The following is a 57,671-nucleotide window of genomic DNA, read 5'->3' as shown; positions in this document are numbered from 1 at the left end:
CTCGACGGCGACGCCGCCGTGGGGGAGCCGATCGCCGCGATCGCGGTGCTGATCGCCGCGATGGCGGCGACCGTGGTCCTCGCCGAGCGGATCTACCGCCGCGCGCTGCTGCAGACGCAGGGCCGGGTGACCCTCAAGCAGGCCTGGTCGACCGCCGACTGACCAGCGTGCCCTGCCCGCCCTCCTCTCCGACATCGGCTCTGAAAGGCTGAGAGACATGACAGCCCCCTCCCTGGCGATCGACGGGCTCACCAAGCAGTTCGGTGGGGTCCGTGCGGTCGACGACCTGACGTTCACCGTCCGGCCCGGTGCCGTCACCGGCTTCCTCGGGCCCAACGGGGCCGGGAAGACGACGACACTGCGGATGCTGCTGGGACTGACCCGGCCGAGCGCGGGACGCGCGCTGGTGGGGGAGCGTGAGTACGCCGCCCACCCGCAGCCCGGGCGGGTCGTGGGCGCCGCGCTGGAGGCGTCGAGCTTCCACCCCGGGCGGACCGGCCTGGCTCACCTCGAGGTGTTCGCACCGCAGGTCGGCGTGTCCCGGGCGCGGTGCGCGCAGGTGCTGGAGGCGGTCGGACTGGGGCACGCGGCCCAGCAGCGGGTGGGCCGCTACTCGCTCGGCATGCGCCAGCGCCTCGGCCTGGCGACCGCGCTGCTCGCCGACCCGCCGGTGATCGTGCTCGACGAGCCCACCAACGGGCTCGACCCCGAGGGCATCGTCTGGATCCGGCGGCTACTGCGGCAGTTCGCCGACGAGGGGCGGACCGTCCTGGTCTCCAGCCACCTGCTCCGCGAGGTCGAGGCCAGTGTCGACGAGGTCGTCATCATCGCCGAGGGCCGACTGCGGCACGCGTCGTCGCTGGCCGAGCTGCGCACCCGGGCCACGCCGGCGGCGTACGTCGTCGCGCCGCGTCCCGACGCGGTGACCGCGCTCGCGACGGATCGTGGCTGGGCCGCGAGCCGGGACGGCGAGGGGCTGGTCATCGACGGCGCGACCGCGGCCGAGGTCGGGGCGGCGGCGCACGCCGCCGGGATCGAGGTGCACGAGCTGGTCCGGCGCGACGTCGACCTGGAGGCGCTCTTCTTCGAGCTCACCCGACCTGTCGGCACCGACCCGGAGGAGGCCCGATGAGGGCCGCGCTGCTCGCGGAGTACCGCAAGCTGGTCAGCACCCGGATGTGGTGGCTGCTGCTCCTCGTCATGGTCGCCTACCTCGGCTTCGTGTCGGCGGCGGTCTCGGCGACCTTCGTCTTCGTGCCGGAGGGCTCGGAGGCCCCGTTGGTCGGGGAGGACGCCGCCCGGGCGACGTACTCGCTGGTGAACGGGGTCGGGTACGTCTTCCCGCTGGTGATCGGCAGCCTCGCGATGACCACGGAGTTCCGGCACAAGACCATCACCCAGAGCCTGCTCGTGGAGCCGGACCGCACCCGGTTCCTGCTGGCCAAGCTGCTGTCCGTGGTCCCGATCGGGCTGGTCGCGGGCGCCGTCGGCGTGGCCGCGACGGTCGCCGGCGGTGCGCCGCTGCTGGCCATCCGCGGCGACGGCGCCTACCTCGGCGACGGCGACGTGCTCGCCGGCCTGGCGCTCGGGGTGGTGGTCGTCGCGCTGTGGGCGGTCATCGGCGTCGCCTTCGGGAGCATCCTGTCCAACCAGGTCGCCGCCATCGTCGTCATCCTGGCCTTCACCCAGTTCGTCGAGCCCATCGCCCGGGTCGTGCTCAGCCAGGTCGACGCGCTGGCCGGTGTGGCGTCGTACCTGCCCGGCGGCGCGGCCGACTCGCTCATCGGCGCCTCCTTCCTCGGCAGCGCCGGCACCGTCGACCTGCTGCCGCGCTGGGCGGCCGTCCTGGTCCTCGTCGGGTACGTCGCGGTGTTCGCCGTGATCGGTCGACTGACCACGCTGCGCCGCGATGTGGGGTGAGAGCGCGCGAGCACTTGTAACTAAGGGTTACAGCACGAAAAGAGGTGCAACAGCGCCCGGGTAGATGTCACAACACCGAGGTAGATGAGCGCGGCCAGCGGTACAGCGCTCATGAGCGGTGGAGGAGCACCCAGAGCTCACGACGCGCGACTACCCGGGTGCTGTTGCTACTACCCGGGCGCTGTTGCACCCGAATTCGTGCTGTAACCCTTAGTTACAAGCCTCGAGGTGTCGCGGCCGGTCAGATCTTGCGGAGCCGGACGTACTTCACCGCGTGATTGGCCGCCTTGCGCAGCACCAGGGTGGCGCGCGAGCGGGTGGGCAACACGTTCTGGGCGAGGTTGGGGCCGTTGATCGCGTCCCAGATCCGGCGCGCCTCGTCGACGGCGGAGTCGTGGCTGAGAGCGGCGTACTTCGCGAAGTAGGAGTTGGGGTCGCGGAAGGCGGTCTCGCGCAGCCGGAGGAAGCGGTCGACGTACCACTCCCGGATGTGGTTGGTGTTGGCGTCGACGAAGATCGAGAAGTCGAAGAAGTCCGACAGCCCCAGGCCGGTGCGGCCGTCCTCGCGCACTCGCGCGGGTTGGAGGACGTTGAGACCCTCGACGATGACGATGTCGGGCCGCTTCACGACCACCTTCTCGTCGGGTACGACGTCGTAGACGAGGTGGGAGTAGACCGGAGCCTCGACCTCGTCGATGCCGGACTTGATGTCGATGACGAACTTCAGCAGCGCACGGCGGTCGTAGGACTCCGGGAAGCCCTTGCGCTCGAGCAGGCCGCGCTCCTCGAGCGCGGCGTTGGGGTAGAGGAAGCCGTCGGTCGTCACCAGCGCGACGTTGGGGTGCTCGGGCCAGCGGGCCAGCATCTGCTGCAGCACCCGCGCGGCGGTCGACTTGCCGACGGCGACCGAGCCGGCGAGGCCGATCACGAAGGGCGTGCGCGGGGGAGTACGGCGATGCAGGAACTGCTCCTGCTCGTGGTGGAGCCGGGTCGCGGCGTTGACGCGCAGCGACAGCAGGCGGGAGAGCGGGAGGTAGACGTCGCGGATCTCGTCGAGATCGAGCGAGTCTCCGATACCGCGCAGCCGGACCACCTCGTCGCTGGTCAGCGGGCTGCCCTGCTGTTGCCACTCGTGGGCCAGGTTGGCCCAGGTCGCGCGGTCCAGCTCGACGTACGGCGAGGCCTCCCGCGACGATTCCTCGCCGAGGTGGGTGTCCGCCGGGGTGCCCGTCGTCATGGCGCCGATTGTTCCAGCCGCTCCCGGCGGTCTCGGCGGCGCGTCCCCGATCCGGACGACGCGGCTCGGGAGGACGGCGCCTAGACTGGCGGATCATGTGCGGGATCGTCGGGTACGTCGGGCCACGGTCGGCCGAGGACGCCGTCATCGACGGTCTGCGACGGCTGGAGTACCGGGGCTACGACTCCGCGGGCATCGCGGTCGTCCACGACGGTGCGCTGACCGTGGAGAAGCGCGCCGGCAAGCTCGCCAACCTCGAGAAGGTGCTCAGCGAGTCGCCGATCCCGGCCGCGGAGATCGGCATCGGGCACACCCGATGGGCCACCCACGGCCCGCCCAACGACAGCAACGCGCACCCCCACACCGGTGCCGCCCGACGGATCGCGCTGGTCCACAACGGCATCATCGAGAACTTCCTGGACCTCCGCGCCCGGGTCGAGGCCGACGACCACGAGCTGCTCTCCGACACCGACACCGAGATCGTCGCCCACCTCGTCGAGCTGCAGGTGCAGTCCGGCGTCGACCTGACCACCGCGATGCAGCGGGTCTGCCAGCAGCTCGACGGGGCGTTCACCCTGGTCGCGATCGACGCCGAGGAGCCGGGCAAGGTCGTCGCCGCGCGGCGCAACTCGCCGCTGGTCGTCGGGCTGGGCGACGGCGAGAACTTCCTCGGCTCCGACGTCGCCGCCTTCATCGAGCACACCCGCGAGGCGCTCGAGCTGGGGCAGGACCAGATCGTCGTGATGACCCGCGACGCGGTCGAGGTCACCGACTTCCGGGGCCGACCGGTCGAGGCCCGCCGCTTCCACGTCGACTGGGACCTGTCGTCGGCGGAGAAGGACGGCCACGACTGGTTCATGCGCAAGGAGATCTTCGAGCAGCCGCGCGCGGTGGCCGACTCGCTGATCGGGCGGCGTACGCCGTCGGGGCAGCTGCAGCTCGACGAGATGCGCCTGGCCGACGAGGAGCTGCGCGACGTCGACAAGATCATCATCATCGCGTGCGGGACCTCGTTCTACGCCGGGATGGTCGCGAAGTACGCCATCGAGCACTGGACCCGCACGCCGGTCGAGGTGGAGCTCGCCTCCGAGTTCCGCTACCGCGACCCGATCATCGACGCGACCACGCTGATCGTCGCGATCAGCCAGTCCGGCGAGACCGCCGACACCCTCCAGGCCATCCGTCACGCCCGGAGCCAGCGGGCCAAGGTGCTCGCGATCTGCAACACCAACGGCTCCTCGATCCCGCGCGAGTCCGACGCGGTGATCTACACCCACGCCGGGCCCGAGATCGGCGTCGCGTCGACGAAGGGCTTCCTGACCCAGTTGGTCGCCTGCTACCTGCTCGCGCTCTACATCGCCCAGGTCAAGGGCACCCGCTTCGGCGACGAGATCGACGAGATCATGCGCCACCTCGAGGCGATGCCCGACCACATCGACACCGTGCTCGACGGCGCCGAGCAGGTCTACGCCCTGGCCGCGGACCACGCGTCGACCCGCTCGGTGCTCTTCCTCGGCCGCCACGCCGGCTATCCGGTGGCCCTCGAGGGCGCGCTCAAGCTCAAGGAGCTGGCCTACCTCCACGCCGAGGGCTTCGCCGCCGGCGAGCTCAAGCACGGTCCGATCGCGCTCGTCGAGGACGGCCTTCCGGTCCTGTGCGTCGTGCCTCCCCAGGGCCGCGACCACCTGCACGGCAAGATGCTCAGCGGCATCCAGGAGGTCCGCGCACGCGGGGCCCGCACCATCTGCCTGGCCGAGGAGGGCGACACCGCCATCGAGCCGTACGCCGACGTCCTGCTGCGGCTGCCGAAGGTGCCCGTCCTGCTCCAGCCGCTGGTCGCGATCGTCCCGCTCCAGCTGTTCGCCTGCGAGCTCGCGACCGTGCTCGGCCACGATGTCGACCAGCCGCGCAATCTCGCCAAGTCCGTCACGGTGGAATGACGCGATGCCCGTGATCGGCGTCGGCATCGACGTGTGTGAGATCGCCCGCTTCGAGGAGTCGTGCCGGCGTACCCCGGCCCTGGTGACCAAGCTGTTCACCGAGCCCGAGCGCGACCTGCACATCCGATCCTTGGCGGCGCGCTTCGCCGCCAAGGAGGCGCTGGCGAAGGCGCTCGGCGCGCCGCGGGGGATGTCCTGGCACGATGCCGAGGTCGTCTCCGAGGACTCCGGCCGCCCGCGGTTCGTGCTGCGCGGGACCGTGCTCGCCGAGGCGGACGCGCTCGGGGTGACGTCGGTGCACCTCTCGCTGACCCACGACGGCGGCATCGCCTCCGCCGTGGTCGTGCTGGAGAGCTGATCCGGGACCCCGCGCCCGCGAGAACGGGACCCGTGCCTCTGTCGACCGGGCCGGCGCGCGCGTCAGGGTGAAGGGTGAGCAGAGCCCTTCACCCGTCCCCGCGCTGCCGTGTCGTCGCGCTCCTGACCTGCCTCGTCGTGTGCCTCGTGGTCTCCCTCGGCCTGGCGGCTCCCGTCCCGACGGCGCAGAGCGTGCGACCGGGGCCGCGTCCGACGCTGACCGGCCCGGCCGAGGCGGTCGCGCCGGGCGTCCCGGTGCGGCTGCGGGGGAGGGCGGCGCCCCGGTCGAGGGTCGTGCTGCAGCGCAGGGAGGGCCGACGCTGGGCGAAGGTCAACCGCCAGCGCGCCACCGGGACCGGTCGCTTCGCCTTCCGGATCACGCCTGCCGCCGACGCCTCCTACCGGGTGAGCGTGCGCGGTCGGCACTCCCGGGTCGTCCGCGTGCGGCTGGCGCCAGCCGTCGTCGGCCCGCGGACCGCCGCGGTGTCCGCCCCCACCTCCACCGACCCGCACACCCGGCTGCCGGTGTCCGCGACCTTCACACCTGCCCGGCCGGGCAGCCCCGTGGCGCTCGAGGCCCTGACCGACGGGGGTTGGCGGCGGGTCGGCGACGGGGTGGAGGACGGCGCGGGCAGAACCGTCCTGCTCGCGACCCCACGGACCACGACGACGTACCGCGTGGTCGGGGTCGGCGCGACGTCGGAACCGACCACGATCGCCGTCCGTCCGGCGCGGACCATGCCGTGGGTCACCGGCTACTACGCCGGCTGGTTCTGGGACCAGGAGTACGGACCCGACGAGGTCGAGATGGGCGACCTGACGCACTTCGTGTTCGGCCGGGTGGCGCCCGGCGGCGGCTCGCTCGACGGCGCGCCCGGCGAGATCGTGCCTGGCGCGGGCTCTGCGCACGATCCCGCGGCCTCGCCCTACCCGGGCACCACGGTGGAGGACCACCTCGTCCGGAAGGCCCACGCGGCCGGTGTCGAGGCGCTGCTCATGCTCGGCGGTGACGGCTTCGACGGGCGCGGGTTCGTCGCGTCCACGGCCGACGCGGTGCGGTCCCGCTTCGTGCGCAACGTCGTGGACTACCTCGTCGCGCACGACTACGACGGCGTCGACGTCGACTGGGAGAACTGCCTGGGCGGCGAGGCCTGGGAGTGCGGCGTCGACATCACCACCGAGGAAGCCGTACGGCGCCTGAGGGCGCTGATCGTGGAGGTGCGGGCCGAGATGGCCACCCGGCCGCGCTACCGGACCGACCCCGGCCTGGTCACCTTCCCCGGGTACGCGGTGAAGACCAACGAGCTCCGCGACGGCGAGGTGGCCGACTGGCAGGCCGAGCTGCCCTGGCTGGTCGACCAGTACAACCTGATGTCGTACGGCATCGGCACGACCTGGAACGGCGCCGGATGGGAGTCGTGGTTCTCCGGTGCGCTCGACGACGAGGGCCCGGCCCGTCCGGTGAGCATCGACAGCAGCATCGACGCCTACGAGCTCTCGGGTGCGCCTCGGGAGAAGATCGGGATGGGCATCGGCTTCTACGGCATCTACTTCGGCCCCGGCATCACCGGACCGCGCCAGTCCACGAAGGACAACGACGTCTACGAGACCAACGACGCCGCCCTGTCCTGGACCAGGCTGAAGGAGCTCGGCTACCTGTCCCACGGCGTCGAGCACTGGGACGCGGCCGCGTCGTCGACGTACCGCACCTACGCGGGCGGCTACGTGCCGTCGGCCGACCCGGGGCTGAAGCCGGCCGGGTTCCTCTCCTACGAGGACGAGAGGTCGATCGCGGCGAAGGCGGCCTACGCGCGCGCCGGCGGTGCCGGTGGCACCATCGTGTGGACACTCAACTACGGCGACGACCCCGACGGCGGCAACCCGTTGCTCGACGCGGTGGGGACGCACTTCCTGGATCGTTGAGCCGCACGCCGTGCCAGAGTGGGGGTGTGATCCGCGCCCACACCGTCGAGCAGGTCCGTGCGGCCGAGGCCACGCTGCTGGCCGCGCTCCCCGAGGGGGCACTGATGCAACGCGCCGCCGCCGGGTTGGGGTACGCCGTCCTCGACCTCCTCGGCTCCGCGTACGGACGCCGGGTGCTGCTGCTCGTCGGATCGGGCGACAACGGCGGCGACGCGCTGTATGCCGGTGCGCTGCTCGCCCGCCGCGGCGTCCAGGTGGAGGCCTGGCTGCTCTCCGACGCAGCCCATCGCGGTGGCCTCGACGCGCTCCGAGCCGCCGGCGGGCGTGCCGTGCCATGGGCGTCGATTGGGCAGAGACTGCATGCTCCGACCCCGGAATTGCGCGGTTTGGTCCCCAACCGCAACAGGTTCGACGTGGTGGTGGACGGGATCGTCGGCATCGGCGGGCGCCCGGGGCTGCGGCCGGAGGCCGTCGCGGCGCTGGCGCACGTGGCCGGGATCCCGGTGGTCGCCGTCGACGTCCCGTCGGGCGTCGACGTCGACACCGGGCGGATCGACGGGCCGCACGTCACCGCCGACCTCACCGTCACCTTCGGCACCCACCAGGTCTGCCATCTGGTCGACCCCGCCGCGCGAGCCTGCGGCGCGGTCCATCTGGTCGACATCGGCCTCGACCTGCCCGCCGCGCCGGTGGAGGCTCTCCAGGCCGCCGACGTCGCCGCGCTGCTCCCGCGCCCGGCACCCGACGCGCACAAGTACACCCGCGGCGTGGTCGGGGTCCGCGCCGGGTCGGCCGCCTATCCCGGCGCCGCGCTGCTCAGCGTGGCGGGCGCGGCCTGCGGACTGGCGGGCATGGTCCGCTACGACGGCGACCCGGTCGCCCTCGACCTGGTCCGGGCCGCGCACCCCGAGGTGGTCGGCCCGGGCCGCGTCCAGGCATGGGTGGTCGGCTCCGGGAGTGACGCGGGCGCCGAGGACGCCGTGCGCCGCTCGGTCGCCGACGGCGTCCCGCTGGTTCTCGATGCGGACGCCCTGGCCTTCGCCGGCCTGGCCCGGGGGCGCCCGGCGGTCCTCACGCCCCACGCCGGCGAGCTGGCCCGGATGCTCGACGTCGACCGCGCCGAGGTCGAGGCCGACTGGCTCGAGCACGCCGGCCGCGCCGCCCGCACCCACGACGCCGTGGTGCTCCTCAAGGGGCGCCGCACCGTCGTGGCGCGGCCCGACGGCGCGGCGCGGGTCACCACGACCGGCACCCCGTGGCTGGCCACGGCCGGCGCGGGCGACGTGCTCGGCGGCGTCGTCGGCGCACTGCTCGCCACCGGCCTCACGCCGTACGACGCGGCGTCGGTCGGCTCCTGGCTGCACGGCGCCGCCGCCACCCTCGCGGCCCGGCACGGCCCGATCGTCGCCGGCGACGTCGCGGCGGCCCTTCCGGCCCTGCTCGCACGTCTCACCACCCCCTGATGGGACGATGGGACCATGGCCTCGACCATGTCCCGCCCACCGCTCGGCCCCGCCCGGATCGTCGTCGACCTGGCGGCCATCCGAGCCAACGCGCGGTTGCTGCGCGCGACCGCCGGCGTCCCGCTGGTCGCCGTCGTCAAGGCCGACGGCTACGGCCACGGAGCGCTGGCGAGCGCGCGGGCCGCGCAGCAGGGTGGGGCGGACTGGATCGGCACGGCCACCGTCGAGGAGGCGCTCGCGTTGCGGGCCGGCGGGATCGAGGGACCGCTGCTGTGCTGGATCGGCGGGCCGGAGGCCGACTACGCCGCGGCGGCCGCCGCCGGGATCGACGTCAGCGCCCACAGCGTCGGGCAGCTCGATGCCATGGCCGCAGCCTTCGCCGGCCGCACCGAGCCCGCGCGGGTCCAGCTCAAGCTCGACACCGGCATGTCCCGCGCCGGCGCCGGCCGTGGCGAGTGGGCGGCGCTGTTCGCCCGCGCCGCCGCGGGCGAGGCAGCGGGCACCTGGCGGATCACCGGGATCTGGACCCACCCGGCCTGCGCCGACGAGCCCGAGCACCCCGCCAACGACCGCCAGGAGCAAGCCTTCCGCGAGGCCCTCGCGCTCGCCGGCGAGCACGGCCTGCGCCCCGAGCTGCGGCACTTCGCCAACTCCGCGGCCGCGCTGCTGCGCCCGAGCGCCCGCTTCGACGCGGTCCGCTGTGGCATCGCCCTCTACGGCCTGGACCCCGCACCCGGACAGGCCACCGACATCGGGCTGGTGCCCGCCATGACCGTCCACGCGCCCCTCGCCCTGGTCAAGGACCTCGCTCCCGGCGACGCGGTGTCCTACGGCCACCGCTGGGTCGCCGAGCACGCCACGACCGTGGGCCTGGTCCCCGTGGGCTACGGCGAGGGCATCCCCCGACATGCGTCGTCCCCGGGCGCTCCCCAGCAGGCCACCGTCGGCATCGACGGCAAGCTGCGCCCGGTCCGCGGCACCATCTGCATGGACCAGTTCGTCGTCGACCTCGGCGGCGACCGGCCCGAGCCCGGTAGCGACGTGGTCGTCCTGGGCCCGCGCGGTGCCGGCGGGCCGACCGCCCAGGACTGGGCGGAGGCGGCGGGCACCATCAACTACGAGATCGTGACCCGGATCGGCGGCCGGATGACGCGCACCTACCTCCACGAGCTCGACGAGCAGGGCGCGTGAGCCGCCGGGGCCGGATCATCGGGTCGCTCGCCGGCGCGCTCGGCGTCGCCGCGGCCGGTACGGCGGCCGTCGGGATCCGGCGCCAGCAGCGGGCGATCAGCCGGCGCGCCGGCGAGGAGATCCCCTTCGGGACGCTGCGCTCCGCGCCGGTGACCGTGGTGGCCGACGACGGCCTTCCGCTGCACGTCGAGATCGACGAGGTCGAGTCCGCGACGCCGGGTCGGTCGGCGGGTCGGTCGGCGGGTCGGTCGGCTGGAGGGTCGGTGCGGAGGGCGAAGGGGCACCCGCCGGCCGTCACCGTCGTCTTCGTCCACGGCTTCTGCCTGAACCTCGACTGCTGGCACTTCCAGCGCGCGGCGTACCGCGGCCTGGTCCGCGCGGTCTACTACGACCAACGCTCCCACGGTCGCTCCGGCAACTCCGACCGCGCCCACTCCACCATCGAGCAGCTCGGGCGCGACCTGCACCGGGTGATCGAGGCGGTCGCGCCCGACGGTCCCGTGGTACTCGTCGGCCACTCGATGGGTGGGATGTCGATCGTCGCGTTCGCCGAGCAGTACCCCGAGCTGATCGGCCCCCGGGTCGTCGGGATCGGGCTGATCTCGACGACCGCCGGTGGCCTCGACCCGACCCGGATCCTGCTCCCGATGGTGCCCGCCCGCCTCGCCGGGCCGGTCGCCAGGGGCGTCGTCCGCACCCTGCACCTCGGCCATCGCGCGGTCGACTCGGTGCGCCGGGCCGGCGGCTCGGTGGCCACCGTCGCCACCGACCGGTTCGCGTTCGGCGGCGACGTGCCCCGCGGATACGTCGAGTTCGTCGACCAGATGCTGGCCGCCACGCCGTTCGAGGTGCTCGCCGACTTCTTCCCCCACTTCGCCGGGCTCGACAAGTTCGACTTCGTCGAGGTGCTGGGCCGGGTCCCGACCTCGGTCATCTGCGGCACCGCCGATCGGCTGACCTCGATCGGCCACTCCCGCAAGCTGCAGTCCCGGATCCCCGGGTCCCGGCTCCTCGAGTGCGAAGGGGCGGGGCACATGGTGCTGATGGAGCGCCACGAGCTGGTCAACGCCGAGCTCGACCAGCTGATCACCGCCGCGTCCGCGAGGGCAGCCGCCCGATGAGCCTCGAGACCCGGCGCGTCGGCCCCGAGGCCGCCGCGGACGTGCTGGCCGTCGTCAGGGCCGCGTTCGCCGGCCGCCCTCCACTCGACCCGCCCGCTGACGCCCTGGCCGAGACCGAGGGGTCCATCGCCGCCATGTTGGCGCCGGGCGGCGGACTCCTCGTGCTCGACGACGGGCGGCCGGTGGGCGCTGTGGTCCTCGACCCGGTCGGCGAGCAGGGCGAGACCGTCTACCTGCGCCGCTTCGGCATCGACCCGGCCGCCCGCGGTCGGGGACTGGCCCGTGACCTGGTCCGCTCCGGGCTGCTGGAGGCGGCTCGCGGCGGGGCACGCCGGGTCGTGATCCTGGCCCGTCAGGAGCTGCCCCGTACCGCCGGATTCTGGCGTGACATGGGCTTCGTCGAGACGGCCCGGCACGCGCCGTACGTCGAGATGGCGCGCCCGGCGCCCGTCCTCCTCGACGTGGCGAGCGCCACCGCGATGCGCGAGCTCGGCCGGCGCGTGGCCGCGCGCCTGACCCGCGGCGACGTGCTCGTCCTCAGCGGGGAGCTCGGCGCCGGGAAGACCACCTTCACCCAGGGGCTCGGCGAAGGGCTCGGCGTCCGGGGCCAGGTCACCTCGCCGACCTTCGTCATCGCCCGGGTGCACCCGTCCCTGGGGGATGGTCCCGAGCTGGTCCACGTCGACGCCTACCGCCTCGGTGGCCGCGCCGAGCTCGACGACCTCGACCTCGACACCGACCTCGACGAGGCCGTGACGGTGGTCGAGTGGGGGACCGGGCTCGCCGAGGGGCTGGCCGAGGCCCGGCTCGAGGTCCGGATCACCCGTGCGACCGGAGAGGCGGCGGACGACACCGGCGACGCGACCGATGACCCCGGCGGCGACCCCGAGGCGGACCCGCGCGTCGTCGAGATCGACGCCGTCGGCGCCCGCTGGCTCGACGCGGATCTCGCGCTCTAGCACACCCGCGCCACAGCTGTCACCAGCCACGTCGTACGACCTCGACGCCCGACCGGGGCATCTCAATCGCGACTGGAACTGGTTCCAGTCGACCCACTTCTTCCCCTAAGGTCCGGGTGAGCCCACCCGCGACGGTCGCGGTGGACGAAGCGCAGGGGGATCTGAGGGACATGGGGATCATGGGGATCAAACGTGTGCTGTCACTGGCCGCGGCGGTGCTGTTGCTGCTCGGCCTCCAGGTGCAGGCGATGCCGGAGACCAGGGCGGCAGCCCCGGTCGCCACGGCGGGGGCGGTCGCGACCGCCGTCGCCTCGGGCGACGCCTGCGGGCCGCGGGTCCGCCGCCCGAACCTGATCGGCTTCTACAAATGCTCCTTCGTCGACGAGTTCGACGGCACCACGCTCAACAGCCAGTACTGGCACGTCATGGACGGGCCGAGCGGCAGCCTGGCGTGCAACCTCGACAACCCGCAGACGGTGTCGGTGGGCTCGGGGGTCCTCCGGCTCACGGCCCGGCCCTCGGGCGGCGCCGCGACCTGCCCGCAGCGGGCGGACGGCACCCGGGCGCCGTACGCGACCGGCGCGGTCAACACCTTCTGGAAGTGGAGCCAGCAGTACGGCCGGTTCGAGGCCCGGATGAAGTCCGACGTCGCGCGCGGACCGGGGGCGCACGAGGCGTTCTGGCTGTGGCCCGACACCCGCTACAGCAGCGACGCGTTCTGGCCCGCCTCCGGCGAGATCGACATCGTCGAGACCTATGCGGCCTACCCGGACCTGGCGATCCCGTTCCTGCACTACTCGTGGAACGACAACGGTGGGGCCCGGCACGGCCTCAACACCGCCTGGAACTGCGCCGCGACCCGCGGACAGTGGCACACCTACGCGCTGGAGTGGACGGCGTACAAGCTGATCATCAAGGTCGACGGCAAGACCTGCCTGATCAACACCGACGGCGCGTCGAGCTTCCGCAAGCGCTTCATCATGGCGTTCTCGCAGCTGATCAGCGACTCCGGCGTCAACAAGATCGCCAGCTCCTCGGTGCTGCCCTCGACGCTCGAGGTCGACTACGTGAAGGTGTGGCAGTGAACACGCGATGCTGAGCGACGATCACCGATATGGGTGATGGCCGGCGGGTGACCGATCGGCCAGCGTGGTCCCGGGACGAACGTCCTGGGACCACTCGTCGTTTGGGGCCACAGAACCCGGCTGCACGGTGGTGCCGCGCGGGGGCGCTGTTTTCCTAGCGTCGTCCGCGAGACCACTCGACTGGGGGACCGATGGTGATGGTGCGCGCTCGGACGCTGACCGTGCTGGTGATGATGTGCCTGGTGGCATGGGGGCTGGCCACGCCCGCGGCCGAGGCCGGCAACCGCAAGGCGCCGGCGCTCGACAAGCCGCGGCAGGGCGGTGTGAGCCTCGTGTTCACCGGCAAGGCGCGGCCGCGAGCCGCCGTCCGGCTGCAGGTACGCGCCCGCGCCGGCTGGAAGGCGGTCGGCCGGGACCGTGCGTCGCGCCGGGGCACCTTCCGGATCACCCTGCGCTCCCCGGACCGCCCGCGGCACTACCGCGTCGTCTCCGACGGGCGCACCAGCCGGGCCCGCACGGTGGCCCCGGCCCCCGTCACGGAGCCGGCGGCGGAGCCGGCCGCCGCGAAGCCGAGGCCGAGCGATGCCTGCGGCACAGTGCCCGACCGGCCCGGCTGGGCCGGTGGCGGCAGCTATCAGTGCTCCTTCGTCGACCAGTTCGACGGCGACGCCCTCGACCGGGGCTCCTGGCACGTCATGGACGGCACCACCAGCGGTGCCGCGTGCATGGTCGACACGCCGGAGACCGTCGCGGTGAGCGGCGGCTCGCTGCGGCTCACCGCGCGCCCCGCCGACCGCGCCGACCAGTGCCCGCTGCGCAAGGACGGCACCCGGGCCTCCTATGTGACCGGGTCGGTCAACACGTTCTGGCGGTGGAGCCAGCAGTACGGCCGGTTCGAGGCCCGGATGAAGTCCCAGGCGGTGTCCTACGCCGGACCGCAGGAGGCGTTCTGGCTGTGGCCCGACACCCGCTACAGCTCGGACGCGACCTGGCCCGCCTCCGGCGAGATCGACATCGTCGAGAACTACGCGGCCTACCCGGACCTGGCGATCCCCTTCCTGCACTACACGTGGAACGACAACGGTGGCGCCCGGCACGGTCTCAACACCGCCTGGGACTGCCTGGCTCCGCGCGGGCAGTGGCACACCTACACGCTGGACTGGACCGCCGACCGCCTGACGATCTCGGTGGACGGCAGGACCTGCCTGACCAACACCGCCGGGGCCCCCAGCTTCCGCAAGCGCTTCATCATGAGCTTCTCCCAGCTGCTCAGCGGGAGCGGCGTCAACACCTTCCTCGGCGGCACCCGGGCGCCGACCACGCTCGAGGTCGACTACGTCAAGGTCTGGAAGTAGCGACCGCGACGGTAGCCTCGGGGCGTGCTGCTCGCCTTCGACACGGCCTCGCCGACGGTGACCGTCGCGCTCCACGACGGGACCGGCGTCGTCGCCGCGGCGACCTTCACCGAGGGGATGCGGCACGGCGAGCAGCTGGCGCCCCTGATCGAGCGGGTGCTCGCCGAGGCGGGCGCCCGCCCCGGCGAGCTGACCGGCCTCGCGGTCGGCGTCGGTCCGGGCCCGTTCACCGGGCTCCGGGTCGGCCTGGTCACGGCGCGCACGATGGCCCACGTGCTCGGCGTACCGGTCCACGGGGTGTGCTCGCTCGACGCCCTGGCCCTGGAGGCGGTCGCGGAGGGCACGGTGAGCGGCGACTTCGTGGTCGCGACCGACGCCCGGCGCAAGGAGGTCTACCGCGCGTCGTACGACGGCCGGGGGATGCGCCTGGACGAGGCTGTCGTCGACAAGCCGGACGTGCTCGCCACCGACGGCCCCGTCGTCGGGGAGGGTGCGCGCCTGTACCCCGACGCGTTCCCCGACGCCCGCGGCCCGCAGCGGCCGTCCGCAGCCTGGCTGGCGCGGGGTGTCGCCGAGGGGCGGGTCGCGGTGCTGCCGCCCGAGCCGCTCTACCTCCGCCGCCCCGACGCCGTCGCCCGGGCGCGATGAGTCGCCGTCCGTGAGCGAGCGCACCACCGTGCGAGCGGCGACCGAGGCCGACGTCGCCGCGATCGTCGCACTCGAGGCCGAGGCATTCCCGCTCGACCCCTGGTCGGCGAACCTGATCGGCGAGGGTGTCGCGGGCCTGCTGCCGACCGTCGGTCTCGTCGTCGCCGGGCACGACGGGAGGTTCGCCGGCTACGCCGTGGTCAGCGTGGTCGACGTGGACGCCGAGCTGCAGCGGATCGCGGTCCCGGTCCCGCTGCGCCGCGCCGGCGTCGCCACGGCCCTCCTGGAGGGCGTCCACGCCGTCGCGGCCCGGGGCGGGGCCACGAGGCTGCTGCTGGAGGTGCGCGAGGACAACACACCCGCCCGGCGGTTCTACGAACGGCACGGGTTCAGCGAGCTCGGGCAGCGGGCGCGCTACTACCGCGACGGCACCACCGCCCTCGTGCTGGCGACACCCGTCACAATGGTCCCGTGACCCGCGACGAACCCCTGGTGCTCGGCATCGAGACCTCGTGCGACGAGACCGGCGTCGGCATCGTCCGCGGCCAGACCCTGCTGGCCGATGCGGTGGCGAGCAGTGTCGAGGAGCACGCGCGCTTCGGCGGCGTCGTACCGGAGGTCGCGAGCCGGGCGCACCTCGAGGCGATGGTCCCGACCATCCAGCGGGCCTGCGACACCGCCGGGGTGGCCCTGGGCGACGTCGACGCGATCGCGGTGACCCACGGCCCCGGACTCGCCGGCGCGCTGCTGGTCGGCGTCGCCTCGGCCAAGGCGCTCGCGCTCTCGCTCGGCAAGCCGATCTACGGCGTCAACCATCTCGCCGCCCACGTCGCCGTCGACCAGCTGGAGCACGGACCACTGCCCGAGCCGTGCCTCGCGCTGCTCGTCTCCGGGGGCCATTCCAGCCTGCTCAAGGTCACCGACATCACCGGGTACGACGACGGCGTGGCTCCCCTGGGGGCGACCATCGACGACGCGGCCGGTGAGGCGTTCGACAAGGTCGCGCGCCTGCTCGGGCTGCCGTTCCCCGGCGGTCCCCACATCGACCGGGCCGCCCGCGAGGGCGACCAGGTCGCGATCGACTTCCCGCGCGGGCTCACCAGCCGCCGCGACCTGGAGCGGCACCGCTTCGACTTCTCCTTCTCGGGTCTCAAGACCGCGGTCGCCCGCTGGGTCGAGGCGCGGGAGCGCTCCGGCGAGCCGGTGCCGGTGGCCGACGTCGCGGCCTCCTTCCAGGAGGCGGTCTGCGACGTACTGGTCCGCAAGGCCCTCGACGCCGCCAGCGCCGAGGGCATCGAGGACCTGATGATCGGTGGCGGCGTCGCTGCGAACTCCCGCCTGCGTGCGCTCGCGGAGGAGCGTGCGGGGCGGCTCGGGATCCGGGTCCGGGTGCCGCGCCCGGGCCTGTGCACCGACAACGGGGCGATGGTGGCGGCCCTCGGCGCGACCATGGTCGAGCGGGGGCGGGCGCCGTCCGCGCTCGACCTTCCTGCCGATTCCAGCCTCCCGGTGACCGAGGTCCTGGCAGGCTGAGGCGATGGACAGCGCGCGCGGCGGCGACGGGTACTTCCCCGAGGGGTCGATGCTGCGTTTCGTGCAGTCGCACCGCGCGGTCGGGCAGACCTACGGCCAGCGGGCGCTGATCATCGGCGCCACCCACCCGGTGCCCTACGTCGGCACCTCCCAGTCCACGCTCGCCAAGGAGCGCCCCTTCGAGCGGCTGGCCCGCACCGCGCTCGCCTTCGAGACCATCTTCTTCGCCCCGCGGGCCGAGGCCGACCGGCTGCTCGCCGCCGTCCACGACCTGCACACCCGGGTCCGGGGCGAGCTCGCCCAGGACGAGGGCTCCTTCGCCCGCGGCACGCCGTACGACGCCTTCGACCCCGAGCTCATGCTCTGGACCATGGCGATGCTGGCGGACTCCTCCCGGGTCGCCTTCGAGACCCTGGTGCGGCCGTTGAGCGCGGGGGAGAAGGAGGACCTGTGGGCCGACTGGGTCCGGTTCGGCGAGCTGTTCGGCATGCCGCGCTCGGTGGCGCCCGCGACGGCCACGGACTTCGAGCGCTGGATGGCTGACTGGTTCGCGTCCGGGCGGATGCACCTCACGCAGGAGGCCCGCGCCGTCGGCCGGGCCATCGCCCGCGACATGCCGGTGCCGCCGGTGGCCCGTCCGGGCGTCACGGTGACCAACCTGCTCGTGGTCGGGATGCTGCCGCCCGAGGTGCGCCGGCTCTACGGCCTGCCGTGGACGCCGGCCCACGCGCTGGCCTGGCGCGGCGCCACCGCCTTCGCGCGGACCTCACGCCACGCCCTGCCGGCCCGGGTGCGGCGCGGCGACAATGCGGACCTGCACAAGACGGTCATCCGCAGCGAGCGGGCCGTGCTGGCCCGCGGCGGGCGCACCATGGACCTGCCGGGCCCGGGCCGGTGAGGCCGGCTCAGAAGGGCGCCACCAGGAGCGCGGTGCCCTCGCCGGCCACGCGGGTCAGCACGATCGTCGCCTCGGCGTCGCCGTGAAGTGAGAGCCGCTGGCGCAGCGTCTCGGGGGAGACGTCGACGCCCCGCTTCTTGACGGTCAGCCGGCCGATGCCTCGCTCGCGCAGGGCGGCCTTGAGCTGCTTCTCCCGGTAGGGGAGGGTCTCGAGGACCCGGTAGCCGCGGGCGAAGGGCGTGCGGAACGGCTGGTCCGCGGTGACATAGGCGATCTTCGGGTCGACCAGGCCGCCACCCACGCCCGCCGCGACCCCGGTCACGAGACCGGCGCGGATCACGGCTCCGTCGGGCTCGTAGAGATAGTCGCCGACCGCCCGCACCCCGACCGCGCCGATGCCCGGGTCGTCCTCGTCGGTGAGCGTGGCCAGGCCGCCCGCGCCGATCACGGTCGCGCGGCGGGCCACGGTGGCGGTCCGCCCGGCCCACAGCGCGGCCTCCTTGACCTCTCCGTCGTCGCTGACCCACTCGGCCTCGACACCGGCGGGCACCAGCGTGTGGGGGATGCCGGGCGCGACCTTCACGCACGCGTCCCGGCCGAGCAGCTCCTCGACCCAGGACCACGGCGGGCTCCAGTCCTCGACCCGGAAGCTGCGTCCCGCGCCCGAGCGGCGGGCCGGATCGGCGAAGGCGAGGTCGAAGCCGCGGTGGTCGACCGTCGTCGCGTCGGCGACCTGGACGGCGCCCGGCAGGCCCAGCACGGTGAGGTTCGCCTGGGCGACGGCCACCCGGACCGGGTCGAGGTCGACGCCGGCGCACACGAGGCCCGCCTCGGCGGCCGCGACGAGGTCGCCGCCGATCCCGCAGCCCAGGTCGACCAGGGTCCGTGCCCCGAACGCCGTCGCCCGACCTGCCCGGTGCCGGGCGACCCGGAGCCGGGTCGCCTGCTCCAGCGCGTCGGGGGTGAAGTACATCCGCTGTGCCAGGTCGCCGAACTTCGCGACCGCTCGTCCGCGCAGCTCCACCTGGGTGAGCGCCGTCGCCGCCCGCTCCGGCGTCGTCGTACGACGCAGCGCGGAGCCGGCGGCGAGCGGAGCGGCGCCCTCGGCGACCAGGGCCGCGGCCTCGGCGAGCAGCGCCTGCCCCTCGTCGGTCAGCAGCCACCGGAAGTCGTCGAGATCCACGTCCCGATCCTGTCAGGTCGGGGTCGACCGGGTCAGGCGGTGGGGGTGAGCTCCTTCTCCGGCTCGTCGTCGCGCTTCTCGTCGCCGTGGCCCGGCCACCAGGCGGCGTGACCCAGCAGCGAGGTCAGCGCCGGCGTGAAGAACATCGACATCACGAACGACACGATCAGGATGCCGACGGCGAGCGCGAAGCCCATGGACACGATCAGCGTGTTGCCGCCGAGCATCAGCGAGGCGAACGTCCCGGCGAGGATCACGCCGGCGGCGGCGATCGTGGGTCCGGCGTGGGTGACGGCCTGGGCCGCCGCGCCGTGCGGGTCGCGACCCTCGCGCGCCTCCTCGCGCAGTCGCGCGATCATCAAGATGTTGTAGTCCGTGCCGAGTGCTGTGACGAACAGGTAGATGTAGATCGGCAGCATGAAGATCAGGCCGGACTCGCCCCCGATGAACTGGAACGCGATCACGGTCAGGCCGAGGGTCGCGGCGAAGCCGAGTCCCACCGCGGCCATCAGGAACCACGGCGCCACCAGGCTGCGCAGCAGCAGCGCCAGGATCAGCAGGATGACCGCCGCGGCGACGGGGAAGACCACCTTGTAGTCGCGGGCCATCGCCGCGGACATGTCGGCGAAGATGCCCGGCGTGCCGCCGACGTACGCCTCGGTGCCCTCGGGGGCGGCGGCGTGGGCGGCGTCGCGGATCGGGCCGCCGACGTTGTCCTGGGCGGCGTCCGAGACGGGATCGTCGTGGAGGGTCAGGTAGTACTGGTAGGCCGTCCCGTCCGAGGACGGGACCGGACCGGTCACCTGGTCGACGCCTTCGGCCTCGCCGAGCGCGGTCTTGAACGCCTCGAGCTGGTCGGGGGTCACGTCGGCGCCCTCGGCATCGACGAGGACCGGCACCGGCTCGGCGGCACCCGCGGAGAAGTGCTCCTGGAAGGTCTTCATCGCCTCCGTCGACTCGACGCCCTCGGGCAGGCTGGAGTTGAAGTCGAAGGACGGGCTGAAGCTGAGCGCGAAGATCGCGAGGATCGTCATCGCGCCGCCCGAGACCAGGGCGGTCAGGCCCGGACGCCGGCCGACGGTGTTGCCCAGCTTGATGAAGGTGCCGTGCTTCGGCTCCTTCTGCCACGACTTCGACGGCCAGAAGAGCGCCTTGCCGAGCAGCGAGACGACGGCGGGCACGAGGGTCAGCGCGGCCAGCAGGGTCACGAACACCGCGATCGCGAGGGCCGGGCCGATGGCCCGGAAGATGCTGAGCGAGCTGAGGATCAGCGCCATGAAGGCCACGATCACGGCGCCGCCCGCGGAGGCGATCGCCTCGCCGGCGCGGTCGAGGCTGTGCACGACCGAGTCCTTGACGGCGGCTCCCTGACGCAGCCGCTCGCGGTGGCGGAACAGGAAGAAGAGGATGTAGTCGGTGCCGACGCCGTAGAGGACGACGACGAGGATCTGCTGCACCGACGCGTCGGCCTTGAGTCCGAAGATGTCGTTGGCCCAGGCGATGGCGCCGGTGGCGATCGAGGACACCAGGCCGACCACGACGATCGGCAGGAGGCAGATCAGCACGCTGCGGAAGATCAGGGCGAGCAGGCCGACGATGAGGACGACGGTGGCGATGCCGACGATGAGCAGGGTGCTCTCGCTGGACTCCTGCGAGTCGAGACCCTGGGGCACGCCTCCGGTCGTGCGGACCTCGAGGTCGGTGCCCTCGGTGAGGTCGCCGAGCTCGTCGCGCATCTTCTCGGCGTCGTCGAATGCCTGGGGGTCGAAGCCGGTGGCGCCGTCGGCGAGCGGGATGACCGCGAACAGCACGGTGCCGTCCTCGGAGAGGTTCGGCTCGCCGACCTCGTTCTGCGCGATGACCATCTGCTGGAAGGTCTTCTTGCCGAGCGTGGGCGCGAGCTCCTGGGCGAGCCCGGCGACGGCGGTCTGGTCGTCGGCGGTCAGCGCGCCGCCGTCCTTGCGCTCGATGACCAGGATCGCGCCCGGGGAGAAGGCGTCGGAGAACTTGTCCTCCTGCAGCTTCAGCGCCTGGATCGATTCGTAGTGGTCGGGGAGGAACTCGGAGTTGTCCTGGGTCGACTCGAGGGCGGGCGCGGCGGCGCCCACGATCACGGCGAGGAGCACCCAGGCGCCGATCACATACCAACGGAAACGGGTCACGAAGCGGCCGAGCGCAGCAAACATGTCGAGAACGCTAGTGGCCCGCCCCGACGTCAGGTCAACCGACTTTGGTCGTGATCACGTCCGCCTAGGGGTGTGCTCTGGCACTCCCTTGCGGAGAGTGCTAGTTTCGTCATTGGCACTCTCACCGCGAGTGTGCCAATGCAGAACACACAGACACAGTCTTAGAAAGTGGAGGTCGACATCGTGTCGGTCAACATCAAGCCGCTCGAGGACCGGATCGTCGTCAAGCCCCTCGAGGCCGAGCAGACCACCGCCTCTGGTCTGGTCATCCCCGACACGGCGAAGGAGAAGCCCCAGGAGGGCGAGGTCCTGGCCATCGGCCCCGGTCGCATCGACGACAACGGCAACCGCGTCCCGCTCGACGTGGCGGTGGGCGACAAGGTCATCTACAGCAAGTACGGCGGCACCGAGGTCAAGTACTCCGGCCAGGAGTACCTCATCCTCTCGGCCCGCGACGTCCTCGCGGTCCTGGCCTGATCCGAGCCTTCCGGCTTGCAGGAATCGCCGGTCGACCGGTTGTTCTGTCACTTGTCGGGCGTTGCAGCGCCCGACAAGTGACAGTTTCGCCGGTTGACCGGCGATTCCCACATCACCGAACCACCTCTCCCTAGGAGAACGAAGTGCCCAAGATCCTGGAGTTCGACGAGAACGCCCGCCGTGCCCTCGAGCGCGGCGTCGACGCGCTCGCCAACACCGTCAAGGTGACCCTCGGCCCCAAGGGCCGCTATGTCGTGCTCGACAAGAAGTGGGGCGCGCCGACCATCACCAACGACGGCGTGACCGTCGCCCGTGAGGTCGAGCTGGACGACCCCTTCGAGAACCTCGGTGCCCAGCTCACCAAGGAGGTCGCGACCAAGACCAACGACGTCGCCGGTGACGGTACGACGACCGCGACCGTCCTGGCCCAGGCGCTGGTCCACGAGGGGCTGCGCGCCGTCGCCGCCGGCGCCAACCCGATGGGCCTCAAGCGGGGCATGGACGCCGCGGCCGGTGCCGTGGCCGACGCCCTCAAGGCCGCCGCCCGCGACGTCGACGACGAGAAGGACATCGCCTCCGTGGCGACCGTCTCCTCGCGCGACAGCCACATCGGCGAGCTGCTCGCCGAGGCCTTCGGCAAGGTCGGCAAGGACGGCGTGATCACGGTCGAGGAGTCCAACACCCCCTCGACCGAGCTCGAGTTCACCGAGGGCATGCAGTTCGACAAGGGCTACATCTCGGCGTACTTCGTCACCGACGCGGAGCGCCAGGAGGCGGTCCTCGACGACCCGTACCTCCTCATCCACCAGGGCAAGATCAGCGCCATCGCCGACCTGCTGCCGCTGCTGGAGAAGGTCATCGCCGCCGGCAAGCCGCTCTTCATCCTCTCCGAGGACGTCGAGGGCGAGGCGCTGTCGACGCTGGTCGTCAACAAGATCCGCGGCACCTTCAACGCCGTCGCCGTGAAGGCCCCGGCCTTCGGCGACCGCCGCAAGGCGATGCTGCAGGACATCGCGGTGCTCACGGGCGGTCAGGTCATCTCGCCCGAGGTCGGCCTCAAGCTCGACCAGGTCGGCCTCGACGTGCTGGGCCAGGCCCGTCGCATCGTGGTCACCAAGGACAACACCACGATCATCGACGGCGCCGGTGAGGCCGCCGACGTCAACGGTCGCGTCGAGCAGATCAAGAAGGAGATCGAGGCCTCCGACTCCGACTGGGACACCGAGAAGCTCCAGGAGCGGCTGGCCAAGCTCTCCGGCGGCGTCGTGGTGATCAAGGTCGGCGCCCACACCGAGGTGGAGCTGAAGGAGAAGAAGCACCGGATCGAGGACGCCGTCTCCGCGACGCGCGCCGCGATCGAGGAGGGCATCGTCCCCGGTGGCGGCTCCGCGATCATCCACGCCTCCTCCGCGCTGGACGACGACCTCGGTCTCAGCGGTGACGAGGCGGTCGGTGTCCGGATCGTCCGCAAGGCCGTCGAGGAGCCGCTGCGCTGGATCGCCGAGAACGGCGGCGAGAACGGCTATGTCGTCACCCACAAGGTCCGCGAGCTCGGCGTCGGCAACGGCTACAACGCCGCGACCGGCGAGTACGGCGACCTCCTCGCGCAGGGTGTCATCGACCCGGTCAAGGTGACCCGTTCGGCGCTGGCCAACGCGGTCTCCGTGGCGGGCATGCTGCTGACGACCGAGACCCTGGTCGTCGACAAGCCCGAGGAGGAGCAGCCCGAGGCGGCCGGTCACGGCCACGGGCACGGTCACGGCCACTGATCCACTCCACACCGACCCGTCGCGTTCGAACGCGACGGGTCGGCGTGTTTTTGGGGTTCAGATGCGACGGGTCGATGAAACACCGATGATCGCGCGGCGTGACCTCCGTCCGGCATAGTGAGGACATGCTGTGGCGCGTGCGAGCCGGACTGGCCGACCGCCCCGGGGCGTTGGCCGAGCTGGCGGCGGCCTGCGGGCGGGCGGGGGTCAACATCGTGACGGTCCAGGTGTTCCCCGAGGGCACCTCCGTGACCGACGAGCTGGTGCTCCAGGTGCCACCCGAATGGACCCGCGACCAGCTCCAGGAGCTGGTCACCCGGGCCGGGGGTTCCGCGGTGTCCGCCGCACCGGTCACGACGGCGGCACTCGAGGATCAGCCGACCCGATACGTCCGGGCCGTGCGCGAGATCATCGCGCAGCCGGCGTCCTTCCCCGACGTGGCGGCGCACCTGTTCGACGCCGACGTCGCGCCCAGCACCGGCGCCGACGACGTGCTGGAGATGGTGGTCGGCGGGTCGGCCACGATCCAGATCCGCCGCGACACCCCCTTCACCCCGACCGAGCGGGCCCGGGCGCACGCGCTCGCGGAGTTAGTCGGCGAGGTCCTCGACACCCAGGTGCCGCCCGCCCCGCACCAGCCCGGAGCGGGCGACCCGGAGTTCGTGACCACGGGCGAGGTGGTGTCCGCGCTGGCGGGCGGCAAGGTCGCCGGACGGGCGGAGTACGCGCGGGCCGAGGGCGACGCGCCGTGGCCCGTCGACCTGTGGGTCGACCCCGCCTGGCACCGGCGCGGCGTCGGCACCCGGCTGCTCGCCGACGTCGCCCGCGCGGCGCGCTCGGCGGGCGCGGAGGAGATCGTGCTGACGGCACCCTCGGACACCAAGGCGGTCCTCCCGATGGTGCTCGCGGCCGGCATGCGCGGCCGGATCCGGATGGCGGGGGAGTCGCTGACGGTGCGGATCGCGCTCACCGACCTGCGCCGCTGACCGGCCCGTCGGCGTACCCCAGGGGTGTGGCGGAAGTGACACCTGCGGCGACTTTGTGAACGCATTCACAAAGGCTACGGTCGAAGGGTGCTGGCCCCCGACGTCGTCACCGCCCTCACCCACCTCGCCGCCGAGGCCGAGCCCGCGGGCCTGCTGCCCGCCCGACAGCAGATGGCGCTCTCGCTCGGCTGGCACATCGTGCTGGCCTGCTTCGGCGTCGCGTTCCCGGCGATGATCTTCACGATGCACCTCATCGGCATCCGCCGGAAGGACCCGGTGGCGCTCGAGCTCGCGAAGCGCTGGGCGAAGGTCTCGGCCGTGCTCTTCGCCATCGGCGCCGTGTCCGGCACGGTCCTCAGCTTCGAGATGGGCCTGCTCTGGCCCGGCCTGATGGGCACCTACGGCGACGTCCTGGGGCTGCCGTTCGCGTTCGAGGGGCTGGCCTTCTTCCTCGAGGCGATCTTCCTCGGCATCTACCTCTACGGCTGGGGCCGGATGCCACCGAAGCGGCACGTGCTGATGGTCCTGCCGATGGCGATCACCGGTGTCATCGGTGCCTACTGCGTGCTCGCGGTCAACGCCTGGATGAACGCACCGACCGGCTTCCGGATCGTCGACGGCGCGGTCACCGACGTCCAGCCGTGGGCGGTGCTCTTCAACCTGCAGACCTTCGTGCAGTTCGCCCACATGTGGGTCGGCGCCTACATGCTGGCCGGGTTCACCATCGCCGGCGTGTACGCCGTCGGCATGCTCCGTGGGCGCCGCGACGCGCACCACCGGTTGGGCTTCCTGGTCCCGTTCGTCTTCGCGTCGATCGCCGCGGTGACCCAGCCCTTCGTCGGGCACGTGCTCGGCTTCGGCCTCGATGAGCGGCAGCCCGCCAAGCTGGCGGCCTTCGAGCTGGCCGAGACGACCGAGAGTCCCTCGCCGCTGCGACTGGGCGGGATCCTGGTCGACGGCGAGGTGAAGTACTCGATCGACATCCCCTACCTCGGGTCCCTGATCGCGATGAACTCACCCGACAAGCCGGTGCCCGGCCTCGACACCATCCCCGAGGAGGACCACCCGCCGGTCAACCTGACCCACCTGGCCTTCCAGACCATGGTCGGCATCGGCACCCTGCTCGCAGCCGCCGTCGTGTGGTTCTGGTTCCAGCGCCGACGAGGGCGCGACCTGCTGGAGAAGCGGTGGTTCCTCCGCTTCGCCGCCGCGGCCGGGCCGTTGGCCGTCATCGCGCTCGAGGCGGGTTGGATCGCCACGGAGGTCGGCCGTCAGCCGTGGATCGTGTACGGCGTCATGCGCACGCCCGAGGCGGTGGGCGACTACTCCGCGAGCCTGTGGTGGCTGCTCGGCATCAGCACCGTGGTCTACACGGCGATGACCGTCGGCGCGGTCGTCGTCCTCCGCTCGATGGCCCGCCGCTGGCGCGCGGGCGACGCGGACCTGCCCAGTCCCTACGCCCCCGAGGTCCCGGAGGTGAGGGGATGAGCCTCGAGCTGGCCGTCGCGGCCGCGCTCTTCGTCGGGGTCATCGCCTACGCCGTCCTCGGCGGTGCCGACTTCGGCTCCGGCTTCTTCGACCTCACCGCGGGCAGCAGCCGGCGCGGCGCGGAGCTGCGGACCCTGGTCGACCACAGCATCGGGCCGGTCTGGGAGGCCAACCACGTCTGGCTGATCTACGTGCTGGTCATCTGGTGGACCGGATTCCCCGCGTCCTTCGCCGCGGCCATGGCGACCCTGGTCCTGCCGCTGCTACTGGCCCTGCTCGGGATCGTGCTGCGCGGCGCGAGCTTCGCCTTCCGCAAGTACGCCGCCACCCTGGCCCAGGCGCGCCTGTTCGGCATCGTGTTCGCCACCTCGTCGATCATCACGCCGTTCTTCCTCGGCACGGTCGCGGGCGGCATCGCGTCCGGCCGGGTGCCGCTCGACGGCACGGGCGACCGCTGGGCGTCGTGGGTCAACCCGACCTCGCTGTTCGGGGGCGCGATCGCGGTCGGGACCTGCGCCTTCCTCGCCGGTGTCTTCCTGGTCGCCGACGCCCGGCGCAGCGGCCAGGAGCGGCTGGCCGACGAGCTGCGCGTCCGGGCGCTCGCCGTCGGTGCCGTCACCGGCGTGGTCGTGTTCGCCGCGCTGGTGCCGATCGACCGCGACGCGCCCACGCTGGCCGCGGGGCTCGAGGGCCGGGCCGCCCCGCTGGTCGCGCTCGCGGGCCTGGCCGGCGTGGCGACGATGGCGCTGCTGTGGGCCCGCAGGTACGCCGTCGCGCGGGTCACCGCGGTCCTCGCGGTCGCCGCCGTGGTCTCCGGGTGGGGCGTGGGTCAGTACCCCTGGCTGCTCGTCGACGAGGTCACGATCGCCGACGCGGCCGGGGCCACCGCGACCCTGCAGGGGCTGCTCGTCGCCGTCGGGTTGGCCGTCGTGGTCGTGGTCCCGCCGCTGGCCTATCTGTTCAGGCTCACCCAGTCGGAGGCGTGGTCCCGCCCGGATCACTGACCGTTCGGTGAGGCGGGATGGTTGCCGAGTCGCCAGCCGCCGAGGGGCAGCTCCAGTGCCGACGCCGGCCCCCACGTCCCACAAGCGTAGGGCTCCGTCGTCGGCCGGCGGTCGAGGACCGGCTGGAAGATCTCCCAGAGCCGGTCCACCTCCTCGGAGCTGATGAACAGCGTCCGGTCGCCCCGCATCACGTCGAGCAGCAGCCGCTCGTAGGCCTCCAGCGGGTCGGCGCCGGGCACGTCGTCGACGAGGTCGAGGCGGAACACGCCCTCGACCAGTGCCATGTCGGGCCCGGGCCGCTTGGCGCGGACGTCGATCGCGACCCGCGGCTGGTCGGCGAGCTCGATGACCAGCTCGTTGGGCTCGGGGATGCCGCCGCCCTCCGGCTTGAGCCACCGGTGCCGCGGGTCACGGAAGCGGACCGTGATCGTGCGGTTGCCCTCGGCCAGCGCCTTGCCGGTGCGCAGGTAGAACGGGACGTCGCGCCAGCGGTCGTTGTCGATCCACATCTCCGCCGCGACGAAGGTCTCCACCTCCGAATCGGCGGCGACGTCGGGCTCGGCGCGGTAGCCGTCGTACTGTCCGAACACGACGCGCTCCGGGTCCAGGGGCCGCACCGCCGAGAAGGTCGCGGCCTTCGCCGCCCGGATCGCGGAGGCGCGGAACGCGTGCGGATCCTCCAGTGCGACGAAGCCGAGCAGCTGGGCCAGATGGGTGGTGACCATGTCGCGCAGGCAGCCGGTGCCCTCGTAGAAGCTGCCGCGGCCCTCGACCGTCAGTCGCTCCGGTACGTCGATCTGCACCGACTCGATGCTGTGCCGGTTCCAGGCGGGCTCGAACAGGCCGTTGGCGAAGCGCAGCGCGAGGATGTTCTGCACCGCCTCCTTGCCGAGGAAGTGGTCGATCCGGAACACCTGGTCCTCGGCGAAGGCCGAGCAGAGCACCTCGTGCAGCTCGCGGGCGGTGGCGAGGTCGGTGCCGAAGGGCTTCTCGGCGACCAGGCGGGATCGGTCGACGAGGTCCTCGCGGCCGAGCATGCCGACCATCCCCTTGACGGCCCCGGGCGGCACCGAGAGGTAGAGGAGACGTCGTACGTCGCCCAACAGGCAGCCGCAGGACGCGAGGATCCGGTCCTCGGCCTCCGCGACCGCCCGGGCCAGCTCGGTCCCGTCGTCGGCGGAGGATGCCACGAACCGGGTCCGCGCGAGCAGCGGCCCGGCCACGGACTCGTCCACGTCGCCGACGAACTCGGTGAGGGCGTCGCGCACCTGGCTGCGGAAGTCGTCGTCGCTGCCGGGGGAGTGGCGGCCGCTGCCGATCACCTCGACGTGCTCGGGAAGCCGGCCCGCGGCCGCCAGGCGGTAGAGCCCGGGGAAGAGCTTCCGGGAGGCCAGGTCACCGGTCGCGCCGAAGAGCACGAGCACGTGCGGGGGCAGGGCGTTGCCGGGGTCCGAGGTCATCCGTCCAGCCTCCCGGACCCGTCAAGGGTCCCGCCCTTGTCGACAAGGTGTCGACAAAGCCGTGTCGGATCCATAAGGTAAGGCTTGCCTAAATCCAGAGCAGCCTCGGGTCCTGCTCCCTCTCTGTCGTCCCCGAAAGGACCTCCGGTGACCTCGTCGTCGTCCGGGTGGGGCGCTGCCGCGCGCCCACCCCTGCTGCTCGTGACTGTGCTCTCCCTGCTGCTCCCGGCCCTGCTGCTCGCTCCCCCGTCCGTCCGGGCGGCGGAGGGCGAGGGCACGGTCGTCGCCGTCGCCGACGGCACCGTTGTGTGGGGCGTGCGGGCCTCCTTCCGCAACTACATCGGCCCGGAGGGCGTGACCGTCTCCGACGGCCTCACGCAGAACGACGACGGCGAGTTCGTGTTCGACGTCGCCGACGGCAGCTACGACCCCGACAGCCACGCGCTGCACCTCGATCTCACCGGCACGGTCGGCTTCAACGCCCACGGCGGCGCGCTGGACATGACCTTCAGCGATCTGGAGGTGACCATCGACGGTGACGTCCAGGCGATCACCGCCGAGGTCGTGTCCACGACCCTGGCCGGGGAGGTCGTCGACTACGGCCGCGTCCCGCTCGCCGATCTGGACATCGCCTCGACCACCCCGACGGTCGGCGCCGAGCGCACCACCTGGACCGGTCTGACGGCCACCCTCACCGAGGACGCGGCGCCGGCGTTCGCCGGCTTCTACGGCACCGGTGCCGCTCTCGACCCGGTCACCATCGACTACGCCGGACCGGGCGGCAAGCCGGTCGTCACTGCCGAGCGGATCGTGGTCTCCGGGGCGCCGCAGTACGAGCCCGCCGGCGAGATCGACGGACTGGCCGAGGTGACGAACCTGGTGGCCGACACGGAGCGCGGCGTGCTCCACGTCCAGCACCGTCCCGAGGGCGCCGGGGCCGCCGTGCTGCAGGCCTACGACGACGAGACCCTCGCCCCGCTCGACACGCCCACGATCGGTGCCGCGAACGGCGGCTACCCCGGCATGACGCTCGACGCGGCCACCGGCGCGGTGCTCATGGCCCAGGGCGAGCAGGTCGTGGTGTACGTCCTCGACCCCGCCACCGGGTACGCCGCCGCCGTGGTCGAACCGGGCATCGGCACCGTCCAGGAGATCTCCTACGACGGCCTCTACCGCAGGGTCATCGTCCTCGGGTCCGCGGGACTGGCGTTGCTGACCGCTGCGGCGCAGGCGCCCGGCTACCAGGTGCAGACCTTCTCCGGCCTCAGCTTCGAGGGACGGGAGTCGGTGGCCTCCCGCGCCCGGACCAGTCTGGTGACCACGTCGGCCGGCGTCGCGCCGACCTACGGCAACGGCGCTCGTCTGATCACGCTCTCCAGCGCGACCTCGACGATGACGGCGGTGCCGCTGGAGGGCGTCGCCGACCCGAAGTCGATGCAGCCGGGTGTCTTCGACCAGCCCACGATGGCCTTCCGGGACGACCGCGGAGTGTGGCTCTCGGCGTACACCGGTGACAAGACGCGCCTCGTGTCGGCGGGCGGGCAGTGGACCGCCGGCGAGCGCATCGAGGCCGCCGGGGGCACCTTCCTCGCCGAGCGCGTCGAGACGGCGACCAACTCGGTGCTGATGCTCGACTACTCCGCTCGCAGGTTCCGGGTCTGGAACCGCGACGGCTGGACCGACGTCAGCGTGCCCGGCCTGGGGGCGAACTCGTTCTCCCACTACCTCGGTGCCGACATCGGCACGGATCAGACCGTGTTCGTCGCCAGCACCACCGGCGACGACCGCGTGCTGAAGTACCGGATGGCCGGGCTGGCTCCCGTGGCGGCGACCTCGCCCGCCGACCAGACCGTTCGGCTCGGCAAGGACGACACCGCACGGCAGATCAGCCTCACCGCCGCGTTCACCGGAGCCGACGCGATCCGCTGGCAGACGCGCGGCAGCGCGTCCGCGAAGTGGGCCGACGTCCCCGAGGCGACAGGCGAGACGCTGACCTGGTCGGCGACCAGCGAGGACAACGGCCGACAGTTCCGGGTGCTCGCGACCAACGACCAGGCGACCAGCGCCTCGGCCGTCGCCGACCTCACCGTCGAGTTCTTCCCGCGCGTGGCGGCACAGCCCGACAGCATCACGGTCGCCGAGGGCGAGGACGCCCTGTTCAAGGTGATGCCCTCCGGCTACCCGTACCCGGACATCAGCTGGCAGCGCAAGGTCGGCGGCTTCTGGCAGAACGTCGGCGGTGACGACGAGAGCATCGAGGCCGACGGCGGCTTCCTCACCGTGCACGACACCGGCAGCGCGCAGACCGGCACCCAGCTGCGGGCGCGGCTCTCCAACGCCGTCGGCACGACGTACACCCGCGCGGCCACGCTGACGGTGGCCGCGCCGTCCGCCGTCCGTCGCGAGATCGGCGGCGGCACGCTCATCTGGGGCGTCAAGAGGTCGTTCCGCGACTACCTCGCCGGGCCGATCGCACACGGCAGCATCACCGTCTCCGGCGGTGTCACGCAGCACCCCGACGGCACCTTCGCCTTCCCCGTCAGCGGCGGCTGGAGCGACCCGGCGCAGGGTACGGCGGAGGTCCGGCTCGGCGGCACGGTGCGCTTCGCGGGCCACGACGGCCCGCCGACCTGCGCGGTCGAGCACTCGCCGTGCCTGGCGCTGACCATCAGCGACCCGGTGCTGCGGCTCTCCGGCGCGACCGGTGAGCTGGTCGCCGACGTCGAGTCCAAGGACGAGGCGACCCACGAGATCGTGTCCTACCCCGGCGTCGTCCTCGCCGAGGTCGACGCGGAGGGCTGGAGGGCGGTCGGCGACCGGATCACGGGCGGCCCGCTGCCCGCGACCCTGACCGGGCCCGGAGCCGGGGCCTTCGCCGGCTTCTACGCGGCCGGCGCCGACCTCGACCCGGTCACCCTGGACGGCGTCCTCGGCGCCGAGATCACCGACCCGGTCGTGACCCCGCCCCCGCCGGTGGCCGCAGGCAAGGCCGAGGTCGCGCTGAACTGGAGGTTCAAGAAGGCCAAGGTCCGCACGGGCAAGCGGGCCGTGATCGTGCTCGACCCGCGCCTGGTCGGGGCGACCGGCCTGCCGACCGGTCAGGTCGTGGTCCGGGAGGGCGGCAAGGTGCTCGCCACGGTCCACCTCGGCAACAGGGCCCGGGTGAAGATCCGGCTGCCCCGCCTGGCGAAGGGACGTCACTTCGTGCGCCTGGAGCTGGCCGGCACGGTCGCGCAGGAACCCGCCCGGACGGCGTACCGGAAGCTGGTGGTCCGCTAGCAACGCACCGGGGTCACGCCCGGCCCGGACCGGGCCGGGCGTGACCCCGATCACCGCCTAGACTGGTCGGGTGGAGGTCCCGGACAAGTTCGCCGCACTCGGTCTCACCTACGACGACGTCCTGCTGCTGCCCGGTCATTCCGACCTGGCGCCGGACGACATCGACACCACCTCGCGGCTGACCCGCGAGATCTCCCTGAGGTCGCCGCTGATCAGCGCCGCGATGGATACCGTGACCGAGTCGCGGATGGCGATCGCGATGGCCCGCCAGGGCGGCATCGGGATCCTGCACCGCAACCTCTCCGCCGAGGAGCAGGCCTACCAGGTCGACCTCGTCAAGCGGACCCAGACCGGGATCATCTCCAACCCGGTCACCATCGGCCCGGACGCGACGCTGGAGGAGCTCGACCGGATCTGCGGTGAGTACCGCGTCTCCGGCCTGCCCGTCGTCGACGCCGACAACCACCTGCTCGGCATCTGCACCAACCGCGACCTCCGGTTCACCCCCGTCGCGGAGTGGGCGACCACCAAGGTCGACGAGGTGATGACCCCGATGCCGCTGTTCACCGGCGAGGTCGGCATCAGCCGCGACGACGCCACCGCGCTGCTGCGCAAGCACAAGCGCGAGCGGCTGCCGCTCGTCGACGCCGAGGGCCGCCTCGGCGGGCTGATCACGGTCAAGGACTTCGTGAAGTCCGAGCAGTTCCCGCTCGCCTCCAAGGACGGCGACGGTCGCCTCATGGTCGGTGCCGCGATCGGCTACTTCGGCGACGCGTGGGAGCGGGCCACCGGCCTGATCGAGGCCGGTGTCGACGTCCTCGTCGCCGACACCGCCCACGGCCACGTCACCCTCCTGCTCGACATGGTCCGTCGGCTCAAGTCCGACCCCGCGACCAAGCACGTCCAGGTCATCGGCGGCAACGTCGCCACGCGTGAGGGCGCGCAGGCCTTCGTCGACGCCGGCGCCGACGCCGTCAAGGTCGGCTTCGGTCCCGGCTCCATCTGCACCACCCGCGTCGTCACGGGCTGCGGCGTCCCCCAGGTCACGGCCGTCTACGAGGCATCCCTCGCGGCCGGGCCGGCCGGCGTCCCCGTCATCGCCGACGGCGGCCTGCAGCAGTCCGGCGACATCGCCAAGGCCATCGTCGCCGGCGCCGAGTCCGTGATGATCGGCTCGATGCTCGCCGGCTGCGAGGAGTCGCCCGGCGAGGTCGTCTTCCACCAGGGCAAGCAGTACAAGGCCTACCGCGGCATGGGCTCGCTCGGCGCGATGTCCTCGCGCGGCAAGAAGTCCTACTCCAAGGACCGCTACTTCCAGGCCGAGGTCACCAGCGACGACAAGATCGTGCCCGAGGGCATCGAGGGCCGGGTCGCCTACAAGGGGCCGCTGGCCGGCGTCGCCCACCAACTGCTCGGTGGCCTGTCCCAGTCGATGTTCTACGTCGGCGCCCGGACCATCCCCGAGCTGCAGGAGAAGGGCCGGTTCGTCCGGATCACCTCCGCCTCGCTCAAGGAGAGTCACCCGCACGACATCGAGATGACCGTCGAGGCGCCCAACTACCACCGTTCTTGAGGGCGCGAGCGCGTCGTCTATCGAAGGCGGCGCGCAGACCCTTCGGGCCCACGCTTGCCTCCGATGCGCTGCGCGCGGGCGCGCCACGCTGCCGGCCACGCGGTCGGCTCGGGCGGGTGGCCGGGTTCGCGTGGCGGCAAGACTCCGGCGCCCTGTGACGAGCCGGGGCCAGTGTCGTCCGGCTGAGGTTCACTTCCTGATGACCTGCGCTCGGGTCCATCATGGAAGGAGAACCGATGTGTCCGTCGCAATCGCTGGAGATCACGTGGAGACCCTGCTGCGCGTCCCGATGTCGTACGAGGAGTACCTGCGTCTGCCGAGCCATCCGCGGCATGAGTGGGTGGATGGCCTCGTCGTGATGGCGCCCGCTCCGTCGGGCCCGCACCAGCAGGCAGCTCGGCGGCTTGCGAACCTGCTCGAGGAATCGCTGTCCGCCTGCTACGTCACTGAGGCCGCCGGTGTTCGGCTCCCGCGTGATCGCGAGCGGATTCCCGACGTACTCGTCTTCGCGACGGAGCCAGCTTCCTGGCCTGCGGAGCGAGCCCCCGTGGCCGTGGTGGAGGTGCTCTCGCCGTCGACGCGGGGCGAGGACCTGCTCCGCAAGGCGCCCGAGTACGCCGAGGCGGGGATCGCGCAGTACTGGGTCGTCGACATCGATGCTCGCATCATCGAGGTCCAGGTGAACGTGGAGGGTCGCTGGGAACTCCTGGCCACGGTCGACGGCGCACACCCGACCGCCGACGTCCCGGTCGGCGACCACGGCACGGTGCCGCTCGACCTGGCGGCCGTCCTGCGGTGACCGCCGCCATCCGCCCGTACGCCGACGCCGACTGGCCGGCGGTGGCGGCGATCATCGCCGAGGTGCTGGCGGCGGGGGAGACCTATGCGATGCCGGTGCTCGACGACGCCGGCGCACGCGACTTCTGGCTCGGCCAGCCGGGTGCTGTCGTGGTCGCCGAGGTCGACGGCGTCGTGGTCGGCACGGCGAAGATGGGCCCGAACCGGCCCGCCCAGGGCAGCCACATCGGCACCGCCTCCTTCATGGTCTCCAGTGCCGCACGAGGAGCGGGGGTGGGCCGGGCGCTCGGCGAGCACGTCGTCGCCTGGCACCGGTCCGAGGGCTTCGCCGGCATCCAGTTCAACGCCGTGGTGTCGACGAACACGGCGGCCGTGGCGCTGTGGCGCAGCCTGGGCTTCGAGGTGATCGGGACCGTGCCGGAAGCCTTCCGCCGGCCCGACGGAGGCCTCGCCGGACTGCACGTCATGTTCCTCGACCTCGCCGGCATGCGGCCCTGACGCCCGGCCCCGATATCCTCGTCGGCGTGAGCGACATCGAGATCGGCCGCGCCAAGCGGGCCCGGACGGCGTACTCCTTCGACGACATCGCGATCGTGCCGTCCCGGCGCACGCGTGACCCCGAGGAGGTCAGCGTCGACTGGCAGATCGACGCCTACCGGTTCTCCCTGCCGATCCTCGCGGCACCGATGGACTCGGTGATGTCACCGAAGACGGCCATCGACTTCGGTCGCTTCGGCGGCCTGGGCGTGCTCAACCTGGAGGGCCTCTGGACCCGGTACGACGACCCGCAGCCGCTCCTCGACGAGGTCGCCGGCCTGCAGGGGGTCGAGGCCACCCGCCGCCTGCAGGAGATCTACACCGAGCCGATCAAGGCCGAGCTGATCACCGAGCGGCTGCGCGAGATGCGCGACGCCGGCGTCACGGTGGCGGGCTCGCTGTCGCCGCAGCGCACCAAGGAGTTCGCCAAGACGGTGACCGACGCGGGCGTGGACCTGTTCGTGATCCGCGGCACTACCGTGTCCGCGGAGCACGTGTCCAGCCAGGCCGAGCCGCTGAATCTCAAGGAGTTCATCTACGAGCTCGACGTCCCCGTCATCGTCGGCGGCTGCGCCACCCACCAGGCCGCGCTGCACCTCATGCGCACCGGCGCGGCCGGCGTCCTCGTCGGCTTCGGTGGCGGAGCGGCCCATACGACGCGCACCGTGCTCGGCGTCGCCGTCCCGATGGCGAGTGCGGTGGCCGACGTCGCCGCGGCGCGCCGCGACTACCTCGACGAGTCGGGCGGCCGCTACGTCCACGTCATCGCCGACGGCTCGATCGGCACCTCGGGCGACCTGGCCAAGGCGATCGCCTGCGGCGCCGACGCGGTCATGGTCGGCTCGCCCTTCGCCCGCGCCACCGACGCGCCCGGCCGTGGCTTCCATTGGGGCGCCGAGGCGCACCACGCCGACCTGCCGCGCGGCCAGCGGGTGCAGTTCGACCAGATCGGCACCATCGAGGAGATCCTGTTCGGGCCCTCGCGGGTCGCCGACGGCACCATGAACCTCGTCGGTGCGCTCAAGCGCTCGATGGCGACCACGGGCTACACCGAGCTCAAGGAGTTCCAGCGGGTCGAGGTCGTCGCCCACTGATCGTCGCCGGCCAGGTCGGTCGTCGTACCCGGCATTCGGGTCGCGTCCCGGCCTGATCCGCGACCCGAATGCCGGGTGCGAGCGGGCTCCCGAAGGCCGGGGTCACGGCCGCAGGCTGCGGACCAACGTCGCCGTGAGCCGCTCCACCCACGCGTCGTCGAGTTGACCCGGCGTGAGCAGCACCCCCGAGATCACCGCGCCGATGATCAGCCGCAGCAGGTCGTCGGCGCGCGCGTCGCGGTGGGCCTCGCCGGCCTCGACGGCGGCGCGGAGCCGCTCGTCGAGCCGGCGGAAGACGCCTGCGAAGCGCTGGATCATCGCGGCGTGCAGGTCCGGCCAGGTCTGTACCTCGGCGAGGAGGCCGGGCAGGGCGGCGGCGGCCACCGGGTCGCAGAGCGCGTCGCGCGTGCCGCGCACGACGCCGGCAAGGTCGGTGGCCAGGTCGTCGCCGAGGTGCAGCTCGGCGGCGAGCTCGCCGGGGAACGCGGCCTCGTGGACGAGGTGGGGGAGCGCGGGCCAGCGCCGGTAGAGGGCCGGCTTGGTGGTGCCGGCGCGGGCGGCGACGGCGGCGACCGTGACGGCGGCGTACCCACCCTCGGCCAGCAGGGCGCGGACGGCGGCCAGGGCGGCCTGCTCGATCCGCGGGTCGCGCGGCCGGCCGGTTGTCGTCCCCATGCGGGCCTTCCCCTCTTTCGTTACCGAGGGTACCGTAACGGGCCATTGACAAGTTAGAACACGTTCTAACAGGCTGTGATCGCCCCCAGGAGGACCCCGTGACCCAGTCCCCGTTGCCCGCGGACATCGCCGAGATGACCCTGCAGCGCTCGAGCCGCGACCAGAGTGCCGTGCACGACCGGCTCGAGGAGTGGCTCACCGGCGTGCTGCCCGACGGCGCCGCGCCCGAGGTGACCCTCCACGAGGGCGTCCAGACCAACGGCATGTCGAGCGAGACGGTCCTGCTCGCGATCACCACCACCGAGGACGGCGCGCGCGTCACCCGTGAGTATGTCGCCCGGGTGGCCCCGGCAGCGAGCGACCTGCCGGTCTTCGCGGAGTACCGCCTCACCGACCAGTACGACGCGATGCGCCTCGCCGGCGAGTTGGCCGGCGTCCCCGTGCCCACGGTCGGCCTCAACGAGCCGACCGGGGACGTGCTCGGCACCCCGTTCTTCCTGATGGACCGCCTCGACGGCGCGGTCCCGCCCGACGTGCTGCCCTACCCGTTCGGCGACAACTGGCTCTACGACGCCTCGCCCGAGCAGCAGGAGCGGCTCCAGCGCAGCACCGTCGACGTCCTGGCCCGGCTGCACGCCATCCCCGACGCCGCGACGACCTTCGGCTTCCTCGACCCCGCGGTCACCGGGCACGAGGGGGCGAGCCCGCTGGCGCGCAACCTCGCCAAGACCCGGGCCTGGTACGACTACGCGATCACCACCGCGGAGGCGAGCCCGCGCTCGCCGCTCATCGAGCGCGGCCTGGCCTGGCTCGAGGCACACCTGCCCGCCGAGGAGGGCGAGCCGGTGCTCGTCTGGGGCGACGCGCGGATCGGCAACATGATGTACCGCGACTTCGAGCCGGTCGCCGTCCTCGACTGGGAGATGGCCACCCTCGGGCCGCGCGAGATGGACCTCGCCTGGCTGGTCTTCGCCCACCAGGTCTTCCAGGAGATCGCGACCATGCTCGGCCTGCCGGGCATGCCGGAGTTCCTGGCGCCCGACGACGTCGTGGCGACGTACCGCGAGCTGACGGGTGTGGAGACCGGCGACCTCACCTGGTACCTGCTGCACGCCGCGGTCAACTGGGGCTGCGTCTTCCTGCGCACCAGCGCCCGGCAGATCCACTTCGGCGAGATCGAGCGCCCCGACGACCCCGAGTCCGTCTTCCACCACCGCCCGCTCCTGGAGCGGCTCCTCGAGGAGGTCGGCGCATGAGCACCCGTCACGACCACGGCCTGCACGGCGAGTACCACGGCCTCGGCCCGCTCGACGAGTACCCCATCCACCAGCTCCCGCGGCCGGTCGCGTGGGCCGGCAGCAGCGACCGGAACTTCTACGATCGCTGCTACCTCAACGCCCACGACCGCACCGGCGAGCTGTTCCTCATCACCGGGCTCGGCTTCTACCCCAACCTCGGCACCAAGGACGCCTTCGTGCTGCTCCGCCGCGGCGACGAGCAGACCGCCGTCCACCTCAGCGACGCCGCCGACCCGCGCGGCGCCGACCGGATGGCCCAGCAGGTGGGCGGCTACCGGGTCGAGATCATCGAGCCGCTGCACAAGCTGCGCCTGGTGCTCGAGGAGACCGAGGGCGTCGCGTTGGACCTGACCTGGGAGGGCTCGTTCCCCGTCGTCCAGGAGCTGCCGCACGTGATGCGCCAGGGCAGCGGTACGACGCTCGACGCGCAGCGCTTCGCCCAGCTCGGCACCTGGGAGGGCGTGCTCAGCGTCGACGGCACCGACATCGCGGTCACGCCCGACCGCTGGCTCGGCAGCCGCGACCGCTCGTGGGGCATCCGCCCGGTCGGCGAGGCCGCGCCCGCCGGCAAGCCGGCCGACCCGGCGTTCGAGGGGATGTGGTGGCTCTACGTGCCGCTGCGCTTCGAGGAGTTCTGCGTCGTCCTCATCATCCAGGAGACGCCCGACGGCTTCCGCACGCTCAACGACTGCACCCGGATCTGGAAGGACGGCCGGGTCGAGCAGCTCGGCTGGCCGCGCGTCGAGATCCGCTACACCTCGGGCACCCGGGTGCCCACCGGCGCGACCATCGTGTGCACCACGCCGGAGGGCAGGGAGCTCGTGCTCGAGGTCGCCTCGAAGCTGCCCGCGCCGATCCACGTCGGCGGTGGCTACGGCGGCGACTCCGACTGGACCCACGGCATGTGGAAGGGCCCGGCGTTCACCGAGCGGCTCACCTACGACATGAACGACCCCGCCGTCGCCGGACGGGTGATGTTCGGCGTGATCGACCACGTCGGCCAGGCCACGATCCACGGCCCGGGGGCTGGCGTACCGGAGGGCTCCGAGGGTTGGGGCCTGTTCGAGCACGGCGCCCTCGGCCGGCACGACCCCAGCGGCTTCGCCGACTGGTTCACGCTCGCCCCCTGATCCGTCCCGACCCGCACCACCTCGACTAGGAGCACCTCCATGACCCTCGACCGCGACGCCCTCTTCATCGGCGGCACCTGGGCCACGCCCGCCACCGACGCCGTGCTGGAGGTGGTCTCGCCGCACTCCGAGGAGGTCGTCGCACGCGTCCCCGAGGGCAGAGAAGCCGACATCGACGCCGCGGTCGCCGCCGCGCGCCGGGCGTTCGACGAGGGGCCGTGGCCGCGGATGAGCCCGGCCGAGCGGATCGAGATCGTGCAGAACCTCTCGGGCCTGTACGCCGCCAAGCTGGACGAGATGGCGACGATCATCTCCACCGAGATGGGCTCCCCGATCTCGTTCAGCTCGCTGGCCCAGGCCCCGGCGCCCTGGATGCAGATCGAGGCGTTCCTGGGCATCGCGCGGGAGTTCGCGTGGGAGTCGACCCGGCCCGGCGCGCTCGGCGCCGACGTCGTGGTCCGGCACGAGCCGGTGGGCGTCGTCGCGGCGATCCCGCCGTGGAACGTCCCGCAGTTCACGATCCTGTCCAAGGTGGTCCCGGCGCTGCTCGCCGGGTGCACCGTGGTCGTGAAGCCGGCGCCGGAGACCCCGCTCGACGGCTACCTGCTCGCCGAGCTCCTGATCGAGGCCGGCGTCCCCGAGGGCGTCGTCTCGATCGTCGCCGGTGGCCGCGAGGTGGGGGAGCACCTGGTGCGCCACCCCGGTGTCGACAAGGTCGCCTTCACCGGCTCGACCGCCGCCGGCCGCACGATCGGCGCGATCTGCGGCGAGCAGCTCAAGCGGGTCTCGCTCGAGCTCGGCGGCAAGTCGGCCGCGATCATCCTCGACGACGCCGACGAGGCCACCGCGATCGAGGGCCTGAAGTTCCTCGGCGTGATGAACTCCGGCCAGGCCTGCGTCGCCCAGACCCGGGTCCTCGTCTCGCGCGAGCGGCACGACGCCTTCGCGGCCTCCCTGGCGGCGGCGATCGGTGCGATGAAGGTCGGTGACCCGCTCGACCCGGCGACCGAGATCGGGCCGATGGTCGCGCGGCGTCAGCAGGAGCGGGTGGCGTCGTACATCCGGATCGGGCAGGAGGAGGGCGCGCAGCTGCTCGCCGGCGGCGAGGGCCGTCCCGACGGCCTCGACCGCGGCTGGTACGTCCGCCCCACCGTCTTCGCCGGCGTCGACAACAAGATGCGGATCGCCCAGGAGGAGATCTTCGGCCCGGTCCTGTCGGTCATCGCCTACGACGACGTCGCGGACGCGATCCGGATCGCCAACGACTCCGAGTACGGCCTGGCCGGCACGGTGTGGACCGCGGACCAGGAGGTCGGGCTCGAGGTCGCCCGCGGGGTGCGCACCGGCACCTACGGCGTCAACACCTACACGATGGACTTCGCGGCGCCGTTCGGCGGCTTCAAGGCGTCCGGCCTCGGCCGGGAGTTCGGGCCCGAGGGGCTGGCGCAGTACACGGAGCTGAAGTCGGTGTATCTGTCGGCGCCGCCGATGTGAGTGCCTTGACATCAAGAGGAGATGTGTAAAGCCACACATCTGTTACCGATCGGTAGCCGCGGGTGACCCCGCTCACCTACCCTCGTCACATGAGCGAAGCGATCTCCGGTTCCGGCGCGTCCTCCGAAGGGTCGGGCGGACAGTCCGTCGAGGGGCCGCACGACCCCGAGCACGACCCGCGCGCGTCGTACGCCCTGGAGCCGGAGCACGTCGCCCGGCTCACCGACCGGGTCCTCGCGACGACGGGGCGCACCGTCCAGGTGCACTCGCCGGTCAACGCCGCGCCGGTGGCCAACATCCCGCAGTCGAGCACCGACGACGTCGCCGAGGCGTTCCGCCGAGCGCGGGTCGCCCAGGCGGCGTGGGCGCGGGTCTCGATCGACGAGCGTGCCCGGATCCTGCACCGGCTGCACGACCTCGTGCTCGACCGGCAGGACGAGATCATGGACCTGATCCAGCTCGAGTCCGGCAAGGCGCGCAAGCACGCCTTCGACGAGCCGCTGCACATCGCGCTCACCGCCCGCTACTACGCCCGCACCGCGCACCGGCACCTCGACACCCAGCGCCGCCCGGGCGTCGTCCCGGTGCTCACCAGGGTCGAGCTCAACCGGGTCCCCAAGGGCGTCGTCGGCATCATCTCGCCGTGGAACTACCCGTTCACGATGGCGCTCTGCGACGGGCTCCCGGCCCTGCTCGCCGGCAACGCGGTGGTCGCCAAGCCGGACGCGCAGACCATGCTGTCCGCCCTGCTCGGCGCGCAGCTGCTGGAGGAGGCCGGCTTCCCGCGTGACCTCTGGCAGGTCGTCGCCGGCCCCGGCCGCGAGCTCGGCACGCCGATCATCGAGCGCGCCGACTACATCTGCTTCACCGGGTCGACTGCGACCGGCAAGATCATCGCGCGGCAGGCGGCCGAGCGGCTGATCGGCTGCTCGCTGGAGCTCGGCGGCAAGAACCCGATCCTGGTCCTGCGCGACGCCGACATCGAGCGCGCCGCCGAGGGGGCCGTGCGCGCCTGCTTCTCCAACGCCGGTCAGCTGTGCGTCTCGACCGAGCGGATGTTCGTCGCCGACGCCGTCTACGACAGGTTCGTCGAGCGCTTCGTGGCGCGCACCAAGGCGATGAGCCTCGGCGCGACGATGGACTGGGACGCCGACATGGGCACCCTGATCTCGGCCGACCAGCTCGAGACCGTCACCGCCCACGTCGACGACGCGGTCGCCAAGGGGGCCCGGGTGCTCGCCGGCGGCCAGGCGCGACCCGACCTGGCGCCGTACTACTACGAGCCGACCATCCTCGACGGCGTCACGCCGGAGATGACCTGCTTCGGCAACGAGACCTTCGGCCCGGTGGTGTCGATCTACCGGTTCCACGACGAGGCCGACGCGATCGCCCGCGCCAACGACGGCGAGTACGGCCTCAACGGCTCGGTCTACACCCGCGACACCGCCCGCGGCCGCGCGATCGCCCGCCAGATCAAGTGCGGCACGGTCAACGTCAACGAGGCCTTCGGCGCCACCTTCGCCAGCATCGACGCCCCGATGGGCGGCATGCGCGAGTCCGGCATGGGGCGGCGCCAGGGCGGCGAGGGGATCCACCGCTACACCGAGACCCAGTCGGTCGCCACCCAGCGGCTGATCCGGTTCGGTCCGATGCTCGGCATGTCCGACGAGGGCTACGCGAAGTTCATGACCGCCTCGCTGCGCCTGATGGACAAGCTGGGCCGGGCATGAGCGAGCGAAGCGAGCGAGTCGTTCCAGCATCAGGAGCGCCGACGCGGGCGCAGCGCAGGGCGCGGAGCCTGCGGAGCAACCGGAGCGAGCACCGCGAGGCAAGCGCATGAGCGACTTCGACTACGACGTCCTCGTCATCGGGTCGGGCTTCGGCGGCTCGGTCACCGCGCTGCGGCTGACCGAGAAGGGCTACCGGGTCGGCGTACTGGAGGCCGGCGCGCGGTTCACCGACGCCGACTTCGCCGACAACTCCTGGGATCTCAGGAAGTACCTCTACGCCCCGTCCGCCGGTTGCTACGGCATCCAGCGCATCGACATGGTCAAGGACTGCCTGATCCTCGCCGGTGCGGGCGTCGGCGGCGGATCGCTGGTCTACGCCAACACCCTCTACGAGCCGCTCGAGCCGTTCTACCGCGATCCGTCCTGGGCCCACATCACCGACTGGAAGGCCGAGCTCGCGCCGTACTACGACCAGGCCAAGCGGATGCTGGGCGTCGTCGAGTACCCGCGGATGACGCCGTCCGACGAGGTGATGAAGAAGGTCGCCGAGGAGATGGGCGTCGGTGACTCCTTCCACCCCACCCCCGTGGGGGTCTTCTTCGGCGGCCCGGAGCAGGCGCCGGGCGCGCCGGTCGCCGACCCCTACTTCGGCGGCGTCGGCCCGACCCGCAACGCCTGCCTCGACTGCGGCGAGTGCATGACCGGCTGCCGGCACAACGCCAAGAACACCCTGGTCAAGAACTACCTCTTCCTCGCTGAGCAGAACGGCGCCGAGGTGCATCCGCTCACCACGGTGACCCGGGTGCGGCCGCTGGCCGGGGGCGGCTACCGCGTCGACACCCGCTGGACGAAGGCGAAGCTGTCGCGTCGTACCGCGACGAAGACGTTCACCGCGGAGCAGGTCGTCTTCTCCGCCGCCGCGCTCGGAACGCAGAAGCTGCTCCACCGGCTCAAGTCGACCGGCGACCTCCCGCACGTCTCCGACCGGCTCGGCCACCTGACCCGGACCAACTCCGAGTCGATCCTCGGCGCGATCGCGCCGCAGGGCGCCGACGTCGACTACACCGAGGGCGTGGCGATCACCTCCTCGTGGCACCCCGACGAGCACACCCACATCGAGCCGGTGCGCTACGGCAAGGGCAGCAACGCGATGTCGCTCATGCAGACCGTGCTCACCGACGGCGACGGGCCCGACCCGCGCTGGAAGGTGTGGCTCAAGGAGCTGTGGAAGGAGAGGTCCCGGGTCCGCGACCTCTACGACGTCAAGCACTGGTCCGAGCGGGTGGTCATCGCCCTGGTCATGCAGTCGGTCGACAACTCGATCACCACCTTCCCCAAGCGGGTCGCGGGGAAGTGGATCCTGTCCTCGAAGCAGGGCCACGGCGAGCCGAACCCGACCTGGATCCCGGCCGCCAACGACGCCGTCCGCCGGATGGCGGCGGCGATGGGCGGCGGCACCGCCGGTGGCACCATCGGCGAGCCGTTCAACCGGCCGCTGACCGCCCACTTCATCGGCGGTTGCACCATCGGCGACAGCCCCGCCACGGGCGTGGTCGACGGTTACCAGCGGGTCTTCGGGCACCCTGGCCTGCACATCGTCGACGGCTCCACGATCTCGGCCAACCTGGGCGTGAACCCGTCGCTGACGATCACCGCGCAGGCTGAGCGGGCGATGGCCTACTGGCCCAACCGGGGCGAGTCCGACACCCGCCCGCCGCTGGGGGAGGCCTACCGCCAGATCGAGCCGGTCGCGCCTCAGGCGCCGGTCGTCCCCGCCGAGGCTCCCGCGGCCCTGCGGCTGCCGATCGTCGGAGTGAGCTGAGCGACGGGTGTGGCTGACGGGGCGCGCCACCCGGCCCCGGTGGCGGCCCAGAATATTTCGGCGAAGTTGTCCGAAGCCGGCGTAACCCGCCCATCGGGGGGTCGTTGAACGAAGCGAGCCCGGGTATTCACGCTCCCTCCCGAAGTCCGGGCTCGGTCCAGGCACTGTCCATCAGCTGCGTGGACAATCAGGGCCCGGCCACCCTCCCTCCCCGGCCGGGCCCTGGTGCGTTTTCGCCGGGCGCCTCCTTCTCGTCGTACCCGGCATTCGGGTCGTCATCGGTCCGCTCTCGCGACCCGAATGCCGGGTACGACGCAGCGGACAGGGGGTCTGTGGAGAGCGGGCCCCGGGAGTCGGCCCGGCGGCGCATGCTGCGGTGATGTTCCCGCACCCCGTGACCCGCCCCGGAGTCGTTCTGCCGTCCCACGTCGACCCCTCCGGACGGACCGGGCCGACGCCGGGGCAGGCCCGCGGTCCAGGCTGGCGACGGGTCGCGCCCGGATGGTGTGTCCCCGCGGCGTGCGACGGGGGAGTCCTCGACCAGCGCGTGGTCGAGGCGCTCGCGGGGCTGCCGGCCGATGCGGCCCTCACCGGATGGGCGGCGCTCGGGTGGCGCGGCGCCCGGTGGTTCCGGGGCGTGGCGGCCGACGGTCGCAGCAGGCTGGACGTGCCGATCGCGCTCGCCACCCGCGGGGTCCGTCCTCGGCAGGGCGTGGGGCTGACCGAGGACTGGCTGTTCGAGGCCGATGTCGAGCCGGTCGACGGGCTGCCGGTCACCCGGGTCGAGCGGGCGGTGGCGTTCGAGGCGTGCCGCGCGTCGAACCTCCCCGCCGCGGTGCGGGTGATCGACATGGCCTGCGCGGACGACCTCACCGACCTGGCCCCGGCTGACGCGGTACGCCGGTGGGCTGGTCGGGCGCCCGGGCATCGTGAGGTTCCGGGATGCTCTCGGCCTCGCCGACGAGAACGCCTGGTCGCCGCAGGAGGTCGTGATGAGGATCCTCTGGATCGAACGGCACCCCGTCCGGCTGCTGACCAACAGACCGCTGTTCGATGTCGCGGGACGTCACGTGCTGACCCCCGACCTGATCGACCCGGTCGCCGGCGTGGTGGGCGAGTACGACGGGGCGATCCATCTCGACGACCGGCACCGCCGCATCGACCTGGAGCGCGACTCCCTGTGTCGCGACCTCGGCCTCGAGGTGGTGACGATGATGTCGTCGCGTCACGACGACGTCAGTCGCTTCGAGCGGCGCCTCGACGCGGCGTACCGACGGCAGGCCGGGCGTCCCGACCTGCCGCGCCCCTGGACCCTGGCCCAGCCCGACTGGTGGGTCGACACCTCGACCGTCGCCCGCCGCCGGTCCCTGGACGAGGACCAGCGCCGGATCTGGCTGCGCCGACTGGCCGGGTGATCCCGTCGTACCCGGCAAACCGGTCGTCGATCCGCCGTGCCGGCGACCCGGATGCCGGGTACGACGCGGGTTCGGGACCACAGGCACCCCGCCGATACGATTCGGCCATGACGGCCGAGGAGACGCAGCCCGAGCACGACCTGGTCCTGGTGGTGGACTTCGGCGCCCAGTACGCGCAGTTGATCGCCCGCCGGGTGCGCGAGGCGCGGGTCTACTCCGAGATCGTCCCGCACACGATGCCGGTGGCCGAGATGGTGGCCCGGAACCCGAGGGCGATCATCCTCTCCGGCGGCCCCTCGTCGGTCTACGAGGAGGGCGCGCCGACGATCGACCCGGCCCTCTTCTCGTCCGGGCCTGCCGTGTTCGGCATGTGCTACGGCTTCCAGCTCATGGCGCGCGGCCTCGGCGGCACCGTCTCGGCGACCGGCGCCCGCGAGTACGGCCGGACCCGGGTGACCACCAGCCTCCCGGGCACGCTGCTCGCCGGCCTTCCCGCCGAGCACAACGCCTGGATGTCCCACGGCGACTCGGTGACCGCGGCACCCGAGGGCTTCGCCGTCCTCGCCTCCACCGACGTCACGCCCGTCGCGGCCTTCGAGGACGTCGACCGCGGCCTGGCCGGCGTCCAGTGGCACCCCGAGGTGCTGCACTCCGAGCACGGCCAGAAGATCCTCGAGCACTTCCTCTGGGACATCGCCGGCTGCCGCCAGACCTGGACCATCGGCAATATCGCCGAGGAGCAGATCGCCCGGATCCGTGAGCAGATCGGGCCCGACGGCCGCGCCATCTGCGGCCTGTCCGGCGGCGTCGACTCCGCCGTCGCCGCCGCCATCGTGCAGAAGGCGATCGGCGACCGGCTCACCTGCGTGTACGTCGACCACGGCCTCATGCGCAAGGGCGAGACCGAGCAGATCGAGCGCGACTTCGTGGCCGCGACGGGCGCCAAGCTGGTCATCGTCGATGCCGAGAAGCAGTTCCTCGACGCCCTCGCCGGCGTCAGCGAGCCGGAGGCCAAGCGGAAGATCATCGGCCGCGAGTTCATCCGCGCCTTCGAGGGCGCCGAGCTCGATGTGATCAAGGGCGCCCCCGAAGGGACCAAGGTCGGCTTCCTGGTCCAGGGCACGCTCTACCCCGACATCGTCGAGTCCGGCCATGGCGCCGGCACCTCGACCATCAAGTCCCACCACAACGTCGGCGGCCTGCCCGAGGACCTCGAGTTCGAGCTCGTCGAGCCGCTGCGCGAGCTCTTCAAGGACGAGGTCCGCGCGGTCGGCGCCCAGCTCGGCCTGCCCAGCGTCATCGTCCAGCGCCAACCCTTCCCGGGCCCCGGCCTCGGCATCCGGATCATCGGTGAGGTCACCCGCGAGCGCCTCGACCTGCTCCGCGAGGCCGACGCGATCGCCCGCGAGGAGATGACCGCCGCCGGCCTCGACGGCGACATCTGGCAGATGCCCGTCGTGCTGCTCGCCGACGTCCGCTCGGTCGGCGTCCAGGGCGACGGCCGCACCTACGGCCACCCGATCGTGCTGCGCCCGGTCACCTCCGAGGACGCCATGACCGCCGACTGGGCCCGGCTGCCCTACGAGGTGCTGGAGAGGATCTCGACCCGGATCACCAACGAGGTGGCCGAGGTCAACCGGGTCACCGTCGACATCACGTCGAAGCCCCCGGGCACCATCGAGTGGGAGTAGTCCACGCGGGCTGATCGGCCCGAGAGGGACGGCCGCCGACGCTGGTGGTCCGTGTCGCATCGGGCATCGCGGGCTCGGATCCACCGCCGAACTAGAACACGTTCTTGTATCCTGCTTCCTGTGAGCAGGACTGCGTCGCTGACCCGCGTGGCCCTGGCCTATGTCGTCGCGTTCGGCGTCGCGACGGCGTGGCTGCTGTGGGGGCCTGACACCCGCTGGCTGTGGCTCGACGGGCTGATCGCCGACGTCCTGGCCACCCTCGTGGTGTTCGCCGCCAGCCGGCTGCACCGCAACTCCAGCTTCTACGACGCGTACTGGAGCGTGCTGCCGCCGTACCTCGCCGGCTATTGGTGGTGGGCCGCCGATGTCACCCGCGACGACCCACGGGCCTGGCTGGTGCTCGGCGTGATCGTGGTGTGGGCGGTGCGGCTGACCGCCAACTGGGTGCGCTCCTTCCCCGGCCTGCACCACGAGGACTGGCGCTATCCGTTGGTGCGGGAGCGGGCCGGCCGCTTCGAGCTGCTGGCCGACCTGGTCGGCATCCACCTGGTGCCGACGATCCAGGTCTTCCTCGGCCTGGTCCCGGCCTATGCCGTGCTCGCCCGTCCGGGCCGGGACCTCGGCTGGCTCGACGGGGTCGCCCTGGCGGTCGGCCTCGGGGCGGTGGTCCTGGCGCTCGTCGCCGATGCCCAGATGCGCGGCTTCCTCGAGGATCGCATCCCCGGCCAGGTCATGGACCGGGGTCTGTGGGCCTGGTCCCGCCACCCCAATTACCTCGGCGAGATCGGCTTCTGGTGGAGCCTGGCACTGTTCGGCATCGCCGCCGCGCCGGGGGACTGGTGGTGGCTGTGCGTCGGCGGCGTCGGCATGGTCGCGATGTTCCTCGGCGCGAGCATCCCGATGATGGAGCGGCGCAGTCTCGAGCGGCGGCCGGCGTACCAGGAGGTCGTCGAGCGGGTGCCGATGCTGGTCCCGCGCCCGCCCCGTCGGGTCCGGGCGACGTGAGCCGGCCCCGCGTCGTCGTCGCGGGTCTCGGCGACAGCGGGCTGCTGACCGCGATCCATCTCGCCCGGGCCGCGGTCGACGTCGTGGGGATCTCCAGCAAGCCCGGGCTCGTGAGCGGTCAGGAGCTCGGGCTGCGCCTGGCTCGTCCCGAGGCGTGGGCCCGGGACTATCGGATCGGCTTCGACCGGTTCCGCCGCCTCGACGGCGCCGAGGTCGTCCACGGTGAGTTGACCGGCCTCGACCCGGTGGCGCGGACCGTTGCGGTCGGCGACCGGCGGATCGGCTACGACGTACTGGTGATCGCCACCGGCGTGAGCAACGGGTTCTGGCGCCGGCCCGGCTTCCAGAGCGAGGCCGACGTCAGTGCCGCCGTCGAGCAGGCGCACCGGCGGCTCGCGGCCGCGGCGGCCGTGCTCGTGGTCGGCGGCGGCGCCGCGGCGGTCAGCACGGCGCTCCAGGCCGCGACCCGGTGGCCCGGTACGACGGTGCGGCTGGCCTTCCCCGGTGAGCGGGCCCTGCCACGGCACCATCCCCGGGTGTGGGACGTCGTGCGCCGACGGCTCGACGCCGCGGGCGTCGAACTGCTGCCGGGACACCGGGCCGACGTGCCGGTGGGCTTCGCCGCCGACGAGATCACGTCGGGCCCGGTGGCCTGGGCCACCGGCCAGGCGGCGACGCCTGCCGACGCGGTCGTGTGGGCGATCGGCCGGGTGCGGCCGAACACGGCGTGGCTACCGGCCGGTCTGCTCGACGAGGACGGCTTCGTCCGGGTCGAGCCGACGCTGCGGGTGCCGGGAGCGCCGGGGGCGTTCGCGGTCGGCGACGTCGCCGCCACCGACCCCCTCCGTTCGTCGGCTCGCAACCGGGCCGACAAGCTGCTGGCCGCCAACATCCGGGCCCACCTCGCCGGGCGCTCCCTGCGGGCCTTCCAGCCACCGCGGCGGCGCTGGGGCTCGGTGCTCGGTCCCGAGACGGACGGGTTGCGCGTGTTCGCGCCGTCGGGTCACCCGTTCCGGATCCCGGCGTGGTCCGTCCACCGGGTGCTCCAGCCGTGGGTCGTACGTCGCGGCATCTACCGCGGGGTGCGGCTGCCCTGAGCATGCGCTGAGCCCGGACCAGGGCGGTCCGGGCTCAGCTGGGTCGCGCTCGCGAGGGGAGTGGTCAGGTGAAGAGGCTGACGCCTCCAGGACCGACCAGCAGGCCAACGACGATCAGCACGATCCCCCAGAGCAGCTCGCCCCGGAAGAGGCTGAAGATGCCGGAGACCACGAGGATCACGGCCAGGATCCACAAGATGAGTGCCACTGTTCCCTCCTTCGTCGGGGGCCGCTCGGCCCTGACCTGAGGTACCCCGGTCCGCGCCGCGCAGACCGGTCTCACTCCTCGTCGTCGGGGATGACGTGCACGGCCGCCTCCTCGGCGCTGGCGCCTGCCCCGTCGATGCCGACGTCCTCGGCGACCAGGTCCTTCTCGACGTCGTCGCCGGCACCCTCGTCGGGCTCGACCAGCCGGCCGGCGCGCAGGTCGCCCACCTCGGCGTCGGGATCCTCCGGGTCCGCGGTCGCCGACCGCTCCGCGTCCGGGTCGGGTTCCGGCTCCTCCTCGGCCAGCCGGTCGTCGAGCGGCCGGTCATGTGCTTGCTCCCACGGCGTGTTGCCGTAGCGCTGGGCGGCGGAGTACCGCTCCGGCGGCGAGTAGCCGCGGTCGAGCTCGTCCTCGACGTCTCCGTCGGCCAGGGTGTCCTCGGGCTGGAGCTGGTCCTCGTCGTCGACGCTGTAGCCCTCGTACTGCTCGGGATCGTTGGTGCTCATGTGAGGTCCGGTACCCGGAGGTCGCGGGGACCTACGCTGGCGATGTGGAATCACTCGCCCTGGCGTTCTCCTCGGGCTGGGCCAGCGGGATCAACAGCTACCTGGTCGTGCTCGTCCTCGGCCTGGCCGACCGGGTCGGCACCTTCGCCTCGATCCCCGACGTGCTCGGCCGCTGGGAGGTGCTCACGGTCGCCGCGCTGATGTACGTCTTCGAGTTCGTCGCCGACAAGATCCCGTACGTCGACTCCGCGTGGGACGTCGTCTCCACCGCGATCCGCCCCCTGGTGGGCGGCGTCGTGGGCGTGCTCATCGCCGGTGACTCGGCGTCGCTGAACGAGTTGCTCGGCGGCGTCGTGGGCGGCGGCAGCGCGCTCGCGTCGCACTCGGTCAAGACGGGCACCCGGATGGCGGTCAACACGGTGCCCGAGCCGTTCAGCAATATCGGCATCAGCGTCGGCGAGGACGTCGCCGTGCTCGCCGTGGTGTGGTTCGCGATCGAGCACCCGTACGCCGCCGCGGCGATCGCCGCGGTCCTGCTGGTCGCGGGCCTGGTGCTGCTCTGGCTGGCCTGGCGCACCGTGCGGCGCGGTTGGGCACGGTTCCGCGCCTGGCGGGAGCGCCGGAGCGGTCCCGGCCGGTCGCGGGATCAGCCGGCCTGACGCACCGGGTGGTCGTAGAGGGTGGTGCGTTCGTGGACGGGGCGGTTGATGCCGTGGGCGATGTGGGTGAGTTCTTCGATGGTTTTGGCGGAGCCGTGTTGGGAGCCGGCCATGCGGGAGATGGTCTCTTCCATGAGGGTCCCGCCGAGGTCGTTGGCGCCGGCTTGGAGCATGGCTCGGGTGCCCTCGATGCCGAGTTTGACCCAGGAGGTCTGGATGTTGGAGATCCGGCCGTGGAGCAGGATCCTCGCCATCGCGTGCACGGCGAGGTTGTCCCGCAGGGTCGGTCCGGGCCGGGCCACGCCCGCGAGGTAGATCGGCGCGGAGGTGTGGACGAACGGCAGGGGTACGAACTCGGTGAACCCACTGCTGCCGTTGGCGACCGCGGTGTCTTGGATGCCCTTCAAGACATTGAGATGGGTGACCCAATGGCGGGGGTTGTCGACGTGGCCGTACATCATCGTGGACGTGGTCGGGAGTCCGATGCGGTGGGCGGTCGTGACGATCTCGATCCAGGTCGAGGTGGGCAGCTTGCCCTTGGTCAGGACCCAGCGGACCTCGTCGTCGAGGATCTCCGCCGCGGTCCCTGGCAGGGAGCCGAGCCCTGATTCACGGGCTTTGATGAGGAAGTCCTCGATACTCAGGCCGGTGCGGGCGGTGCCGTTGACGACCTCCATCGGTGAGAACGCATGGACATGCATGTCGGGCACGCGTTGTTTGACCGCGGCGGCGATGTCGAAATAGGCGCTGGCGGGGAGTTCGGGGTCGATCCCGCCCTGCATACACACCTCGGTAGCGCCGAGGTCCCAGGCCTCCTGGGCCCGATCAGCGACCTCGGCATAGGACAGGGAGTAGGCGTCGGCGTCGGTGCGGCGTTGCGCGAACGCACAGAACCGGCACCCGACGTAGCAGACGTTGGTGAAGTTGATGTTCCGGTTCACCACATACGTCACCGTGTCACCGACGACCTGTTTGCGGAGGTCGTCGGCCAACCCGATGACCTGACGGAGCAGGTCCCCTTCCGCGGTCATCAGGGTGAGCGCGTGCTCATCGGACAGGTCCACCAGACCCGCGGAGGCGGCCGCCTCCGCGGCCCGCAGCGCGTCACCACCCTCCGCGTGCAGCACGGCCGGGGTGCCATCGATCAGCCCGTCGAGCCGGCTGGTGATCGCGGCGGCCTCGCCGACGGTGGCCCAGTCGCCGTACACCGAGGCGAAATCGGAACGCCGGTCCTCGCTACGGCCTTCGCTGTCCACTGCTTCGTGGAGGTTCGTGCGGCCGCGTCCGTGGTCGGCGTCGAATCCGCCGTCGGGCTCCTGCCACGCCAGCCCGACCGGGCGGACGTCGGGGACCGCCAGCCCGTCCGGGCCCGCGAGCGCGGCGACGTGGGCATGCAGCCGCGGGTCGATCCACGCCTCACCCCGACCCAACGCACCGGTGACGTACTCCGGATGCACCGTCAGGCGGGCCTTGAGGTCGAACCCACACTGCTCGGTGATCGACCGCAGCCGCTCCAGCGAGGGCCACGGCCGTTCGGGGTTCACATGATCCGGCGTCAACGGCGACACCCCACCCCAGTCATCGACCCCCGCATCCAGCAACGCACGGCATTCATTCAGGTCGACCAGGTTCGGGGGTGCCTGGATCCGCGCCTTGGGACCGAGCACGATCCGGGTCACCGCGATCGCCGCCCGATACTCGCTCAGGTCCAGATCGTCGACATGACGCATCACGGTGTCGGGCTTCGCGCGGAAGTTCTGCACGATCACCTCCTGGACCGCCCCATAGGCGCGGGAGACCCTCCGGAGCGCGAAGATCGTCTCCGCCCGCTCGGCCAGGGTCTCCCCGATCCCGACCAACAGACCCGTCGTGAACGGGATCCCCAACCGGCCCGCGTCCTCCAGAACCCGCAACCGGGTAGCGGGGTCCTTGTCCGGCGACCCGTAATGAGCCAGACCCTTCGTCTCGTACAACCGGGACGAGGTGGTCTCCAGCATCATCCCCATCGACGGCGACACCGCCTTGAGCCGATTCAACTCCTCCCACGACATCACACCCGGGTTCAGGTGCGGCAGCAGACCGGTCTCCTCGAGGACCCGGATCGCCATCGCCCGCACATACGCGATCGTGGAGTCATAGCCCTGCTCGTCCAACCACGCCCGCGCCTGCGGCCACCGGTCCTCCGGCCGATCACCCAACGTGAACAACGCCTCCAGACACCCCAACGACGCGCCCTGGCGGGCGATGTCGAGGATCTCGTCCGGCGACAGATACGGCGCCCGCCCCTCCCGGACCCCCTGGGTCGGAGTCTCCACGAACGTGCAGTAATGACACCGATCCCGACACAACCGGGTGATCGGGACGAACACCTTCGGCGAGAACGTCACCACACCAGGACGGCCAGCAGCGACCAGACCCGCATCCCGCACCCGACCCGCCGCAACACACAACCGATCCAGATCACCACCGACCGCGGCCAACAACACCGCCGCCTCACCCACATCCAGAACAGCACCACGCTCCACCCGCGCCAACGCACGACGAACCTGCTGGGGGGTCGGGGCCTGGGGGGTCGGTACCTCGGACATCCCGACGAGACTAACGGGTGGGGTTCCGCCGCAGGCTGCGTCCTACGCAGCGATCGGCCGGGCGTCGTCGGCCGTGCGCGACACGGCGTCGGGGCTCAGCCGGAGGAGTCGGTGAAGCGCTTGCGGACCGACGTCGGCGAGATCAGGACGTCGATCTGGTCGCCGGGGTAGATCTGGGCGACGAGCAGGTGCCGCAGGGCGATCTTGCGTGCCGCCTCGGGGTCGCCGTCGGCGATCGCGTCGATCAGCTCGCGGTGCTCGTCGAGGGCCTCGAGGCGCTCCGCGCGGGGGATGTCCACGGTGTCGGCGGAGCGGTGGGCCCAGGCAGCCTCGTGGGAGCTCCACAGCGACTCCAGGGCCCCGGCCAGCATCACCAGCGACTGGTTGCCGCACAGATCGACCAGGGTCTCGTGGAACATCCGGGAGAGCGCGGTCACCTCGACGAGGTTGTCGACGACCTTGACCGAGCGCTCGTGGAGACGGGAGAGGATGGGGACGATCTCCTGCATCCGGTCCGCGCGGCCGGCGCAGGCAGCGGCGCAGGCGGGCTCGACCTCGCGCAGCGCCTGGGCGACGTCGGTGATGCTGACCCCCTTGCCGGCGAGGGCCATGCCGAGGCTGTAGGCGACGTGCTCGGCGTCGGGGCGGTGGACGACGGCCCCGCCGATGGCGCCGCGCCGGACGGTGATCAGTCCCTCCGCCTCGAGCACGCGCATCGCCTCGCGGAAGGTCGGCTTGCTGACCGCGTAATGACCACGCAGCGACTCCTCGACAGCGAGCTCGGTGGCCTCGGCGAGGTCGCCCACGAGGAGCCGGGTCCGCAGGTCGTCGGCGATCTGCTCGGCAAGGCGCGCGAAACGCACGCCGCCGGCGGGTGCCGGATTGCCTGGAGGGGTCATGGCTTCCTCTCTGGGGGTCGCCCTGGTGGTCGACCCGAGCCTCGTACCGGCTGACGGTACGACGACACGTGGTGCTGCGCATGCATTGTCGGGGTCATCGTGCCCGAAGTCGGGGAGCCAGCCGGCCGAGGGTGAGGGCGAGGTGCTCGTGGACCAGGTCCTCGGGCATGGCGGCCACGGTGGCCCAGAAGTAGAGGTGGCGGATGGGAGCGGCGTCGAGGACGGCTCCCAGCTCCCGCACGGCCGCGTCCACCGTGACGACCCGCAGGCCCCGGCCGGACGGGTCCAGCATCGTGGTGACGAGCGCGTCGAGGTCCTCCGGGCTCGCCGGCGGGACGGGCTCGCCGCCGGAATGCCGGGCGCCGGCGTAGGTGCGCGTCTGGTGCGCGTAGTGCGGTGCCAGGCGGCGGGCGGTGCGCTCCGGGTCGCTGCTCAGCACGAGCGGCACCAGGCCACCCATCGCCGCCGTGTCGGCCGGGTGCCCGCCTTCGGCCAGGCCCTCACGGTACGGCGCCAGCAGCCGCGGGTCGGGGGAGAGCAGTCCGACGCCGAGTCGGCCGGCGCGCCGCGCTCCCTGCGGCCCCTGGTACCCGAGCCACAGCGGGACCCTGGCCTGGACCGGCGGCGGCCGGAGGCGGCCGTCCCACAGGTCCGACCGCAGGTCGCGGATGCTCTGGTCGGCCAAGGACATCCGGCGTCCGAGGTCGCGACCGAAGGTCGCGAACTCCGTGGGGGCGTAGCCGGCGCCGACGCCGAGCTCGAGCCGCCCGTCGCTGAGGTTGTCGACGAGCGCGGCCTGCTCGCTCACGTGGCGGGGGTGACGCAGCGCGGCCAGCAGGACGCCGGTGCCCAGGCGCACGCGGCTGGTCCGGGCGGCGGCCGCCGCCAGGAAGGTCAGCGGCTGGCTCAGGTAGCCGTCCTCGAAGCCGTGGTGCTCGGTCGCCCAGATCGCGTCGGCGCCCTGGCGCTCGGCCTCGACGACGAGGTCGAGCGTCCCGGCGAGCAGCTCGGGCCAGGGACGCGCCCAGGGCACCGGGTTGCGGACGTCGAAGAGCAGGCCGATCCTCGCGCGGCTCATGCGGGCTCCTTCTCGGCCGGCGGGAGCGGGCGTCCCGCCGGGGCACCACTGAATCATATGAAAGATTCCCTGCGAGCGACAGCCTCCAGGAAGCCCCCTCCCCGCTCGCTTCTGTCCGGATGGCCCGACCGGAGCGCGTTCTGGGGCCTATCGTCGGATTCGCGATTGACCGAGGTCACTAGAAGATCTAGAATATTCATATGAGTCTGATCGACCCGCAGCTCGCCGCGGAGTACCGCCGCCGGGGCTGGTGGAGCGACGACACCGTCGGCGCGGCGGTCGCCCGCAACGCCGCCCGGTGGCCGGAGCGGCCCGCGTGGACCAGCGGGGACGCGTCGCTGTCCTGGGCGCGCTTCGACGCCGAGGCGACCGCGCTCGCCCGGGTCCTCGCCGGCGCCGGGGTCGGCGCGGGCGACCGGGTGGCGGTCTGCATGCCCGACGGGATCGAGATCCACCTCGCCTTCGTCGCTGTCGAGCGGCTCGGTGCGACCGTCGTCGGCCTCGGCGGCAAGGCCGGGGTCCGCGAGATCGCCCACCTGCTGGGCCGCAGTGACTGTGAGGTGCTGCTCACGCCGCCCGGGTACGACGCCCGCCCCGCCGCCGACCTCGTCGCGGAGCTCGCGGACCGGGGGATCGCGCCCCGGCACCTCACGGTCGAGCTGGAGGACGGCCGGATCGCGACCCGCTCCCCGGGTGCGCCGGAGCCGGTCCGGCCGGTCGAGCGACTGCCCGACGTCGTCGCGGACCCCGACGGGCTCTACCTGATCAACTCCACCTCGGGCACGACCGGGCTGCCGAAGGCCGTGCTGCACACCCAGAACCGCTGGCACTACTTCCACACCCGCGCGGTCGCCCATGGCGAGCTCCGGGAGGGCGAGGTGATGCTGTCGATCGTCCCGGCGCCCTTCGGCTTCGGGCTGTGGACCTCCCACGTCACGCCGGCCAAGCTCGGCGCGCACACGGTGGTGCTGCCCCGGTTCAGTGCGCTCGCCGCCGCCCGGGCGATCCAGGAGCACCGGGTCACGGTGCTGTGCTGCGTGAGCACCCAGTTCATCATGATGCTGGCCGAGGCGGCCCTCGACGACTTCGACCTCAGCTCCCTGCGGGTCGTCTTCACCGGTGGCGAGGCGGTGCCGGAGGCGAAGGCCCGTGAGTTCGAGGAGCGCACCGGTGCCCGGATCCTGCAGTTCTACGGCTCCAACGAGACCGGGCTGCTGAGCGGTACGACGACCGCGGACCCCCTGCGCAAGCGGCTGCGTACCGCGGGCCGGATCGTCCCGGAGATGAACGTGCGGCTCTACGACGGTACGACGGAGGTGACCTCCTCGGGACGCGGGCAGCCCGCCTGCCGCGGCCCGGCCCTCTCGCTGGGCTACCTCGGCGACGCGGAGGCGAACGCCGCGCTGTTCACCCCGGACGGCTGGATGCTCATGGGCGACATCTGCGAGGTCGACGAGGAGGGCTACCTCAGCGTCGTCGGCCGGATCTCCGAGTTCGTCGTCCGGGGTGGCAAGAACATCCCGCTGGCGGTCGTCGAGAGCGATGCGCTCGGCCATCCCGCGATCCGCCATGCCGCCGCGGTGCCGATGCCCGACCCGGTGCTGGGGGAGCGGGTCTGCCTCTTCGCCGAGCTGCACCCCGGCCACGAGCTCGGGCTCGACGGACTCGTCGACCACCTGGCGCGCCAGGGGGTGTCGCGAGAGCTGTTCCCGGAGCGCCTCGAGATCGTGCCGGAGCTGCCGCGCTCCAGCGGCGCGAAGGTCGCCAAGGGCGAGCTGCGCCGCCGGATCGCGGAGATCCGCGAGCGGGAGCCGGCTCCCCGATGAGTTCGCCGTCCATGCCCCAAACAGGAGGAACAACGATGTCCGCTGCCGTCGTCGAGAGCCATGACGACCCGCAAGCGCCGCGCCAGGGCGGCCTCGAGGTGTGGGCCCCGTCGGTGATGCCACCCGTCAGTCGCGGTCCGCTCACCGACGAGCAGACCCTCGCGGCAGCCTTCCGGGTCCTGGCCCGCGAGGGGTTCTCGGAGAACATGGCGGGACACATCACCTGGCAACGCCCGGGGGAGACCGAGATGCTGGTCAACCCCTGGGGCCTGTGGTGGGACGAGGTGAGCGCCTCCGACATCTGCGCCGTCGACGAGGACGCCCGCGTGGTGCGGGGCCGGTGGGACGTCACCCCGGCGATCCACATCCACACCGAGCTGCACCGCGCCCGGCAGGACGCCCGGGTCGTGGTCCACAACCACCCGTACCACGTCTGCGTGCTGGCCGCCCTCGGCCGGTTGCCCGAGCTGGTCCACCAGACCGGCTCGATGTACCTCGACGACATGGTCCTCGTGGAGGAGTACGGCGGCGAGATCGATACCCCGCTGCGTGCCCAGGAGCTCGCCGAGCAGATCGGTGACGCCAAGGTCGCGGTGCTCGCCAGCCACGGCGTGATCGTCACCGGCGCCGACCCGGTGGAGGCGACCTACCGCGCCGCCTCCTTCGAGCGGGCCTGTCGCCTGGCGTACGACGTCCTGATCACCGGGGGCACCCCGCTGGAGCTGCCGCGCTCGGCCATGATCGGCATGAAGGCCTCGCTCCTGGAGCGGGCCGCCGAGGTCTACTGGGGCGGTGCCGTACGCAGCCTGCTGCGGGCCGAGCCGGAGGTGCTGGCCTGAGCGCCGCGCCTCGCCGGGTCGTGGTGGCCGAGGATCCGGGCCTGCTCGGGCCGGGCGTCCGCGCGGCCCAGCTCGACCGCCTGTGCCGGCAGCTGCCGGGCTGGCAGGTGGACGACGCGGAGGCGCTCGCCAGCGATACGGCGTACCCCTGGCCGGACGTCCGGGCGCTGAGCTGCCTGACCCTGCCGGCGGTCGACCTGCGCCGGCTGAGCGGTCTGCGGTACGTCCAGGCGGTCAGCACGGGGGT

The 57,671-nt window shown here is 72.4% G+C and carries 49 protein-coding genes (2 of these 49 cut by a window edge); 39 read left to right on the top strand and 10 right to left on the bottom strand.

Features of this window, described 5'->3' with window-relative positions; genetic code table 11:
* The 3 genes in view from QJ852_20805 to QJ852_20795 are tightly spaced (at most 55 nt apart) and all read left to right on the top strand, a layout consistent with a single transcriptional unit that may run on beyond the window.
* Positions 1-162, top strand: the 3' end of a protein-coding gene (locus tag QJ852_20805; GenBank protein WGX95582.1) for an ABC transporter permease. Its footprint begins 1,044 nt before the window's first position; the window shows 162 of its 1,206 coding nt (coding positions 1,045-1,206); its start codon lies beyond the left edge, outside the window; the stop codon is at positions 160-162.
* 55 nt (positions 163-217) lie between these two features.
* Positions 218-1,132 (top strand): ATP-binding cassette domain-containing protein, encoded by a 915-nt coding sequence (locus QJ852_20800; protein WGX95581.1) that lies wholly within the window; start codon positions 218-220, stop codon positions 1,130-1,132.
* The gene (locus tag QJ852_20795; protein WGX95580.1) at positions 1,129-1,920 is read left to right on the top strand and encodes an ABC transporter permease; all 792 of its coding nucleotides are present in this window, start codon (positions 1,129-1,131) and stop codon (positions 1,918-1,920) included. The genes QJ852_20800 and QJ852_20795 overlap by 4 nt, the downstream gene beginning before the upstream one ends.
* A 241-nt stretch (positions 1,921-2,161) precedes the next feature.
* Here the strand turns inward: QJ852_20795 and coaA are convergent, their stop codons facing one another.
* Positions 2,162-3,157: a type I pantothenate kinase gene (gene coaA, locus QJ852_20790; protein ID WGX95579.1), complete on the bottom strand. Its 996-nt coding sequence runs from the start codon at positions 3,155-3,157 to the stop codon at positions 2,162-2,164.
* A gap of 95 nt (positions 3,158-3,252) precedes the next feature.
* Here coaA and glmS point away from each other — a divergent pair, with 95 nt between their 5' ends.
* The 13 genes from glmS (at position 3,253) to QJ852_20725 (ending at position 17,630) form a co-directional block, all read left to right on the top strand.
* Positions 3,253-5,097, top strand: coding sequence for a glutamine--fructose-6-phosphate transaminase (isomerizing) (glmS, locus tag QJ852_20785; protein ID WGX95578.1), 1,845 nt, complete (start codon positions 3,253-3,255; stop codon positions 5,095-5,097).
* A gap of 4 nt (positions 5,098-5,101) precedes the next feature.
* A complete protein-coding gene (locus QJ852_20780) occupies positions 5,102-5,455 on the top strand; it encodes a holo-ACP synthase (protein WGX95577.1) in 354 nt (117 codons plus the stop codon).
* Between the two features lie 74 nt (positions 5,456-5,529).
* Positions 5,530-7,377, top strand: a complete 1,848-nt coding sequence (locus QJ852_20775) for a glycosyl hydrolase family 18 protein (protein ID WGX95576.1) — start codon at positions 5,530-5,532, stop codon at positions 7,375-7,377.
* 26 nt (positions 7,378-7,403) lie between these two features.
* The gene (locus QJ852_20770; protein WGX95575.1) at positions 7,404-8,840 is read left to right on the top strand and encodes an NAD(P)H-hydrate dehydratase; all 1,437 of its coding nucleotides are present in this window, start codon (positions 7,404-7,406) and stop codon (positions 8,838-8,840) included.
* A gap of 15 nt (positions 8,841-8,855) precedes the next feature.
* Positions 8,856-10,031 (top strand): alanine racemase, encoded by a 1,176-nt coding sequence (gene alr / locus QJ852_20765; protein WGX95574.1) that lies wholly within the window; start codon positions 8,856-8,858, stop codon positions 10,029-10,031.
* Positions 10,028-11,152, top strand: coding sequence for an alpha/beta hydrolase (locus tag QJ852_20760; protein ID WGX95573.1), 1,125 nt, complete (start codon positions 10,028-10,030; stop codon positions 11,150-11,152). Before alr ends, QJ852_20760 begins: the two co-directional genes overlap by 4 nt.
* The gene (gene tsaE, locus QJ852_20755; protein WGX95572.1) at positions 11,149-12,111 is read left to right on the top strand and encodes a tRNA (adenosine(37)-N6)-threonylcarbamoyltransferase complex ATPase subunit type 1 TsaE; all 963 of its coding nucleotides are present in this window, start codon (positions 11,149-11,151) and stop codon (positions 12,109-12,111) included. Before QJ852_20760 ends, tsaE begins: the two co-directional genes overlap by 4 nt.
* A 179-nt stretch (positions 12,112-12,290) precedes the next feature.
* Positions 12,291-13,196 carry a glycoside hydrolase family 16 protein gene (locus QJ852_20750; protein WGX95571.1) on the top strand — a complete coding sequence of 302 codons (906 nt, stop codon included), beginning with the start codon at positions 12,291-12,293 and terminating at the stop codon, positions 13,194-13,196.
* A 191-nt stretch (positions 13,197-13,387) separates the two neighbouring features.
* A complete protein-coding gene (locus QJ852_20745; GenBank protein ID WGX95570.1) occupies positions 13,388-14,551 on the top strand; it encodes a glycoside hydrolase family 16 protein in 1,164 nt (387 codons plus the stop codon).
* A 24-nt stretch (positions 14,552-14,575) separates the two neighbouring features.
* Positions 14,576-15,199 (top strand): tRNA (adenosine(37)-N6)-threonylcarbamoyltransferase complex dimerization subunit type 1 TsaB, encoded by a 624-nt coding sequence (gene tsaB, locus QJ852_20740; GenBank protein WGX95569.1) that lies wholly within the window; start codon positions 14,576-14,578, stop codon positions 15,197-15,199.
* Positions 15,200-15,209: 10 nt separating this feature from the next.
* Positions 15,210-15,674, top strand: a complete 465-nt coding sequence (rimI, locus tag QJ852_20735; protein ID WGX95568.1) for a ribosomal protein S18-alanine N-acetyltransferase — start codon at positions 15,210-15,212, stop codon at positions 15,672-15,674.
* Positions 15,671-16,732 carry a tRNA (adenosine(37)-N6)-threonylcarbamoyltransferase complex transferase subunit TsaD gene (gene tsaD / locus QJ852_20730; protein WGX95567.1) on the top strand — a complete coding sequence of 354 codons (1,062 nt, stop codon included), beginning with the start codon at positions 15,671-15,673 and terminating at the stop codon, positions 16,730-16,732. The genes rimI and tsaD overlap by 4 nt, the downstream gene beginning before the upstream one ends.
* A gap of 4 nt (positions 16,733-16,736) precedes the next feature.
* Entirely contained in the window at positions 16,737-17,630 is an 894-nt protein-coding gene (locus tag QJ852_20725; protein WGX95566.1) for an oxygenase MpaB family protein, read from the top strand.
* Between the two features lie 7 nt (positions 17,631-17,637).
* Here QJ852_20725 and QJ852_20720 read toward each other — a convergent pair whose 3' ends face one another.
* Positions 17,638-18,813: a class I SAM-dependent methyltransferase gene (locus tag QJ852_20720; GenBank protein WGX95565.1), complete on the bottom strand. Its 1,176-nt coding sequence runs from the start codon at positions 18,811-18,813 to the stop codon at positions 17,638-17,640.
* A 32-nt stretch (positions 18,814-18,845) separates the two neighbouring features.
* Entirely contained in the window at positions 18,846-20,999 is a 2,154-nt protein-coding gene (locus tag QJ852_20715; protein ID WGX95564.1) for an MMPL family transporter, read from the bottom strand.
* Between the two features lie 183 nt (positions 21,000-21,182).
* On the opposite strand from QJ852_20715, the gene groES reads away from it, so the two are divergent.
* The 5 genes from groES to QJ852_20690 all read left to right on the top strand — a co-directional run bounded on the left by groES (position 21,183) and on the right by QJ852_20690 (position 26,723).
* On the top strand, positions 21,183-21,476 hold the full coding sequence (gene groES, locus QJ852_20710; protein WGX99489.1) for a co-chaperone GroES: 294 nt from the start codon (positions 21,183-21,185) through the stop codon (positions 21,474-21,476).
* 143 nt (positions 21,477-21,619) lie between these two features.
* Positions 21,620-23,245 (top strand): chaperonin GroEL, encoded by a 1,626-nt coding sequence (gene groL / locus QJ852_20705; GenBank protein ID WGX95563.1) that lies wholly within the window; start codon positions 21,620-21,622, stop codon positions 23,243-23,245.
* 125 nt (positions 23,246-23,370) lie between these two features.
* Complete coding sequence (locus QJ852_20700) at positions 23,371-24,231, top strand: GNAT family N-acetyltransferase (protein WGX95562.1); 861 nt, start codon at positions 23,371-23,373, stop codon at positions 24,229-24,231.
* Between the two features lie 87 nt (positions 24,232-24,318).
* Positions 24,319-25,719 carry a cytochrome ubiquinol oxidase subunit I gene (locus tag QJ852_20695; protein ID WGX95561.1) on the top strand — a complete coding sequence of 467 codons (1,401 nt, stop codon included), beginning with the start codon at positions 24,319-24,321 and terminating at the stop codon, positions 25,717-25,719.
* Positions 25,716-26,723 carry a cytochrome d ubiquinol oxidase subunit II gene (locus QJ852_20690; GenBank protein WGX95560.1) on the top strand — a complete coding sequence of 336 codons (1,008 nt, stop codon included), beginning with the start codon at positions 25,716-25,718 and terminating at the stop codon, positions 26,721-26,723. Before QJ852_20695 ends, QJ852_20690 begins: the two co-directional genes overlap by 4 nt.
* Here QJ852_20690 and zwf read toward each other — a convergent pair.
* A complete protein-coding gene (gene zwf / locus QJ852_20685) occupies positions 26,717-28,183 on the bottom strand; it encodes a glucose-6-phosphate dehydrogenase (protein WGX95559.1) in 1,467 nt (488 codons plus the stop codon). The two genes, QJ852_20690 and zwf, sit on opposite strands and share 7 nt — an antisense overlap.
* A 147-nt stretch (positions 28,184-28,330) precedes the next feature.
* Between zwf and QJ852_20680 the strand changes: the two genes are divergently transcribed.
* From QJ852_20680 to QJ852_20660, 5 genes are all read left to right on the top strand, one after another.
* Positions 28,331-31,462 (top strand): HtaA domain-containing protein, encoded by a 3,132-nt coding sequence (locus QJ852_20680; GenBank protein ID WGX95558.1) that lies wholly within the window; start codon positions 28,331-28,333, stop codon positions 31,460-31,462.
* A 70-nt stretch (positions 31,463-31,532) separates the two neighbouring features.
* The gene (gene guaB / locus QJ852_20675) at positions 31,533-33,035 is read left to right on the top strand and encodes an IMP dehydrogenase (GenBank protein ID WGX95557.1); all 1,503 of its coding nucleotides are present in this window, start codon (positions 31,533-31,535) and stop codon (positions 33,033-33,035) included.
* Positions 33,036-33,273: 238 nt separating this feature from the next.
* A complete protein-coding gene (locus QJ852_20670) occupies positions 33,274-33,834 on the top strand; it encodes a Uma2 family endonuclease (protein ID WGX95556.1) in 561 nt (186 codons plus the stop codon).
* Positions 33,831-34,331: a GNAT family N-acetyltransferase gene (locus QJ852_20665; protein WGX95555.1), complete on the top strand. Its 501-nt coding sequence runs from the start codon at positions 33,831-33,833 to the stop codon at positions 34,329-34,331. Before QJ852_20670 ends, QJ852_20665 begins: the two co-directional genes overlap by 4 nt.
* Before the next feature lie 26 nt (positions 34,332-34,357).
* On the top strand, positions 34,358-35,464 hold the full coding sequence (locus QJ852_20660) for a GuaB3 family IMP dehydrogenase-related protein (GenBank protein WGX95554.1): 1,107 nt from the start codon (positions 34,358-34,360) through the stop codon (positions 35,462-35,464).
* Positions 35,465-35,566: 102 nt separating this feature from the next.
* Here QJ852_20660 and QJ852_20655 read toward each other — a convergent pair whose 3' ends face one another.
* Positions 35,567-36,139 carry a TetR-like C-terminal domain-containing protein gene (locus QJ852_20655; protein WGX95553.1) on the bottom strand — a complete coding sequence of 191 codons (573 nt, stop codon included), beginning with the start codon at positions 36,137-36,139 and terminating at the stop codon, positions 35,567-35,569.
* Positions 36,140-36,237: 98 nt separating this feature from the next.
* Here QJ852_20655 and QJ852_20650 point away from each other — a divergent pair, with 98 nt between their 5' ends.
* The 9 genes from QJ852_20650 (at position 36,238) to QJ852_20610 (ending at position 48,821) form a co-directional block, all read left to right on the top strand.
* Entirely contained in the window at positions 36,238-37,395 is a 1,158-nt protein-coding gene (locus tag QJ852_20650) for a phosphotransferase family protein (protein WGX95552.1), read from the top strand.
* A complete protein-coding gene (locus QJ852_20645; protein ID WGX95551.1) occupies positions 37,392-38,567 on the top strand; it encodes a hypothetical protein in 1,176 nt (391 codons plus the stop codon). The genes QJ852_20650 and QJ852_20645 overlap by 4 nt, the downstream gene beginning before the upstream one ends.
* Before the next feature lie 39 nt (positions 38,568-38,606).
* Complete coding sequence (locus QJ852_20640) at positions 38,607-40,061, top strand: aldehyde dehydrogenase (GenBank protein WGX95550.1); 1,455 nt, start codon at positions 38,607-38,609, stop codon at positions 40,059-40,061.
* 89 nt (positions 40,062-40,150) lie between these two features.
* Positions 40,151-41,791, top strand: coding sequence for a succinic semialdehyde dehydrogenase (locus QJ852_20635; GenBank protein ID WGX95549.1), 1,641 nt, complete (start codon positions 40,151-40,153; stop codon positions 41,789-41,791).
* A 106-nt stretch (positions 41,792-41,897) separates the two neighbouring features.
* Complete coding sequence (locus QJ852_20630; GenBank protein ID WGX95548.1) at positions 41,898-43,613, top strand: GMC family oxidoreductase; 1,716 nt, start codon at positions 41,898-41,900, stop codon at positions 43,611-43,613.
* 992 nt (positions 43,614-44,605) lie between these two features.
* Complete coding sequence (locus QJ852_20625; GenBank protein ID WGX95547.1) at positions 44,606-45,028, top strand: hypothetical protein; 423 nt, start codon at positions 44,606-44,608, stop codon at positions 45,026-45,028.
* Between the two features lie 107 nt (positions 45,029-45,135).
* Entirely contained in the window at positions 45,136-46,719 is a 1,584-nt protein-coding gene (gene guaA, locus QJ852_20620; protein ID WGX95546.1) for a glutamine-hydrolyzing GMP synthase, read from the top strand.
* 120 nt (positions 46,720-46,839) lie between these two features.
* Entirely contained in the window at positions 46,840-47,724 is an 885-nt protein-coding gene (locus QJ852_20615; protein ID WGX95545.1) for a DUF1295 domain-containing protein, read from the top strand.
* Positions 47,721-48,821: an FAD-dependent oxidoreductase gene (locus QJ852_20610; GenBank protein ID WGX95544.1), complete on the top strand. Its 1,101-nt coding sequence runs from the start codon at positions 47,721-47,723 to the stop codon at positions 48,819-48,821. The genes QJ852_20615 and QJ852_20610 overlap by 4 nt, the downstream gene beginning before the upstream one ends.
* A 64-nt stretch (positions 48,822-48,885) precedes the next feature.
* Here QJ852_20610 and QJ852_20605 read toward each other — a convergent pair whose 3' ends face one another.
* Together QJ852_20605 and QJ852_20600 are read right to left on the bottom strand one after the other, a co-directional pair.
* Positions 48,886-49,029, bottom strand: coding sequence for a GPGG-motif small membrane protein (locus tag QJ852_20605; protein WGX95543.1), 144 nt, complete (start codon positions 49,027-49,029; stop codon positions 48,886-48,888).
* 71 nt (positions 49,030-49,100) lie between these two features.
* A complete protein-coding gene (locus tag QJ852_20600; protein WGX95542.1) occupies positions 49,101-49,535 on the bottom strand; it encodes a DUF5709 domain-containing protein in 435 nt (144 codons plus the stop codon).
* A 44-nt stretch (positions 49,536-49,579) separates the two neighbouring features.
* Here QJ852_20600 and QJ852_20595 point away from each other — a divergent pair, with 44 nt between their 5' ends.
* Complete coding sequence (locus tag QJ852_20595) at positions 49,580-50,194, top strand: DUF4126 domain-containing protein (GenBank protein WGX95541.1); 615 nt, start codon at positions 49,580-49,582, stop codon at positions 50,192-50,194.
* Here the strand turns inward: QJ852_20595 and QJ852_20590 are convergent.
* The 3 genes from QJ852_20590 to QJ852_20580 all read right to left on the bottom strand — a co-directional run bounded on the left by QJ852_20590 (position 50,182) and on the right by QJ852_20580 (position 54,759).
* Complete coding sequence (locus QJ852_20590; protein ID WGX95540.1) at positions 50,182-52,782, bottom strand: bifunctional FO biosynthesis protein CofGH; 2,601 nt, start codon at positions 52,780-52,782, stop codon at positions 50,182-50,184. The two genes, QJ852_20595 and QJ852_20590, sit on opposite strands and share 13 nt — an antisense overlap.
* Positions 52,783-52,877: 95 nt before the next feature.
* Positions 52,878-53,681, bottom strand: coding sequence for an FCD domain-containing protein (locus QJ852_20585; protein ID WGX95539.1), 804 nt, complete (start codon positions 53,679-53,681; stop codon positions 52,878-52,880).
* A 94-nt stretch (positions 53,682-53,775) separates the two neighbouring features.
* Complete coding sequence (locus QJ852_20580; GenBank protein WGX95538.1) at positions 53,776-54,759, bottom strand: LLM class flavin-dependent oxidoreductase; 984 nt, start codon at positions 54,757-54,759, stop codon at positions 53,776-53,778.
* 200 nt (positions 54,760-54,959) lie between these two features.
* Between QJ852_20580 and QJ852_20575 the strand changes: the two genes are divergently transcribed.
* The 3 genes in view from QJ852_20575 to QJ852_20565 are tightly spaced (at most 35 nt apart) and all read left to right on the top strand, a layout consistent with a single transcriptional unit that may run on beyond the window.
* Positions 54,960-56,585 carry a class I adenylate-forming enzyme family protein gene (locus QJ852_20575; GenBank protein WGX95537.1) on the top strand — a complete coding sequence of 542 codons (1,626 nt, stop codon included), beginning with the start codon at positions 54,960-54,962 and terminating at the stop codon, positions 56,583-56,585.
* Between the two features lie 35 nt (positions 56,586-56,620).
* On the top strand, positions 56,621-57,424 hold the full coding sequence (locus QJ852_20570; protein WGX95536.1) for a class II aldolase/adducin family protein: 804 nt from the start codon (positions 56,621-56,623) through the stop codon (positions 57,422-57,424).
* A 23-nt stretch (positions 57,425-57,447) separates the two neighbouring features.
* Positions 57,448-57,671 carry the 5' portion of an NAD(P)-dependent oxidoreductase gene (locus tag QJ852_20565; GenBank protein ID WGX95535.1) on the top strand. The gene runs 745 nt beyond the window's last position, so the window shows 224 of its 969 coding nt (coding positions 1-224); its start codon is at positions 57,448-57,450; its stop codon lies off the right edge, out of view.

The organism is Nocardioides sp. L-11A (genome assembly GCA_029961745.1).
Lineage (GTDB): Bacteria > Actinomycetota > Actinomycetes > Propionibacteriales > Nocardioidaceae > Nocardioides.
This window is presented reverse-complemented; position numbering and strand designations above follow the sequence as displayed.

Bases quoted from the DNA above. Each gene is read 5' to 3' on its own strand.
- QJ852_20795 (WGX95580.1), top strand. From the start codon at position 1,129: ATGAGGGCCGCGCTGCTCGCGGAGTACCGCAAGCTGGTCAGCACCCGG.
- QJ852_20780 (WGX95577.1), top strand. From the start codon at position 5,102: ATGCCCGTGATCGGCGTCGGCATCGACGTGTGTGAGATCGCCCGCTTC.
- QJ852_20640 (WGX95550.1), top strand. From the start codon at position 38,607: ATGACCCTCGACCGCGACGCCCTCTTCATCGGCGGCACCTGGGCCACG.
- glmS (WGX95578.1), top strand. From the start codon at position 3,253: ATGTGCGGGATCGTCGGGTACGTCGGGCCACGGTCGGCCGAGGACGCC.
- zwf (WGX95559.1), bottom strand. From the start codon at position 28,183: ATGACCTCGGACCCCGGCAACGCCCTGCCCCCGCACGTGCTCGTGCTC.
- QJ852_20715 (WGX95564.1), bottom strand. From the start codon at position 20,999: ATGTTTGCTGCGCTCGGCCGCTTCGTGACCCGTTTCCGTTGGTATGTG.
- QJ852_20590 (WGX95540.1), bottom strand. From the start codon at position 52,782: ATGTCCGAGGTACCGACCCCCCAGGCCCCGACCCCCCAGCAGGTTCGT.
- QJ852_20575 (WGX95537.1), top strand. From the start codon at position 54,960: ATGAGTCTGATCGACCCGCAGCTCGCCGCGGAGTACCGCCGCCGGGGC.
- QJ852_20745 (WGX95570.1), top strand. From the start codon at position 13,388: ATGGTGATGGTGCGCGCTCGGACGCTGACCGTGCTGGTGATGATGTGC.
- QJ852_20585 (WGX95539.1), bottom strand. From the start codon at position 53,681: ATGACCCCTCCAGGCAATCCGGCACCCGCCGGCGGCGTGCGTTTCGCG.
- QJ852_20570 (WGX95536.1), top strand. From the start codon at position 56,621: ATGTCCGCTGCCGTCGTCGAGAGCCATGACGACCCGCAAGCGCCGCGC.
- tsaE (WGX95572.1), top strand. From the start codon at position 11,149: ATGAGCCTCGAGACCCGGCGCGTCGGCCCCGAGGCCGCCGCGGACGTG.
- QJ852_20600 (WGX95542.1), bottom strand. From the start codon at position 49,535: ATGAGCACCAACGATCCCGAGCAGTACGAGGGCTACAGCGTCGACGAC.
- QJ852_20725 (WGX95566.1), top strand. From the start codon at position 16,737: ATGGACAGCGCGCGCGGCGGCGACGGGTACTTCCCCGAGGGGTCGATG.
- QJ852_20750 (WGX95571.1), top strand. From the start codon at position 12,291: ATGGGGATCAAACGTGTGCTGTCACTGGCCGCGGCGGTGCTGTTGCTG.
- coaA (WGX95579.1), bottom strand. From the start codon at position 3,157: ATGACGACGGGCACCCCGGCGGACACCCACCTCGGCGAGGAATCGTCG.
- QJ852_20625 (WGX95547.1), top strand. From the start codon at position 44,606: ATGAGGATCCTCTGGATCGAACGGCACCCCGTCCGGCTGCTGACCAAC.
- QJ852_20645 (WGX95551.1), top strand. From the start codon at position 37,392: ATGAGCACCCGTCACGACCACGGCCTGCACGGCGAGTACCACGGCCTC.
- QJ852_20690 (WGX95560.1), top strand. From the start codon at position 25,716: ATGAGCCTCGAGCTGGCCGTCGCGGCCGCGCTCTTCGTCGGGGTCATC.
- QJ852_20655 (WGX95553.1), bottom strand. From the start codon at position 36,139: ATGGGGACGACAACCGGCCGGCCGCGCGACCCGCGGATCGAGCAGGCC.
- QJ852_20630 (WGX95548.1), top strand. From the start codon at position 41,898: ATGAGCGACTTCGACTACGACGTCCTCGTCATCGGGTCGGGCTTCGGC.
- alr (WGX95574.1), top strand. From the start codon at position 8,856: ATGGCCTCGACCATGTCCCGCCCACCGCTCGGCCCCGCCCGGATCGTC.
- guaA (WGX95546.1), top strand. From the start codon at position 45,136: ATGACGGCCGAGGAGACGCAGCCCGAGCACGACCTGGTCCTGGTGGTG.
- QJ852_20635 (WGX95549.1), top strand. From the start codon at position 40,151: ATGAGCGAAGCGATCTCCGGTTCCGGCGCGTCCTCCGAAGGGTCGGGC.
- QJ852_20700 (WGX95562.1), top strand. From the start codon at position 23,371: ATGCTGTGGCGCGTGCGAGCCGGACTGGCCGACCGCCCCGGGGCGTTG.
- QJ852_20580 (WGX95538.1), bottom strand. From the start codon at position 54,759: ATGAGCCGCGCGAGGATCGGCCTGCTCTTCGACGTCCGCAACCCGGTG.
- QJ852_20800 (WGX95581.1), top strand. From the start codon at position 218: ATGACAGCCCCCTCCCTGGCGATCGACGGGCTCACCAAGCAGTTCGGT.